Annotated in this window: 50 protein-coding genes and 1 tRNA gene (2 of these 51 only partly in view); 22 read left to right on the top strand and 29 right to left on the bottom strand. The window is 62.3% G+C overall.

Annotated elements, in window-relative coordinates; all coding sequences use genetic code 11:
- The 8 genes from EJ066_RS10070 to EJ066_RS10035 all read right to left on the bottom strand — a co-directional run.
- Positions 1 to 568 carry the 5' portion of a glycosyltransferase gene (locus EJ066_RS10070; RefSeq protein WP_126037251.1) on the bottom strand. 512 nt of this gene lie to the left of the window's left edge, so 568 of the gene's 1080 nt are visible here — the first part of the coding sequence; it begins with the start codon at positions 566 to 568; the stop codon falls past the left edge of the window.
- A gap of 80 nt (positions 569 to 648) precedes the next feature.
- Positions 649 to 1098 (bottom strand): hypothetical protein, encoded by a 450-nt coding sequence (locus EJ066_RS10065; protein WP_126037248.1) that lies wholly within the window; start codon positions 1096 to 1098, stop codon positions 649 to 651.
- Positions 1095 to 2555, bottom strand: coding sequence for a GMC family oxidoreductase (locus tag EJ066_RS10060; protein ID WP_126037246.1), 1461 nt, complete (start codon positions 2553 to 2555; stop codon positions 1095 to 1097). Before EJ066_RS10060 ends, EJ066_RS10065 begins: the two co-directional genes overlap by 4 nt.
- Positions 2556 to 2651: 96 nt before the next feature.
- Entirely contained in the window at positions 2652 to 3983 is a 1332-nt protein-coding gene (locus EJ066_RS10055; protein ID WP_126037244.1) for a UDP-glucose/GDP-mannose dehydrogenase family protein, read from the bottom strand.
- Positions 3984 to 4043: 60 nt separating this feature from the next.
- On the bottom strand, positions 4044 to 4928 hold the full coding sequence (locus tag EJ066_RS10050) for a family 16 glycosylhydrolase (RefSeq protein ID WP_126043813.1): 885 nt from the start codon (positions 4926 to 4928) through the stop codon (positions 4044 to 4046).
- Between the two features lie 145 nt (positions 4929 to 5073).
- Entirely contained in the window at positions 5074 to 5475 is a 402-nt protein-coding gene (locus EJ066_RS10045; protein WP_126037242.1) for a hypothetical protein, read from the bottom strand.
- 289 nt (positions 5476 to 5764) lie between these two features.
- Positions 5765 to 6778 (bottom strand): glycosyltransferase family 2 protein, encoded by a 1014-nt coding sequence (locus tag EJ066_RS10040; RefSeq protein ID WP_126037240.1) that lies wholly within the window; start codon positions 6776 to 6778, stop codon positions 5765 to 5767.
- Positions 6779 to 7321: 543 nt separating this feature from the next.
- Complete coding sequence (locus EJ066_RS10035) at positions 7322 to 7636, bottom strand: exopolysaccharide production repressor exox (RefSeq protein WP_245455114.1); 315 nt, start codon at positions 7634 to 7636, stop codon at positions 7322 to 7324.
- Positions 7637 to 8189: 553 nt separating this feature from the next.
- Here EJ066_RS10035 and EJ066_RS10030 point away from each other — a divergent pair.
- The 3 genes from EJ066_RS10030 (at position 8190) to EJ066_RS10020 (ending at position 11448) form a co-directional block, all read left to right on the top strand.
- Positions 8190 to 8864 (top strand): sugar transferase, encoded by a 675-nt coding sequence (locus tag EJ066_RS10030; protein WP_126037238.1) that lies wholly within the window; start codon positions 8190 to 8192, stop codon positions 8862 to 8864.
- A gap of 163 nt (positions 8865 to 9027) precedes the next feature.
- A complete protein-coding gene (locus EJ066_RS10025; protein WP_126043811.1) occupies positions 9028 to 10236 on the top strand; it encodes a polysaccharide biosynthesis/export family protein in 1209 nt (402 codons plus the stop codon).
- Between the two features lie 582 nt (positions 10237 to 10818).
- Complete coding sequence (locus tag EJ066_RS10020; RefSeq protein WP_245455113.1) at positions 10819 to 11448, top strand: class I SAM-dependent methyltransferase; 630 nt, start codon at positions 10819 to 10821, stop codon at positions 11446 to 11448.
- Positions 11449 to 12213: 765 nt separating this feature from the next.
- Here the strand turns inward: EJ066_RS10020 and EJ066_RS10010 are convergent.
- Positions 12214 to 13479 carry an O-antigen ligase gene (locus EJ066_RS10010; RefSeq protein WP_126037236.1) on the bottom strand — a complete coding sequence of 422 codons (1266 nt, stop codon included), beginning with the start codon at positions 13477 to 13479 and terminating at the stop codon, positions 12214 to 12216.
- Positions 13476 to 13943, bottom strand: a complete 468-nt coding sequence (locus EJ066_RS10005; RefSeq protein WP_189644588.1) for a hypothetical protein — start codon at positions 13941 to 13943, stop codon at positions 13476 to 13478. The genes EJ066_RS10010 and EJ066_RS10005 overlap by 4 nt, the downstream gene beginning before the upstream one ends.
- Here EJ066_RS10005 and EJ066_RS10000 point away from each other — a divergent pair.
- From EJ066_RS10000 to EJ066_RS09980, 5 genes are all read left to right on the top strand, one after another.
- Entirely contained in the window at positions 13894 to 14646 is a 753-nt protein-coding gene (locus EJ066_RS10000; protein WP_126037232.1) for an SDR family NAD(P)-dependent oxidoreductase, read from the top strand. The two genes, EJ066_RS10005 and EJ066_RS10000, sit on opposite strands and share 50 nt — an antisense overlap.
- Before the next feature lie 262 nt (positions 14647 to 14908).
- Positions 14909 to 16252, top strand: coding sequence for a glucoamylase family protein (locus tag EJ066_RS09995; protein WP_126037230.1), 1344 nt, complete (start codon positions 14909 to 14911; stop codon positions 16250 to 16252).
- A 152-nt stretch (positions 16253 to 16404) separates the two neighbouring features.
- Positions 16405 to 17055, top strand: coding sequence for a bifunctional DNA primase/polymerase (locus EJ066_RS09990; RefSeq protein ID WP_126037228.1), 651 nt, complete (start codon positions 16405 to 16407; stop codon positions 17053 to 17055).
- A 20-nt stretch (positions 17056 to 17075) separates the two neighbouring features.
- Positions 17076 to 19208 (top strand): glycosyltransferase, encoded by a 2133-nt coding sequence (locus EJ066_RS09985; RefSeq protein WP_245455112.1) that lies wholly within the window; start codon positions 17076 to 17078, stop codon positions 19206 to 19208.
- A gap of 39 nt (positions 19209 to 19247) precedes the next feature.
- Positions 19248 to 20822, top strand: coding sequence for a glycosyltransferase (locus EJ066_RS09980; protein ID WP_126037224.1), 1575 nt, complete (start codon positions 19248 to 19250; stop codon positions 20820 to 20822).
- Here the strand turns inward: EJ066_RS09980 and EJ066_RS09975 are convergent.
- The 3 genes from EJ066_RS09975 to EJ066_RS09965 form a co-directional block, all read right to left on the bottom strand.
- The gene (locus tag EJ066_RS09975; RefSeq protein ID WP_245455193.1) at positions 20773 to 21810 is read right to left on the bottom strand and encodes a hypothetical protein; all 1038 of its coding nucleotides are present in this window, start codon (positions 21808 to 21810) and stop codon (positions 20773 to 20775) included. The genes EJ066_RS09980 and EJ066_RS09975 overlap by 50 nt on opposite strands.
- Positions 21811 to 21892: 82 nt before the next feature.
- Complete coding sequence (locus tag EJ066_RS09970) at positions 21893 to 22885, bottom strand: glycosyltransferase family 10 fucosyltransferase (protein WP_126037222.1); 993 nt, start codon at positions 22883 to 22885, stop codon at positions 21893 to 21895.
- 159 nt (positions 22886 to 23044) lie between these two features.
- Positions 23045 to 24481: an aldehyde dehydrogenase family protein gene (locus EJ066_RS09965; protein WP_189644523.1), complete on the bottom strand. Its 1437-nt coding sequence runs from the start codon at positions 24479 to 24481 to the stop codon at positions 23045 to 23047.
- Between the two features lie 175 nt (positions 24482 to 24656).
- On the opposite strand from EJ066_RS09965, the gene EJ066_RS09960 reads away from it, so the two are divergent.
- Positions 24657 to 25688 carry a hydroxyacid dehydrogenase gene (locus EJ066_RS09960; RefSeq protein ID WP_126037218.1) on the top strand — a complete coding sequence of 344 codons (1032 nt, stop codon included), beginning with the start codon at positions 24657 to 24659 and terminating at the stop codon, positions 25686 to 25688.
- Positions 25689 to 25718: 30 nt separating this feature from the next.
- Here the strand turns inward: EJ066_RS09960 and EJ066_RS09955 are convergent, their stop codons facing one another.
- The 7 genes from EJ066_RS09955 to EJ066_RS09925 form a co-directional block, all read right to left on the bottom strand.
- Positions 25719 to 26204 (bottom strand): hypothetical protein, encoded by a 486-nt coding sequence (locus EJ066_RS09955; protein ID WP_126037216.1) that lies wholly within the window; start codon positions 26202 to 26204, stop codon positions 25719 to 25721.
- A gap of 169 nt (positions 26205 to 26373) precedes the next feature.
- Positions 26374 to 29205 carry a nitrate reductase gene (locus EJ066_RS09950; protein ID WP_126037214.1) on the bottom strand — a complete coding sequence of 944 codons (2832 nt, stop codon included), beginning with the start codon at positions 29203 to 29205 and terminating at the stop codon, positions 26374 to 26376.
- Positions 29206 to 29207: 2 nt separating this feature from the next.
- Positions 29208 to 29537 carry a nitrite reductase small subunit NirD gene (nirD, locus tag EJ066_RS09945; protein WP_126037212.1) on the bottom strand — a complete coding sequence of 110 codons (330 nt, stop codon included), beginning with the start codon at positions 29535 to 29537 and terminating at the stop codon, positions 29208 to 29210.
- 5 nt (positions 29538 to 29542) lie between these two features.
- The gene (gene nirB / locus EJ066_RS09940) at positions 29543 to 31993 is read right to left on the bottom strand and encodes a nitrite reductase large subunit NirB (RefSeq protein WP_126037211.1); all 2451 of its coding nucleotides are present in this window, start codon (positions 31991 to 31993) and stop codon (positions 29543 to 29545) included.
- 4 nt (positions 31994 to 31997) lie between these two features.
- The gene (locus tag EJ066_RS09935) at positions 31998 to 32795 is read right to left on the bottom strand and encodes an ABC transporter ATP-binding protein (protein WP_126037209.1); all 798 of its coding nucleotides are present in this window, start codon (positions 32793 to 32795) and stop codon (positions 31998 to 32000) included.
- Between the two features lie 10 nt (positions 32796 to 32805).
- The gene (gene ntrB, locus EJ066_RS09930; protein ID WP_126037207.1) at positions 32806 to 33702 is read right to left on the bottom strand and encodes a nitrate ABC transporter permease; all 897 of its coding nucleotides are present in this window, start codon (positions 33700 to 33702) and stop codon (positions 32806 to 32808) included.
- A gap of 65 nt (positions 33703 to 33767) precedes the next feature.
- Positions 33768 to 35084, bottom strand: a complete 1317-nt coding sequence (locus EJ066_RS09925) for a CmpA/NrtA family ABC transporter substrate-binding protein (RefSeq protein ID WP_126037206.1) — start codon at positions 35082 to 35084, stop codon at positions 33768 to 33770.
- Here EJ066_RS09925 and EJ066_RS09920 point away from each other — a divergent pair.
- Positions 35071 to 35319 (top strand): hypothetical protein, encoded by a 249-nt coding sequence (locus EJ066_RS09920; RefSeq protein WP_126037204.1) that lies wholly within the window; start codon positions 35071 to 35073, stop codon positions 35317 to 35319. The genes EJ066_RS09925 and EJ066_RS09920 overlap by 14 nt on opposite strands.
- 121 nt (positions 35320 to 35440) lie before the next feature.
- Here the strand turns inward: EJ066_RS09920 and EJ066_RS09915 are convergent, their stop codons facing one another.
- Both EJ066_RS09915 and EJ066_RS09910 read right to left on the bottom strand, forming a co-directional pair.
- Positions 35441 to 36679, bottom strand: coding sequence for a CmpA/NrtA family ABC transporter substrate-binding protein (locus tag EJ066_RS09915; RefSeq protein WP_189644467.1), 1239 nt, complete (start codon positions 36677 to 36679; stop codon positions 35441 to 35443).
- A gap of 2 nt (positions 36680 to 36681) precedes the next feature.
- Positions 36682 to 37281 carry an ANTAR domain-containing response regulator gene (locus EJ066_RS09910; RefSeq protein ID WP_126037201.1) on the bottom strand — a complete coding sequence of 200 codons (600 nt, stop codon included), beginning with the start codon at positions 37279 to 37281 and terminating at the stop codon, positions 36682 to 36684.
- Positions 37282 to 37730: 449 nt separating this feature from the next.
- Between EJ066_RS09910 and EJ066_RS31275 the strand changes: the two genes are divergently transcribed.
- A complete protein-coding gene (locus tag EJ066_RS31275; RefSeq protein ID WP_189644466.1) occupies positions 37731 to 38093 on the top strand; it encodes a hypothetical protein in 363 nt (120 codons plus the stop codon).
- A gap of 39 nt (positions 38094 to 38132) precedes the next feature.
- Here EJ066_RS31275 and EJ066_RS09900 read toward each other — a convergent pair.
- Positions 38133 to 38208, bottom strand: a tRNA-Ala gene (locus EJ066_RS09900).
- 173 nt (positions 38209 to 38381) lie between these two features.
- Positions 38382 to 38771, bottom strand: coding sequence for a TIGR02300 family protein (locus tag EJ066_RS09895; protein ID WP_126037199.1), 390 nt, complete (start codon positions 38769 to 38771; stop codon positions 38382 to 38384).
- Positions 38772 to 38965: 194 nt separating this feature from the next.
- Between EJ066_RS09895 and aroA the strand changes: the two genes are divergently transcribed.
- The 3 genes from aroA to rpsA all read left to right on the top strand — a co-directional run bounded on the left by aroA (position 38966) and on the right by rpsA (position 43143).
- Complete coding sequence (gene aroA, locus EJ066_RS09890; protein ID WP_126037197.1) at positions 38966 to 40324, top strand: 3-phosphoshikimate 1-carboxyvinyltransferase; 1359 nt, start codon at positions 38966 to 38968, stop codon at positions 40322 to 40324.
- Positions 40325 to 40591: 267 nt separating this feature from the next.
- Positions 40592 to 41242, top strand: a complete 651-nt coding sequence (cmk, locus tag EJ066_RS09885) for a (d)CMP kinase (RefSeq protein WP_126037195.1) — start codon at positions 40592 to 40594, stop codon at positions 41240 to 41242.
- A 203-nt stretch (positions 41243 to 41445) separates the two neighbouring features.
- A complete protein-coding gene (rpsA, locus tag EJ066_RS09880; RefSeq protein ID WP_126037194.1) occupies positions 41446 to 43143 on the top strand; it encodes a 30S ribosomal protein S1 in 1698 nt (565 codons plus the stop codon).
- A 144-nt stretch (positions 43144 to 43287) separates the two neighbouring features.
- Here the strand turns inward: rpsA and EJ066_RS09875 are convergent, their stop codons facing one another.
- From EJ066_RS09875 to EJ066_RS09865, 3 genes are all read right to left on the bottom strand, one after another.
- Positions 43288 to 43995: an SDR family NAD(P)-dependent oxidoreductase gene (locus EJ066_RS09875; protein ID WP_126037192.1), complete on the bottom strand. Its 708-nt coding sequence runs from the start codon at positions 43993 to 43995 to the stop codon at positions 43288 to 43290.
- Positions 43996 to 44173: 178 nt separating this feature from the next.
- Positions 44174 to 45754 carry a 5-guanidino-2-oxopentanoate decarboxylase gene (locus EJ066_RS09870; RefSeq protein ID WP_126037190.1) on the bottom strand — a complete coding sequence of 527 codons (1581 nt, stop codon included), beginning with the start codon at positions 45752 to 45754 and terminating at the stop codon, positions 44174 to 44176.
- Positions 45751 to 46599: an arginine deiminase family protein gene (locus EJ066_RS09865; RefSeq protein ID WP_126043809.1), complete on the bottom strand. Its 849-nt coding sequence runs from the start codon at positions 46597 to 46599 to the stop codon at positions 45751 to 45753. Before EJ066_RS09865 ends, EJ066_RS09870 begins: the two co-directional genes overlap by 4 nt.
- Before the next feature lie 219 nt (positions 46600 to 46818).
- On the opposite strand from EJ066_RS09865, the gene EJ066_RS09860 reads away from it, so the two are divergent.
- From EJ066_RS09860 to EJ066_RS09830, 7 genes are all read left to right on the top strand, one after another.
- Positions 46819 to 47631, top strand: coding sequence for an ABC transporter ATP-binding protein (locus EJ066_RS09860; protein ID WP_126037188.1), 813 nt, complete (start codon positions 46819 to 46821; stop codon positions 47629 to 47631).
- Between the two features lie 55 nt (positions 47632 to 47686).
- Positions 47687 to 48481 (top strand): transporter substrate-binding domain-containing protein, encoded by a 795-nt coding sequence (locus tag EJ066_RS09855; RefSeq protein ID WP_126037186.1) that lies wholly within the window; start codon positions 47687 to 47689, stop codon positions 48479 to 48481.
- Between the two features lie 190 nt (positions 48482 to 48671).
- Positions 48672 to 49337: an ABC transporter permease subunit gene (locus EJ066_RS09850; protein ID WP_210211068.1), complete on the top strand. Its 666-nt coding sequence runs from the start codon at positions 48672 to 48674 to the stop codon at positions 49335 to 49337.
- Positions 49337 to 50146: an ABC transporter permease gene (locus tag EJ066_RS09845; protein ID WP_126037182.1), complete on the top strand. Its 810-nt coding sequence runs from the start codon at positions 49337 to 49339 to the stop codon at positions 50144 to 50146. Before EJ066_RS09850 ends, EJ066_RS09845 begins: the two co-directional genes overlap by 1 nt.
- 35 nt (positions 50147 to 50181) lie before the next feature.
- Entirely contained in the window at positions 50182 to 51183 is a 1002-nt protein-coding gene (locus EJ066_RS09840) for an Ldh family oxidoreductase (RefSeq protein ID WP_126037179.1), read from the top strand.
- A 480-nt stretch (positions 51184 to 51663) separates the two neighbouring features.
- Positions 51664 to 52116, top strand: coding sequence for a DoxX family protein (locus EJ066_RS09835; RefSeq protein ID WP_126037177.1), 453 nt, complete (start codon positions 51664 to 51666; stop codon positions 52114 to 52116).
- Positions 52117 to 52235: 119 nt separating this feature from the next.
- Positions 52236 to 53210, top strand: a complete 975-nt coding sequence (locus tag EJ066_RS09830; protein WP_126037175.1) for a complex I NDUFA9 subunit family protein — start codon at positions 52236 to 52238, stop codon at positions 53208 to 53210.
- 22 nt (positions 53211 to 53232) lie between these two features.
- Here the strand turns inward: EJ066_RS09830 and EJ066_RS09825 are convergent, their stop codons facing one another.
- Positions 53233 to 54603, bottom strand: coding sequence for a cytochrome P450 (locus tag EJ066_RS09825; RefSeq protein ID WP_126037173.1), 1371 nt, complete (start codon positions 54601 to 54603; stop codon positions 53233 to 53235).
- A gap of 321 nt (positions 54604 to 54924) precedes the next feature.
- On the opposite strand from EJ066_RS09825, the gene gyrB reads away from it, so the two are divergent.
- Entirely contained in the window at positions 54925 to 57396 is a 2472-nt protein-coding gene (gene gyrB, locus EJ066_RS09820; protein ID WP_126037171.1) for a DNA topoisomerase (ATP-hydrolyzing) subunit B, read from the top strand.
- A gap of 51 nt (positions 57397 to 57447) precedes the next feature.
- Here the strand turns inward: gyrB and EJ066_RS09815 are convergent, their stop codons facing one another.
- On the bottom strand, positions 57448 to 57671 hold the end of the coding sequence (locus EJ066_RS09815) for a hypothetical protein (protein ID WP_245455111.1). The gene runs 1276 nt beyond the window's last position; 224 of the gene's 1500 nt are visible here — the last part of the coding sequence; the start codon falls outside the window, past its right edge — the gene reads right to left on this strand; the stop codon is at positions 57448 to 57450.

Genomic DNA, 57671 nt, shown 5'->3' with positions numbered 1-57671 from the left:
TTTCCTCATAAGGGTTGATCAGCGTGACAAACTCGCCTGTCGTCGGCGTGCTGTAGAGCGCGGGATTGATGGTCGGCGGTATAACCGTCGAATCGATATCGAATTTTGCCTTGTAGGTGCGCGCGGTGAACTCGGAATTGGCGATGTAGAGCGCCGAATGCAGTTCGCGCAGATCGCCGCCCAATTCGTGGAATTCGACATTCCTGAGATAGACGACCAGCGGCACGCCTTCGGCCTCCAGCGCCTTGCCGATCGGCACCGATTTGTGACACTGGACCACGGCGACGTCCGGCCTCAGCTTTTCGACGGCAAAAGCCGCCGCCTCCCAGGGGAACCAGGCCCGCACGACCGGATAGCCCGGATAGCTGTCGATGACCGCGCGCTGCCTCAGAAGCTTCATCTTGGCGCGCGCCTTGTAGCCGAAGACACCCTGGCCGAACAGGGCAGCGAGCACCGACGCCTCATGGCCCTGCTCGAGCAACTGCTCGGCAAGATGATGGGTGCTGGACTGGACACCGCCGCTAAACTGGGGCGTGTAACCATTGCCGCCTGCAAAAAGCACTTTCATGGTTTCGGCTCCTTGTCGCATTCTCACGTTTACGGGCGATGACGCATGGCTTGTTTACGGATGATGGCTTGCGGCCCGCCTCAGGCATCCTGTTGTATCTCGATATTGGCGAACGGATTGGTGCATGGCTGCCACCCGGTGAACCGGATCGGGTCGGTTGGCGAACTGCGCCGGGCGTAGTCGGTCAACATATGGAACTCGGCAATGACCCAGCGGTCGAACTGCCTCAGATCCTCTTTTTTCTGTTCGGGCAGAAACCGGCGTGCGGCGCCCAGTTTCAGCGTCTCAAGCAGGGTGACCGCATCGCTCAGCTTTTCGTTTGGAAACATCCAGGGATTCCGCTTCTGGAATTCCAGAACGAATTGCTGCAAATGCTCGATGCGCATGTTCAGCCTGCCGAAATATCTTTCGAGCGTGACGCGCACCAGGTCCTCGTCGGAAAGCGAGGAAACGGCAGCGTAGGCGATGCCGGTCGAAGCAACTCCGCCAGCCATGATGGCCAGTGCCGCGCGCCGCGAAACCTTGATCATCCGGCCATTTCCTTTCCCGCTATCCGGCTCGCCGCCCGCAAGGAAAGGGCTGCCGCGGTCAGGCTCGGGTTGGCGCATGAGCAGCTTGGATATGTGCTCGAGCCGACGACAACCAGGTTCCTGAGCTGATGGTGGATCATGTCCCGGTCGACGACCGAATCCGCAGGGCTTGAGCCCATTCTCAAAGTGCCCTGGACATGCGACTCGGTTGGCCGGATGCCGCGATCGAAAATCTCTTCGACCGGCAGCGGAGCCAGAAGCGCCGGCAATTTCTCCTTTGCCCGCGCCATGCCCTTGACGGCATAGTCGGATGCTCCCTTGAAACTGACGAAGGCGTTTTCATCCCCGTCGAGGATCACGAGATTTTCTGGATCGAGCAGATCTTCGGTGACGATGATGAGGGGAAGCGTCTGACGGACACGTCCCTTTTCGGGGCGCATCCCGTGCTGCCAGCGGTTTTCGAAATAGACCAGCGCCGCCGCATGCTCTGATCTGTGGGAGCCGTCATAAAGGCCGAAATTCAGGCCAGTGGTGATAGTGCTTCCGTCGAAATTGTCGACGCCGTCGAGATAGGCCTCGAAATTCCATCCGTAGGATTCGTGCAGGCCGCGCCCGACGAATTCGCCCGACAGGCCGGACCGCAACATGATCGCCGGGCTATGGATGGCATTGGCGCCCAGAATGAAGAGATCGCCGCCGACCGAATATTCCTTGCCGTCATGCACGAAAGTGACCGAACGGACCGATCCGCCGACATGGTCGAGCCGACGCACTTGCGCACCCAGGCAGACCGAAACGTCGGGATGCTCGAAGACGTGCATCAGGCCATTGTTGGCGGTGAACTTCGCGTCAACCGGGCATAGGCCGCATCGCAGGTTGGCGCAGCACGAGGCCCGCTGCGCGGTCGGCACGCGCGCCCTCGCAGTCGGCACCACAAAATGCTGGTCCGGCTGCGCCGCTTTCATCATCCGGTCCGGCGTCGACATGTGATGCGGTGGTTGTGGAAACGGCCTGGAACGCGGCATCATCGCCGCCATGTCGGGGTCGCCTGAAATCGACATGACCTCCTCTGCATCGCAGTAGAACGGTTCAAGCTCGTCATAGCTGATCGGCCAGTCGTTGCCGACGCCGTAGAGGCTTTTCAACCTGAAGTCGTTCGGATGAAAGCGCGGCGTCTGCGCGAACCAGCAATTCGTTCCGCCACCCAATCCGATGGTGTAGTTCCACGGCTTGTCGGAGTTGGTCCTGTAGGTCGTCTCGTCTTCGATGTCGGTGTTGGTGTTCTGCTCGAGCTGCCATTCATGCGTGTTGTGCCGGCCCCATTCCAGAACCAGAATGCGGGCCTTTCGCCGCTTGGCGAACGCATGCAGGAAGAAGGCCGAACCGAAACCGGAGCCGATGGCGACAAGATCGAAATGGTCGTTTGCGATCTGTTCCGGCCTGATGCCCAGCACCATCAGATAAGACCCTTTGTTGATACGAGCGCGTTCATCAAAGCCCTCGTGACCGTCCTTGGTGTCCGAGCCTGATTTGCCAGTCTTTCCCGCATGGTCTCACGCCGCCAACCTGCCGATGCTGTGGTACTCGATGCCGTGGCGAGCGATGACCTTCGGGTCGTAGAGGTTTCGGCCATCGAAGATGATCGGCGTGGTCAGCGCATCCTTCATCGCGTCGAAAGAAGGCGCGCGGAAGCTCTTCCACTCCGTGGCAATCAGGAGTGCGTCGGCGCCACGCAGCGCTGCCTCCTTGGTTCCGCACAAGAGCAGATCTTCGCGCTGCCCATAGATTGCCTGGCATTCCTGCATCGCCTCGGGATCGTAAGCCTGCACTTTGGCACCAGCGTTCCAAAGCGCTTCCATCAAGACACGCGCCGGCGCCTCGCGCATGTCGTCGGTGTCGGGCTTGAAGGCCAAGCCCCACAACGCAAAGGTCTTGCCCTTGAGATTGCCCTTGAATTGGCGGTTCACCTTGTCGAACAGAACCGACTTCTGCTCGTTGTTGCGCTCCTCGACCGCGCGCAGCAGCTTGGCGTCGAATTTGACCCCTTCCGCCGCCTTGATCAGGGCGCGCACATCCTTGGGGAAGCATGAGCCGCCATAGCCGAGGCCCGGATAAATGAAGTGGTAGCCGATGCGGGGATCGCTGCCGATGCCCTTGCGGACCTCCTCGATGTCGGCGCCCAGCTCCTCGGCCAGATTGGCCATTTCGTTCATGAAGCTGATCTTGGTCGCCAGCATGCAATTGGCCGCGTATTTGGTGAATTCGGCGCTGCGCACATCCATCACGATCATCTTCTCGTGGTTGCGGTTGAACGGGGCGTAGAGCTCACGCATCACCGCCTCGGTGCTCTCACTGCCGGTGCCGACGATGATGCGATCGGGCTTCATGCAGTCGGAAACCGCGGAGCCTTCCTTGAGGAATTCCGGATTGGAGGCGACATCGAAAGCCAGATCCTCGCGGCCCCGCGCCTTCAGCGTCGCGGCGATCCTGGCCTTTATCTTTTCGCAGGTGCCGACCGGCACGGTCGATTTGCCGACAACGATCTTGGGCGCGTCCATCTCCCGGCCAATGGCCTCGGCGACGGCCAGCACATATTTGAGGTCGGCCGAACCGTCCTCTCCCGGAGGCGTGCCGACAGCGATCATCTGGATCTCGCCATGCCTGACCGCGGCGGCGGCGTCGGTGGTGAACTTGATGCGGCCGGCCGCGTGGTTCTCCTTGACAAGGCTTTCGAGCCCGGGCTCGAAAATCGGGATGAGGCCCTGATTGAGCCGCTCGACCTTTTTCACGTCGACGTCGACGCACACCACCTGGTGGCCGACTTCGGCAAGCACCGCCGCCTGCACAAGACCGACATAGCCAATTCCAAAGACCGTCAAATTCATTCGGTTTCATTCCTGTTCAAGGCTTCGGACCGCTTTCGGTCCAGCCGGTTCAAATTAGCTTTACTTTATGCCGCATGCCAACGATTCCGGGAACTGGCATGGCTCGCCGAGCGCCGTGAATGCGAGGCGATCCACTTGCAGCGTGAGCTTGCGGCCCGGATCCGAAAACGGGCCGAGCCAGCCCTTCATCGTGTCGCTGCCCCAAAGGCTGAAGAATATCTTTTGCGCATGGCTGGGCAGCTTTGCCGGATCGGTGATCGTGTTCACGAGCTGACCATTGACGTACCAGCGCAGCCGATCCTTCTCCCAGACGAAGGCATAGTCGTTGAAAGCCTTGTCGGCGCCGCCCGCTACATCCACCAGTTTCTCGTTGTTGCCCTTGCCGGCAATGTAGGCGTTGACCTGCACCTTGGAGGTGTCCTTGGTCAGCACCTCGAAGTCGATTTCATCCCACGGCTGCTTGTCGGTGGGGCCGATGTAGGAGAAGAAGGAGGCGTTGATGCCGGAGCCCGCATCGGTTTTCATCCGCGCCTCATAGGTGCCGTAACCGAAGCGCTGCTTGGTCTGGATCTCGCCGCAGGCGAAGTCGCGGTCCTTCGCCTTGCGCTTTTCGAAACCGAGCGTCAGCATACCGTCGGAAAGCTTGACCTGTTTTTTGGACCAGGTGCAGTTCTGATAATTGCCGTTCGTCCAGCCGTCGGAGACGTACCAGCGCGCACGGTCGAAGCTGGTGAAATCATCGACGAACGACGGCGCAGTCGGGATATCCTGCGAACGGGAAGGGGTCGGGCCCGCGATCAGGCTGCCGAGTGCGGCCAGCAGAAACGCGCCGCCCGAACATAGCTGCCTGAGGTTCCATTGCCTGATCGAGCGCGTGAACGGCCTGCCGCCGGTTGCTGGGGCGCCGGTTGCTGGGGTGGACGTGCTTTTCGGATCCGCGTTCATACCAAACTCACCTTTGTGCTGTGCGCCCCCAACCCAAAGTCGATGTTCGAACCGTGACGAAACGACCTGATCTTGACCTTCTCCAGTCCCTCCTTGCGTTGCCTCTTGTCCTGGCGCCAAACCTCTTGCCTGTGTGGTTTTGCGCTCAATCCGTGCCGGTGCCAGCCGGCTTGGCGACATCGGCCTTGGCCGCCGTGCCGTGCGGCTCATTCTCGTCGAAGATTGCAGCCAGCGAATGACGGAGTTCCTTCATAAGCTCGTTCTGGCGCGAGAGCGCCGCGATGCGCCGCTCGTAATTCAGGATCGACTTCGTCAGTTCGCTGATCTCGGAGGATCTGCTGGAGGAGGCCGCCCCATTCTCCATCGCCTCGACCAGGAAGGCCGCGTTCGTGGCCTTTGTCCGGTAGCGATTCTCAAGTCCGTTTTTCTCCGCCTCGACCTCGGCAGCAATCTGGTCAAGCAGCTTTGCCAGGCGGTCAAGGCGCGAAATGTCGGTCTGCCTGTCGCGAGCCGGATCCCTTGATCTAAAGCCGAATATCGAGGCCATACGCTCAGAGTCCTGTAGTGGTCAGGTTCCTGTGGTGGCCGGGCCTATGGCCGGCCCCCGCACCCGTGCGGGTCAAAAAGATCTTGTCGCATCGTCCAGTTCCTCTGACAGGGAGACTATCGGGGCCAATTCTATTGGTGAACCAAAATTGCTGCACCGCAACATACATGCCATCCCCAGAGCCAGTAGGCAACCACCTAGTGTGGCGAATCGGAAATTCGCATCATTTCGAGCAGGGTAAGGACCTGTTGACGTGACGTGACCGGCATTGCGCTGGCGGCGGACAAGCTCAGGTCTCGCCGACCGGGCGGGTTGCAGCCATGAGAAAGCGCAGCGGCGGCACTGGTTGCCTCGAAGCAAAGCCGGCGCGGCGAAACAGCGCATCCAGCTTGTCGGCGGCCACGCCGCGAACGATGGGGATGAAGTTGGATTGGCTGGCCAGGGCGTAGGCCGCAGCCGATGTCAGTCCCTGCTCGTTCTTGACGTCGAGGAAGTTCCGCAGCCGATACTTGTCGCGTACATGCCGTTCGTGCCTTCTGAGCGCGGCCTTCGAGCCTTCCGGCAGACTGTCGATCGCCAGCAGCGCGAGATCCGCGTCGGCCAGACGCTTGAGATCCTGCGTCCTGTGCCGGCCGCTCAGCGAATCCGCCCGAACGATCGCGCCATAGCCACAGGACCTGATGACCTTGAACCGCGCCCCGCAGGCGACCGCGCGCGCGTAGAGTTCATAGTCTTCGCCCAGACGCAGGTTTTCGTCGTAGCGCAGCCCATGCCGGTCGAGAAAAGCGCGGCTGATCACCGGCTTGAGGAAGCCCAACTCACCTCTCTGCACACGGCGCCTCGATATGTTGCCTTCGATGAAACGCTCGAAATCGAGGAACTCCGGATCGGCCAAAAACCGCGGAGCGACGATTTTCGAGACGTCGGTCACCGCATCGTCCCTGATCAGCATGATGTTGTCGGCAGCGAAATCCCAATCGGCGCTGGCGAACAATTCACGAAATCTGCCCTCTAGAAAAAAATCGTCGGCGTCCAGAATGCTGATGAACGGCGATTTGGACCTGGCGATCGCGGCGTTGCGGGCGAAGGAAGGACCGCGATTGACGTCGTGGCGGATGACGGAAAGCCTGCCGCTGCCATCATCGGCCGCCCGAGCGACTTTCGCGGTGTCGTCGGTGGACGCGTCATCAACGACCACGACTTCCGCCGCCTCCGGCTCGCGCAATGCCGATGCGATGGCATTCGGGATTGTACGCGCCGCGTTGCGGGCAGCGATGATCACGCAGACCTGGGGTTCTGTCATCGATTCGCCTCTCGACTGCTCACGTAACTCCGAATTTCCTCGCCGCTCCCCGTTCAATGTTCGAAGCAGCTCTGTCTAGCCCATCGACTGTCCAGCTCGCCAATCGTCCGGGCGTTCGAAAAAGCGTCAGTCGGCGCTTATGCTGCAGGTGCGAAGCAAAGCATCGCCAAAATCACTCGCGCCGTCCAGTCTTTCCTTTCGGTGTCGTCATGGCGCAAATCGGCGGGCGGCGAATGCCAGCAGATAGACCCGCTACTTCGCAAGCCGTCCTGCTCATTTCTGGATGAAGCCGTCTGCGCGCTCGAACCGCTGATCGCCAAGGCGACCGACGGATTGCGGCGCGATGACGACCCTGATCATCGCGCAGTCGGCGGTGATCGCTCTCGCCGACCGGGCCGGTCACGATGAGAACGGCCGCCTCGTCAAGGTCGGCAAGTCTGGAGGCTGAACCAGAGGCTGAACGAAAATCGGAAACCGGTTGTTCAGAATGCCGTCATGGGCGAGCAGTCCGACAGGAATCCGGCCGGCTGCCCCGACGCCAGGTCAGCGAAGGCTTCTCCTGGCACTGAACTTTTCGCCATCTTCGGTCGAACTCAGCTTTCGCTCGACATCGCGAATCCTATCAGCCGATTTCGGGGCGTTTCTGACAACCATGGCAAAAACCAGCAAAAAGTAGCCCAACTGGATGACAATGGCGCAGGCTATAACACGAAAAAGCGTCGTTCCGAGCGAAGCGCCGCCCAGAAAAGACCAGGCGACCACGATCGCCAGAGCGAAAATCATGCCGACAATGAATTTTGGTAGCGACATACCTGACAGCCCGTCAACCTGCTCGGGCAAAATCGATGATTGACCCACCCCGAGCCTCCCTTCGCCATGCGAGCTTGTTGAAGCCGCCCGCTTTTTTGGCCGGTTGCTTCCGGCCTTTCCACGCTGCCCATACTCTGACAGAAACAATTTGCAACTCTATTAAAACGTGCAATAGCCGGCAAGGCCAACCACAAATAATTTTGACCGAGTTTGCGGGATCGACTCTGCCATGCTGCGACGCACACATCGGCATCACGACCAATCACCCCTATGGGCCTATTTCAGTAAGAGCGGCAATATTAATTAGTATTTTACCTTAAGGCTTCTCTATATTTTGCGAAACTAACTCACGATAATGCTCCGGACTGCCGCACAAAGAGCGATTCGCCCAAAATCAGCCTCAAAAAGGCACTAGATTTTTCAAGATTGCCCACAAACTGTCATAAACGCGCCATATAGATCAAAATTTGTGCAGGTTCGGTTTATTATTTAGTCAATTCATGACGTGATTATTTCAAGCGATCGAGAAATTGTGTGTTGCGATGCAGCATTTTTTTGATATCGTGCGGCAAACCATCCGTTCAACGTATGGAGTTTACGCATGAGGGACGTAGCCAAGCCGGCCACTGCGGATTTTTCGCAGGCCGGCATTGATTTTCCACCGATCGGCGGCCTGCTCAAACGCAGCTTCGACATCGCCGGTTCACTGATTGGCCTGGTTGCTCTCAGTCCGCTGTTTGTGATGGTCGCGCTGCTGGTCAAGTTCTCCGACGGCGGGCCGATTTTCTATGGCCACAGCCGGATCGGTCGGGGAGGACGGATTTTCCCGTGCCTCAAGTTTCGCACCATGGTTCAGGACGGCGAACGGGTGTTGGCCGCATATCTTGCCGCCAACCCGGACGCCAACGCCGAATGGATAGCGACCCGCAAGCTCAAGAACGATCCGCGCGTGACGCGCGTCGGAGCCGTGCTGAGGAAGCTTAGCCTCGATGAACTGCCGCAGATCATAAACATCCTTCAGGGTGACATGAGCCTTGTCGGCCCTCGTCCCGTTGTGCGCGACGAACTCGAGATTTACGGCAGCTCGGCCGTCTATTACCTGAAATCGCGCCCCGGCCTGACCGGGCTCTGGCAGGTCAGCGGCCGCAACGACGTTTCCTACGACAGCCGCGTCGCATTCGATCGCCACTATGTCGAGAACTGGTCGCTCTTTGAAGATATTCGTATTATCATCAAGACCGTGCCTGCCGTCTGGATGTCGCGGGGCTGCTACTGACCGGCGGGGAGCCGGTCCTCTGTCGAAGGGTGACTGTCCAAGCATTCTGCAGCAGGCTTCATCGGGTGGGTCAAGCGGATCGGAAAACGTTGAGTTGAAAACAGACATCTTCGAAATCTCCTGCGCCGGAGTTATTCGCCGTCGTATGCAGCGCATGCGGCTTATGACCACCTGCCTTGCGCTGACGTTCGCCGTTCCCCAACTCGCAGCCGCCGACGAGTACCGCCTTGGATCGCAGGACAAGCTGACCATCCGGGTGGCAGAATGGCAGACCGTTGAAGGCACGTTCCGCGACTGGACGGCCGTCAACGGAGAATACACGGTCGGCCCGGCCGGAACATTGTCCGTGCCGTTCGTCGGCGAAATGCCGGCATCCGGCAAGACCACGTCCGAGGTCGCGGCGGCGATCGGCCAGGCGCTCCAGCGCAAGCTCGCTCTGGCGGACCGGCCGGAGGCCTCCGTCGAAATGGCGCAGTACAGGCCGTTCTACATTTCCGGGGAGGTCCAGACCCCGGGCCAGTATCCTTACGTGCCTGAGCTGACCGTCCTGAGAGCGATGAGCATCGCCGGCGGTGTCCGGCGGAGCCCCGAAGGACAGCGGTACGACCGCGACATGATCAATGCCAAGGGCGATTTTGACGTTCTCCAAGACCAAAGGGTCCGACTGATCGTCAGGCGCGCGCGCATCGAAGCGGAGATAGCGGACAAGCCGGCATTCGACGTGCCGAAGGAGGTGGCCGACGATCCGAAGCTGGAGAGCATCGTTGCCGACGAGATGGCGATCCTGACAGCCGATCAACAGAAGCTCAAGCTACGCCTTCAGGCGCTCGATGATTTGAAGAAGCTGCTGCAGAGCGAGATCGATTCGCTGCAGAAGAAGATCGTCAACCAGCAGCGGCAGGTCGACCTGGCAAAGGAACAGCTCAGCGGCATCGGTTCGCTGGCGCAGAAAGGCCTTGTCGTCAACACGCGGGTTCTGAATTCGCAACAAACGATCGCCGACCTGGAAGGCCAGATTCTGGATTACGACACGGCCATCCTCACCGCCAAGCAGGCGATCAGCAAAGCCACCCAGGACGCCATCGATCTGGAGAACACCCAGAATGCGAGCCTCGCCGCCGACCGGCAACAGGTAGAATCCGATCTCAGTGCAACGATGCTCAAGATGAACATGCAAACGGGCCTGATGGCTGAAGCCGTGTCGGGGAACCCCGCGTCGCGCCGCTATCGCGACGGCGAAGAGCCAATAATGTCGTTCAGCCTGGTTCGGGTGGTCGACGGCAAGACCAGCGAAATCAGCGCCAGCGAGGATACGCCAGTGCTGCCCGGAGACGTGATCAAGGTCAAGCTGGCGCCAGTGGCCGTTCAATAGGTTTTCAACCAGCTGCGTCGACAGAGGACCGTAGCCGGCACCACTTCGCCGACGATACCAGCGATCTGTTCATCGCCGTGCCGCTCGACCAGTTCGACAGCCGGACCTGTCCATGCGTCTCCTGGTCAACTTGGTGCCTGGCACGGTGGTGCGCCAGGACGGCAAACATATAGTCAGAAAGGGCATTCCCGTCGCGCTGGCTGGAATTGCTCCGCCGTTGACAAGTCGCCCGCTTCGCCTACACTCGCGAGCTCGGGGACAACTGGGAGCATACGGGTCGCATTCGAAAAAGCGAGCCGGTGGTTAGGGGCGTATCCTACCCCGTCCGCATCACTGGAAAGCGCAACTGTCCGCTCGGAGGATTGCGGCGGCGGCGTTGCTGGCCATCCTGGCCGATCCCGACCACGCCGAACAGATCGACTGAATCGGCGAAGAGTTCGACCAGACGAGTTCGACCTTGAACTCGCCAACACTGTGCTCGCCGACCGACAAGCCAGCCTATCGCCAACTCGGGACGTGAGTAATTACAGCGCAAGCAGAAATTGTGCTTTAGTTGCAGCTAAATCCGAAGAGGACCTTGTCATGCACGGTGAAAGGGACGAAATCGTCAATCGAGAAAGAGAATTTCACAATCTCAGATTTAGTCAGGAGGAAGATCCAAGAGGAAATCTGGACAAGTGGTATCGAACAATTCGTCACGGTGCCGAACGTCAAAACGAGGAAATAAAACGCCTTTCGAAAAACGCAGACGTGCTCGAGTACGGTTGTTCCGATGGCGGGTGGTCCCTGCATTCCCTGCACCTGCCCGATCTTTGCCGATCCCTGACGGGGATCGATATTTCGGAAGTAGCAGTAAACAAGGCGAACGAGCGGGCGAGAACGCTTGGAAACATGAACGCCACATTCTTGGCGATGAATGCGGAAGCCATGTCCTTCGAGGACAACAAGTTCGATTTGGTTTATGGGCGCGGGATCATCCACCACCTGGATCTGGACCGGTGCTTTTCCGAGGTGGTCCGTGTCTTGAAGCCAAACGGCGTGGCGTCCTTCTACGAGCCGATGGGACACAATCCTCTCCTGAACGCCTTCAGAAAACGGACACCCGATATCCGTACCGCTGATGAACATCCATTGTTAGTTTCGGACTTCGCGTTGGCGCGCCGCTATTTCCGCGATGTCCAGTGGAATATTCGGCCTGTGGAAGCGCGCTGATGCGCGAAGCATCTCGGAGACCGTCTACACAGTTGGCAAAGCTGTCGATTCAGTCGTTCTGACGCTTCCCTTTGTGAAGCGGTTCGCATGGTATGCGCTCCTGACCTTAGGGCCTGATCAACAGGCAGCAGGCCCAGCTCGGGCGAGAGTGAAGGAGCAACGGCCTCTCGCCACCGCTTCAGAAGCTGCCTGCGAGACGATCGTTCGCCTTAGCGCGGGCCGGGTCGTGTCGGTCGTGGGCGTGGCAAGAATGATGTACTGATAACCATTGTTAGTTTCGGACTTCGCGTTGGCGCGCCGCTATTTCCGCGATGTCCAGGTGGAATATTTCGGCCTGTGCTCCGTAGGAAGCGCGCTGATGCCGCGAAGCATCTCGGAGACCGTCTACACAGTTGGCAAAGCTGTCGATTCAGTCGTTCTGACGCTTCCCTTTGTGAAGCGGTTCGCATGGTATGCGCTCCTGACCCTTAGGGCCTGATCAACAGGCAGCAGGCCCAGCTCGGGCGAGAGTGAAGGAGCAACGGCCTCTCGCCACCGCTTCAGAAGCTGCCTGCGAGACGATCGTTCGGCCTTAGCGCGGGCGGGCGGCGTCTTCGTGTGGCGGAGAAGATCATAGACCGCCTTGGCGTCGAAGTCGGGGATCATAGCGCAATTGGAGCCGGGTCAGTGGGCCACTCAAAGTGCCCTCACCAAGCCTGGTCGCAGGAAATCGTGCCCGAATAGTTCGTGAAATTGCCCCCAAGGTCACATTCATTTTTTGTTTGTTTAGCCCCTTGCGGTTTTCGCTTCCTCGAAATCGCTGACCGCGGTCCACCGGGGACGGGCGACAGGCACCTTCGCCAGCTTGAAGTAGCTGTAATACAGGAGGAAGGAGCCCATGATGTAGGGATTGAAGGTATCGATCTCGACGAAGGACCGGATGAACAGAAGCACCATCACGCCGGCGAGAATCACGGACTCGGCTTGCCATGTCCTGAACACCAATGCCGATATATGGCCCCACAGCGTGCGCAGGATGATCAGCGAAATCAGCGTCGCCCCGACATAACCAAGCTCGACGAGGGCTTCTATGTAGGTGTTGTGGAAGTGGAAGCCGGCTCGGGTCGTGATGTAGAATTCGTTCCAAAGCCGCTCGGCCTCGGCGAAACCCTGCACCCAATAGGCCGCGTAGCCGACGCCGAGGATCGGCGCTTGCTGCGCCGCGTTCCAGCCCTGATCCCAGAGATAGGTCCGCCCGGTGAGCGTGGAATCCTTTCCGAAGGCGCCAAGGACGAAATCCAGAAGTCCGGCAAAGGCAACCACGGTAACCACGACCAGCCCGCCTGCGCCAACAAGGAAAATCACCCGTCGATAGCGGAGCGAAAGCTTCTTGGTCATGGCAAGCAGAGCCACCAGAGCGAGAACTGCCGGTATCGAAGCCGTCGAAGTGGCGGAATGCGCAACGAACAGCATATAGGCCGACAGAACGACGACCGGCGCCGTGAGGAAAAGGCTTATCCGGCCGCGTCTGAGAAAGGCCAGGAAGACAATGCAAAAATAGATGCCGAGCGATGCGACAAAGCCGATCTGGTTTTTGGAGCTGAATGCGCCGACGAAATTGTACGTCCCGTCGAGAATATCATAGGAATAAGCCCCGACCTTGAGCGAATAGAGCAGGACGAAAAAAATCCCGACCAGTGAGCCTATTGTCAACGTCCGGACACTGACGGTGCGCGCTGCAATGTAGGCGCAGGCAATATGAGAGCAATATTGGATCGCCGTCCTCAACGTGATGCCGGGAGCATCCGACCAGAACACAGAGAGGCAGATGTAGATTGCAAACGCCAGCGGAAGCCCGACGCTGGAAACATGCCGCAACAGCCGCCGGTAGTCCACCAGGATGAGGGGGAGCCAGACCGCATAATAGGCCAGGATCAGGATTTGACCGAAAACGGAGGAGTAGGAGAACGCCCAGATGGAAATGGCAACGGCGAATGCGCCGTAGACCGTGTTCTTCTCCGGGTCGACCAACAGAGATTTCGGAATCTTCATCTCGGTAGCGGATTCCCGTCCATCCAGTTCAATGCCGATTCGCCGCCGCGCCACGTGCGGGCGCTCTCGTTGTGCAGTGCAATATAACCCATTCGCCGTAGCCTGTCACCCAAATGAGGCAAAAACACCTGTACGGACGCCGCTGCGGGAATAGGAACTCGTCCAGCTGCCGGCCACCCGACCGCGAACATCGCCGAGCGCCTGGGCATCACCGCCGAGCAGTTTTTGCAGTTTTCCAGCATCGGGCAGAGAAATCGCCGCCAGAAGGCCACGTCTTCAATCGCCTGCTCCTGGCCCACCAGAACCCGTGCGGCGACCCCAGATCTCGACTTGAACTTGTCGGCCGTTGACTTCACATTCGCCGCCGACGACGCCGCCCAGCGCCCGTCGGAATGGGCAACAAGGGAAGACCATATGCCAATGAGTTTTGCGGGACGGTTTGCCGGACGGTCGGCCGTGATCACCGGTGGCGCCTCAGGCATCGGCCTGGCCGTCGCGCAAAGGATTGTCGAAGAGGGCGGGCGCGTTTGCGTCTGGGATCGCGACTCCGCCCAGATCGAAGAGGCCAAGGCCGTCATTGCCAGCCTGCACGGCGTGACCGTCGACGTCGCTGATGCGGCAGCGGTCGAACACGCCGCCCTCAGCACGATCGAAGCGCTTGGCGTGGTCGATATCCTGGTCACCAGTGCGGCCATCACCGGACCGAACATGACGACGTGGGATTATTCGGTGGAGGATTGGCGCCGGGTCGTCGACATCAACATCAACGGCGTCTTCTATTGCAACAAGGCGCTGGTTCCGCACATGATCGAGCGCAATTACGGCAGGATCGTCAACATCGCCTCGATTGCCGGCAAGGAGGGAAATCCCAACGCGTCGGCCTACAGCACGTCCAAGGCGGCGGTGATCGGCATGACCAAGTCGCTGGGCAAGGAGCTGGCCAAGACCAAGGTGACGGTGAACTGCGTCACGCCGGCAGCCGTGCGCACCGCGATCTTCCAGCAGATGAGCCAGGAGCACATCGATTTCATGCTGTCGAAAATACCGATGGCGCGGTTTGGCGAGGTCGAGGAAGTGGCGGCACTGATCTCATGGATCGCTTCCGAGGAATGCTCCTTCACGACGGCCGCCGTTTTCGACGTTTCCGGCGGCCGGGCGACCTATTGAAGCAAGTCAGGCGCGATCTAGAGCAATTCCAGGAAAAGTGTGAAACGGTTTTCCGTCCGGAATTGCGTCAAAACAGGGGGATAGAGCGGCTCTGCGTTTCCGTGAAACGATGAACCGCTCTAGCTGTGAGTTTCCAGAAGGTTGTCCATTCGGGTCCTCCGACGAATCTGAAGTGTGGTAACTCCAGTCTCCTCGGTCGGGCCCGAATGGACAACCTTCTGGAAACTCACAGCTAGCGTCGCCGGACTGGAGTTCACTTCGTTTGCTCAGGGTCGAACCACCATTGTCCGACGAAGACCTGCTCGATCGCTTCCAGCGCGCGGCCTTCGGCTATTTCCTGGAAACCGTGAATCCCGAGAACGGACTGGTCGCCGACACGTCGCGACCAAATTGGCCGGCAAGCATCGCTGCCGTCGGCTTCGCCCTGTCCTGCTATCCGGTCGGAGTCGAGCGCGGCTGGGTGACACGAGACGCAGCCGTGAAGCTGACGCTTGCCGCACTGCGCTTCTTCTGGAACAGCCGGCAAGGCAATGGCGCCGACGCCACCGGCCACAAGGGGTTCTACTACCACTTCCTCGATATGCAGAGCGGCCGGCGCGCCTGGCGATGCGAATTGTCGATGGTCGACACGGCGCTTTTGATGGCCGGCGTGCTCGTGGCCGGCGCCTATTTCACCGGCGACAATGACGATGAACCTGAAATCCGCGACCTGGCGGAGATGCTCTACCGGCGCGTCGACTGGCGATGGGCGCAAGGCAGCAGTCAGACCTTGCGACAGGGCTGGAAGCCGAAGAGCGGCTTTCTGCGTTATGGCTGGGAAGGCTACAACGAAGCGATGCTGCTCTACGTTCTGGCAATGGCAGCCCCGGACAAGCCGGCCTCGGACGAAAGCTATGCGGGCTGGACGGCGACATATCGGTGGGAGAATATCTACGGTTACGACGTGCTCTATGGCGGCCCGCTGTTCATGCACCAGTTCTCGCATGCCTGGATCGACTTCGACGGCATCCGCGATGCGTTCATGCGGGAGAAGAACTCGGACTATTTCGAAAACAGCCGCCGCTCGACTTTCCTTCACCGGGACTATGCACGGCACAACCCGTCCGGCTACGACGGCTACAGCGAAGAACTTTGGGGTCTTTCGGCGGGTGACGGACCGGGCAATTTCCGGGCGCGGATCGAGCGGCGGCCGCGCAAATTTTCCGGCTATGCAGCGCGCGGCGCGCCGTTCGGCCCCGACGACGGAACGATAGCGCCGTGGTCATATCTCGCATCGCTGCCCTTCGCGCCGGAAATCTGCCTGCCGGCGCTGCGCCATCTCAGAGAACGCCACCCCGAGGTGATCGAAAGCTTCAGGATGCCGAGCGGCTTCAATCCGACGCTGGCGAACCGGCGAAAGTTCGGGCCGAGCGGCTGGATATCGGACGCGCACTACGGACTAGACCAGGGTATCGTCGTGCTGATGATCGAGAACCATCGCTCGCGCCTGATCTGGAACCTGATGCGGTCAAATCAGCATATCCGTCATGGCCTGCACAGGGCGGGGTTCAGCGGCGGCTGGTTGGCGCAGCCGGCGAGCCCTCGCGAGGCTGCCTGTGTCGAATGACGGGACTGTCGACCCGGAAACCACAGCGACCTGATCAAAGATCGACGCGACTTGCCACATACACGGCCGCCGCGCCGCATCCAGCGCTTGACGAAAGTGCTATTCGGCTAAAAAAGATTGACGTGAAATAGCACGGGGCGGACCATTTCTGGATGTTGCCTAAAATAAAGACCGACTATGCGGTCCGGCTGCTGGCGCGAGGTTACATATGCCTGCCGCTTCGTGCCGGCGGCAAGCATCTCGACCTCGAGGCCATGGGATATGATCCGCTGCACTTGCAAACCTGCCGCAAGGACCTGAAGGAACTCGCCTTCTGTTCCATTGCGTTCCAGCTGTCGCAAAAGCCACCGACCGGCGAAGACATCGAGCGCTGGTTTCACGACTTCGCCGGAAATGTCGGCATATTGGGAGGATTTTCCAACCTGCTGATCCTGGATTTCGACAGCGCCGCCGCATATCGGGGCTGGTTCAGCCTCCATGGTGAAATTGCAAACCGTACACCGGTGGCAAGGTCCCCGAATGGCTTCCATGTCTATCTGAGGACACGTGAACCGATGGTGTCATCCAGCCTGCATTTCGGCATGCGCCGGGTTGGCCACGTCAAGGGGCTTGGCGGTTACGTGGTGGGCAGTCCCTCGGTGCTGAAGGACGGTTCCTCCTACAGCTGGTTGGAGAACCAGTCGCCGTTCGATCTCGAACCCCAGTTGGTCGAGAACCTCGCCAATCTTTCGCTGCGCCCGGTCTCGCCGCTGAAGCATTATTACGATCGTTTGCGAAACCGAGGCTTTTTCGAGCGGCAGTGAGTAAATCAGGGGAAACGCGATTGGACGTCACGGTCGTCATCCCGGCAAGGAATGCTGCCGCGACGATCGATGCCACGCTGCGCAGCCTGATGCCCGACAGAGATCGGATCGGCGAGATCCTTCTGGTCGATGACGGTTCCGACGATCAGACCACGTCTGCCGCGATCGCAAGCGCGCAGCGGTACGGATTGCCGCTGGAGGTCGTCAGCGTCCGCCTCGGCAGCGCCGGCGCCGCGCGCAACGTCGGAATTGCGCGGGCCAGCGGCAAATCCATATTCTTCCTCGATGCGGATGACGAGTTGATAGAGGGAGGCCTGTCGCTTTTACATGATGCCCTCCTGTGCAATCCCGAGGCGGGCCTGTCGATCGGGGCCAGCATCCGTCGCACGAACGGGCGGCCGGACAAGCTCAAGACCCCGCACGGATACACCAGCGACAGAGCCCAAAACACCAGGCGATACCTTCTCAACGAACTCTGGCCGATCGCCATGGGAAGCGCGCTGGTCGCGACATCAGCCACGGCCACCATCCGCTTTCCGGAAGCGATCGGTCTCGATGAAGACACGTGCTACTGGGCGGCCCTGCTCGCGCGCTTCGAGGCGGCAATCGTCTCGGCTCCGGTGCTGCTCTATCATCACGACGAGGCACGAATGGCGCAGCGCTTCATCCTTGCGCCGCGCAGGACATTTCTTGCCATTGCGCTCGAACTGGACAGGCTGACTGACTTAGGCGTCGAGAGGGAGGCCGTTCAATGGCGAAAGTCCTGGATCGCGCAGCGGATTTCACGACAGCTCATCAAGCACAAAAGATACACCGACGCGGCAGGCATGATGCGGGCCGTTCGCGCCCATCAAGCATCGGGCCGGAGCTGGAAGGCCTTGCAGTACAGCGCCCGGATCCACGTCGGAGCAATGACTGAAAAGCACAGGCCGGATGCAAGGGCTACCACCCCCAACCACGGCAAGGAGCGGCGCACGCTGGTGCTGTCCTACGATCCGGCCTTCCCTCCTGCCTCGGGCGCCGATCTCAGGAACCATCGCAACGCCATGGTCGCGGCGGAATTCGGGCCGGTCTGCCTTGTCTCGATCCGGCCGCAGGCCGATCCATCGAAACCGGCCGATCCCCGCATTCAAACGGCTTCTTTGACGATCGAGGGGGAAGCCCGTACGGCCTCGATCGGCTGGTGGAGGATACGTGCCGAGAAACGAATTCCACGCACCGCGCTGACGCGTCTCGCGGCGATTGTCCGCGAATTTGCCCCGGACAGCATCGTGGTCGAGGGCATTGCGCTGTTCAAACTGCTGCGGCCCTTGCGGTCCTTGGCCGGACAGCTCATCCTCGATATGCACAATGTCGAGTCCGACCTGGCGGGACAGTTGCATCGCGCCGACGACACAAGATCGACGCCGGCCATCGCCGCCGCCCTTGGCGTCAGGCGCCTCGAAAGAAAGGCGCTCGCCATCGTCGACAGGGCCTGGGTCTGCTCAAGGCAGGATTACGAAAGGCTGGCCGCACTTTGCCCGCACAAGGCGCCGATCGATATCGTGCCGAACGGCATCCCCCGTTTCGAAGACATTCCCGTCGACCTGCCGGCGGAGGCTGGGACGTCCGACGGCTTTCCGGCTATCCTGTTTGTCGGCCATCTCGGATACGAGCCAAACATCGACGCCGCCGAACGACTGGCCGGCACCATCCTGCCCCGCATCCGGCAACGATTGCCGACCGCGAGACTGGTTCTTGCCGGCCGATATCCAAAGCCGGCCGTGAAAGCGCTAACCGGACTGCAAGGCGTGGACCTCGTAGGAAATCCGGACGATATGCGGCCGCTGCTGTCGCGCGCGCATCTCAGCATCATCCCGCTTTCGGCGGGCGGCGGCACGCGCATCAAGGTTCTGGAAGCGATGGCCTGGGGCATTCCGGTGGTTGCGACGCCGCTGGCGGTCGAGGGCCTGGACCTGGTCGAAAATGAAGAGGTGCTTCTATCGGATTCGGATGAGCGGCTTGCCGACATGGCCATCGAGCTTTGTCTGTACCGCACGCGCATGGCGAGCCAGCGTGTCCGGGCGCATGCGGCCGTATGGTCCAGGTTCGGTCCTGAAGCCATCCGCAATGCTGTCCGCAGCGGCTTTGGGCTGGACGATGCCGGCGCATGATATCCACGCTTTTTCCAAACACCGGTCGATGAGCTGCCGATGATCCCCACCATCCTGCACCAGACGTGGAAGACCGACAGCGTCCCTGCCCGCTTTCAGGGCTATGTCGAGAGCTGGAAACGGCACCATCCCGGCTGGACGACGATGTTCTGGAGCGACCGGATGCTGCTCGAGTTCGTCGCCGAGCATTATCCGGATTTCCTGTCGATCTTTTGCAGCTATTCGAACGGTGTGATGCGCGCCGATGCGGCACGCTACCTGCTGCTCTATCATTTTGGCGGGGTCTACGCCGACATCGACTGCGAATGCGTCGCCCCTTTCGATGCGATCATGAGCGAGGACCGGGTCGTGCTCTGCAAGGAGCCGGATACGCACGCGCTCGTCCAGGCAAAGTTTCGCGGACTGCCCTATTTGCTGTTCAACGGCACGATGGCGAGCCCGCCCCGGCATCCCTTCTGGCTGGAGGTCCTGTCCCTGTTGCCGGGGCTGGTCCATGCCAAGGAAGCGCTCGACGCGACCGGCCCCTGTGTGCTGACCTCGGCGCAGCTCGGCTATGGCGACCAGGCGGCTTTCGCCATACACGCTTCGACCTTATTTGCGCCTATGGACTCGGCCGGGCGCACGGACATGCCAGTTGGCAACGGAGCGCAGACGCTGTCGATCCATCATTGGGCCGGCACATGGTGGACGCCGCGACCTGCAGCGCGGTGGCGGGACACGATCCGCAGTCACGCCTACCGGTTCTGGCACCATCTGACACGCGGCGCTCATCTCGACGAGACTGCGGCGAAAGCGAGCGTCAGCCAGGCGGCGCTTTCGGCAGCGCCGCCGTCGGGCTCGAATGTCGCCATTCTGGTGCCGCTGCGCGATGCGGCCGACCATATCCAGCCGTTCCTCGATGCGTTGCAGGTGCTCGACTACCCCAAGGAAAGGATCAAGCTGGTCTTCTGCGAGGGCGACAGTTCGGACGGGAGCTGGGAACGACTGCAGGCGGCAGCGGCGCCGCTTGCCGGCGTCTATCGTGGGGTCGTCATGCTGCAAAAGCATCTGGGCACGCGCCTCGACCGGGCGAAGCGAACGAAACCGAGACGGCAGCGCGAGAGACGGGGCGCCATTGCCAAGGTGCGCAACCACCTGATCGATTATGGGTTGGATGCCGACGATGCCTGGGCGCTGTGGATCGACATCGATGTGTGGCGATTTCCAAGCGATGTCTTGAACCGGCTGATTGGAAGCGGGCATCGCATCGCGGTTCCCAACTGCGTGAAGATCGCCGGCGGCGACAGCTTCGACCTCAACAGCTTCGTCACCACTCAGCCCGAAAGGAATTATCGCTACTATCGTGAAATGCGTGGCGGCCTTTACCAGCCGCCTGCCTATTTCATAGGCCGCCTTCACCTCAGCGACGTTCGCCATCTCGAAAGCATTGGTCTCGATGGGGTCGGTGGAACCATGCTTCTTGTCGACGCCGCATTGCATCGCGGCGGTCTTCGGTTCCCGGAAATTCCCTACCGCGATCTGATCGAAACCGAAGGCTTTGGCGCCCTCGCCAACGATCTGGGCATCAGACCCGTCGGTCTTCCCAAGCTCGAGATACTCCATGTTCCGTGGTGATCGGAACTGACCGGCGCTGCTCGAGCTCTTGCCGGATGGGTTCCAGATAGGCTTGCGGCCGCAACCGTTGCCAGAGGTAATCGCGGTCTGTCAGATGCGCGACCTGGCCGACCCATCGCTCCATCATTTCGGGATCCCGGACCTGTTGCCAATCATCGACTATGATGACGGGGAACCCTTCATAGAGAGGATCGAGCGGCGACGTCTTTGTCACGACGATGCAGCCCAGATACAGCAGTTCCCACGTCCTGTGGCAGTCGAGGCCGCTTCCAGCCGTCGAAAGGACCAGCGGGTACTGTGCATAGCGCTCCCAGATCGAGCGTTGCGATAGCCGCTTGTCAAGAAAATCGACATGCGGGCATCCCTTCAGGGCATCGACCAGGTCCCGTCGCCCCGTGGGTCCCCTGCTCAAGTTGAGATCACAGAATATTCTGAGCGGGCGGCGCTCCGGCGCGTCCTGCCGACGGCGAATGGTTTCGAGGAGCCTCGCAAGCTGTCCGGGCGTGCTGAAGCTGCGCATCGTGTGAAGATCGAGCCCGATCGGGAAAGGTTTGAGCTTGGGGTGATCGCCGTCGCAGTTCTGGGTGTACCAGGACACCAGGAAAGGGTTGGCGAGAAGCCGCTCGGCGGTATCCTTCGCGAGATTTGACGGCACCGACGCATCGCCATCCGTCGTCACCAGCGCGAACGGCGCCTTGATGGTCGGCAGGGCCACTTCGACGAAAGTGTCGAGATCGCAGACACGCGATTCCCTGGCCCGAGTGCTCAGACGCAGCCAGACCAGGCCATGCGCGCCGCTATAGTGCTTGCGGAAGAATGCCTCCGTCTGTGCCGATTCGGTCGGTGCGTATCGATACCAGCGTGGACCGGCGAAATCGCAGAAGGACCCGATTCCCTTGGACCATAAAAGCGGAGGAACACGGAGAAAGGGCAAGGCGGCGGAATGAGCCGCCTTTTGCAAGAGCTTTCGCCGACGAAACTTGCCCATCTGCAAGGATTAGCCCAGGCTCCGGCGCCGTTGCAATATCGGGCACGAAGATGTTCGCCCTGCCGCCGCATTCCCGAAATTGTTACCTCGGGTCACGATTTTTCCGCCAGCGATGCAGCCAAGTCCGCAGTAGGGAAACGCGGCCAAACGGAAGCGAGGGACGCTCCGATGGTGGACAGTGGCGTTCCTGCATGCGTTGATGCACGAGCGTCACCAAGCGACACTTTCGGGACGTCTCGAGTTCTTGCAGTCGCTTGGCGAGAGGCTCGGGCAGCGGCTTTGAGCGCCAGGCAAAATAGGCTTCATAGGCTTGCGGCGTTTCGACCAGATGACGCAGGTAGGATGCGAGGCCGGCAGGACTGCCGAAGGCCGTCGCATCGATATAGGAATTGGCTGGAACGAATTCGTCGATGTTCGGCGCGCCAAGGTAGATCGGCACAGTGCCGGCAAACAGCGGATCGAAGACCTTCTCGGTCACATAGTCCGGCGAGATCGAATTCTCCAAAGCAAGGCAGAATCGATATCGCGCAATGGTTTCGATCTTCGTTTGCCGGCCAAGATCAGCCCCCTGGATCGGCCGATTGGGACGATGCCGGCCATAGGAATCAATCTCGATATGGCAAGCAAGCTCTGCCGTGAATGCAGCTCGGCCGCTGCGGTCGATCGTCGAGGATTGAAAATGCACAACCGGAGCACGTTCCGTTTTCGATGGAATCGAGCTCGCTTGCACGGCTTTCCACCAACCCGCCTTTGGAAGATAGGGCGTCCAGACATCGGCCGCGGCTTCATAGGTCATGGTGATGTCAAAGTGCTTCATGAACCGAGGGTTGGTCATGCAAGGGCAGTTCTGCCTGCTCTCCATCGACCAAGCGACCCAGTGCTGACCTGGATATTTGCGGGCGTCGCCAATCTCGCGAAAATCCGGAATGTGGAAGACGACCGCCGTCGCCTCGGCGATGCGTCTGCGATCGAGCGTCCACCGCACCGGCAGCGCACAACGCGGTACGGCCGCGATGTCGACGGGCCTGCCGAAGAAGGATGTGTAGAAAAGGATGAGCGGAGCGTTCGACGGCATAAAACGCAGGTACCTTGCTGACGCGTCGTTTCTGTACTCTCCTCTCAAGGATTGCGAAAGGACGGCCAGCACCGCGGCGGGCTGAACCAGGTCAGGTTCGCATTCCGAAGTATCATCGGTTGCTCGCCCGCCCCGGTTCGTCTGCGCTATGGACCCTGATTAGCCGGCGAACGTGTAGGCTGTCTTCACCGTAGTGTAGAACTCCGCCGCATAGCGACCCTGCTCGCGCGGGCCGTAGCTCGATCCCTTGCGTCCGCCGAAAGGCACATGGAAGTCGACGCCCGCCGTCGGCAGATTGACCATCACCATACCGGCTTCCGAATTGCGCTTGAAGTGCGTGGCGTGCTTGAGGCTCGACGTGCAGATGCCCGACGTCAGGCCGAAAGGCGTGTCGTTGGCCACCGCAAGCGCCTCGTCATAGTCCTTGACGCGGATCACGCTGGCGACGGGCCCGAAAATCTCCTCGCGTGAAATGCGCATGGCGTTAGTGGCTTCGACGAACAGCGCGGGTTGCAGGTAGAAGCCGGACGTTTCGCGATCGAGCCGTTCACCGCCGAAGGCCAGATCGGCGCCTTCCTTGCGGCCGATGGCGATATAGTCCTCGTCCTGCTTCAGCTGGCTCTGGTCGACGACGGGTCCGATCTGGGTTTTCGCATCGAGGGCGTCGCCGACAACCAGCTTGCCCAGGCGGTCTTTCATTGCGTCGACGAAGCGGTCATGGATGCCGTCCGTCACGACCAGTCGGGACGACGCCGTGCAGCGCTGGCCGGTCGAGAAGTATGCGCCGTTGATCGCGCAATCGACGGCTGTGCCGAGGTCGGCATCGTCGAGCACGACAAGCGGGTTCTTGCCGCCCATTTCGAGCTGGAATTTGCGCATGTGCTCGACGCTCGCCGCAGCCACGCGCTTGCCGGTGCCGACCGAGCCGGTGAACGTGATGGCGTCGAGGTCAGGGCTATCGAGCATTGCCTGGCCGACCACCGAACCCTTGCCCATCACGAGATTGAGCACGCCCTTCGGCAGGCCGGCGCGGTGCAGGATGTCGACAATCGTCCAGGCGCTCTCCGGAACCAGGTCGGCCGGCTTGAAGACAATGGTGTTGCCGTAGGCCAGGGCCGGGGCGATCTTCCAGGCCGGGATGGCGATCGGGAAGTTCCACGGCGTGATGATGCCGACGACGCCGACCGCCTCCCGCGTGATCTCGACACCGACGCCGGGCCGCACGCTCGGAACCAGCTCGCCCGACAGGCGCAGCGTCTCGCCGGCAAAGAAGTCGAAAATCTGGGCGGCCCGCACGGTCTCGCCAATGCCCTCGACCAGCGTCTTGCCTTCCTCGCGTGCCAATGACCGGCCGATTTCCTCTTTCCGCGCGATGATTTCGTCCGATGCCTTCTTCAGCACCGCATGGCGCGCCAGCGGGCCCGACCGGGACCACGCCGGAAACGCTGCTTTCGCCGCCGCGATGGCCTGCCGGGCCTGCTCGGCGCCCCCCGACGCATATTCGCCGACCACGTCATCGAGGTTGGACGGGTTTATGTTGCGGGAGCCGGCATCGCCCACCCACTCGCCATCGATGAGGTTCTTTCGAAACGGGATCATGTCGCTGTCTTCCTTGTCGTCCTTCGATTGCCGTCTATCTGGACCACCGGCCGCCTCACCGCAAGGCCGCCGGCGGCAAAGTTCTCCTCCTCGACGGGTATGTGCTAGGTGTCGAGGTGGCAAAACATGATTCTTGAAAGGTGCGACGCGGATCGCGCCGGGAGGAATAGTCATGTCCAACAGCGCCTTGCCGCTGGTGATCAGCGCGCCCGAACCGCGCACGCTCGACCTGATTTTCACGCCCGAGGCACTGGCGAGATTCCGCGCCAGATACCGCATCGTCGAAACGACGCCCGAAGACGTCGCGACCCTCCCAGCCGACATGCTCGCCGAGGTGCGCTACATCGTCGGTCAGCCGCCCATCGCGCCGGAGACGCTGGAAAGGATGACGGCGCTGCGCTGCATCTTCAATGTCGAGAGCAATCTCATCAACAATATGCCGTATGAGACGCTGTTTTCGCGCGGCATCCATGTCGTCACCACGGGTCTGGTTTTTGCCGAGCCGGTGGCAGAGCTCGGCCTTGCCATGGCGCTCAACCTCGCCCGCGACATCGTCGACGCCGATCTCGCCTTCCGGCAGGGCAAGGAGCTGTGGGGCGGCGACGGTAACCGGACAGCGCGGCTTCTCTCCGGCGCGGATGTCGGCATCATCGGCTTCGGCGATCTCGGCCGCGCGCTCAACCGGCTGCTGTCTGGCTTTCGCACGCGGACCAAGGTCTTCGATCCATGGCTGCCGCCGTCGATCCTTATCGAGAACGGCGTCGAGCCGGCCTCGCTCGATGCGGTTCTGTCGAACAGCGACTTCATCTTCGTCGTCGCTTCGGTGACCAGCGAAAACCAGGGTTTTCTCGGCGCTGAGGCCTTTGCCAGAATGCGCAAGGGAGCCGCCTTCATCCTGCTCAGCCGTGCCGGCGTGGTCGATTTTCCGGCATTGATGGGCGCCGTTCGCAGCGGCCACATCGTCGCCGCCAGCGACGTGTTTCCGGAAGAACCGCTGGCGCAGGACCATCCCGTGCGCTCGCTGCCCGGCTTCCTGCGCTCCGCCCATCGGGCCGGCGCGCTCGACGTCGCCTTCAAGCGCATGGGCGACATGGTGCTGGAAGACATGGACCTGATCGACCGCGGCCTGCCGCCGAAGCGTTCGAAGCGGGCCGAACGCGAGACTGTTTCGCGCATGCGTTCGAAGCCGGTCGACAAGAACTGAGCCGCCAGACCCAGCGCCTGTGCGAACTTCTTAGATGGTGAACGACCAGAATAGGCAGGCCAGCGTCGCTGCGGCGAAGACGACGAAGAACAGGCTTCTCAGCAGGATGTTGCGGCGCAGCTCGTTCATGAAGAGATGGCATCCGACGACGGCTGCGACAAACAGGAAGCGCCAGTTCAGCAGTGCTGGCAAAATGCCGCCCTGACCGGAAGCCCATCTGGCGGCGAGGCAGCCAATGATAGTCGCGAACAATACGATCATCGCCCAAAAGATGGCATCGGCGGCATGTGTCAGGACGATGCCGGCAGCTCTGATCGGCAAGACCATCATCAGCAGCGCGCTGAAGAAATAGACTGACGCAAGCGGGATGAACGTCCCGGCATCGGCAATGCCGTCCAGGCGCTTGGCGCCGATCGCGCCATAGGGATAGCCATGCCTGGCCACCGCCAGGCTAAGCGCCATCAGCAAACCCGTCAGCACGGCGACCAGTGCGAATGAAGTGAGAGTCTTGCTCATGCTGTTCCCTGTCCCACCGTTCCCTGTCCTTGGCGAATCGAACAGGGACCTTGGTAGCTCACGGTTGTAAATTGCTGGTAAGCGTCAAAGCAGCGCGGTGACAGCTTGGTGGGACGGCCTTTGCGGCAGAACCGTTCCGGCCACGTGAAATTCAACAGCGACCGCGCATTCACTCCGCCGCTTGAAGATTTCGTCCATCGATAATCGTCCTGATCTCGGCGCGGCAGGAGCCGCAATTGGTGCCGGCATGCAGGGTAGCGCCGATCGCTTCGACGCTTACGCAACCGCCACGCACCGCTTCCGCGATCTGATTGGCGCCGACCCCGAAACAGGAGCAGACGATGGCGCCACGGTCGACGCGATTGCCACCCGGCCGCCCGGCCACGAGCCGCCCGCGCCGATCAGCATGGTCCGCACTCAACTGCTCCACCGCCCAACTGCGCGACACGGCGACCGGCTTTGGCGCCAGATAGAGCGCGCCAGCCAGCCTGCTGCCGGCGAAGCGGGCGAAGCGATAGTGCCCGCCGGCAACGTCATGATAGGCGAGCGTCTCGCCTATCGCGTCCGCCCCGAGAAGCGAAGCCGCAAGAACCGGCCAGTCCCGGCCAGCCTTCAACGCAAGCTCGAGGCGCCAGCCGGCGGCGCAGCGGGCGAGGCTCCAATAGTCGGCATCGACCGACGCGGGCCGTTCGGCAAGCACCGCGAAGCCGAAAGCGACGGCAGCGAAGCGTTCCACGCGGGCCGCAACGTTCTTAGAGGCCGGCTGGCCCGAAATCGTATCGGTGACGGGCGCCACCAGCGCATCGACGCGAGCGCGCGCTGAGAACTGGTCGGTCCAGTGCATCGGCACGAAGATTGAGCCCGACCGCTGCCGTGCCGTCAGCAACGCGCGGACCAGCACCTCCCCATGCGCGGTCGAGACACGCACGATGTCGGCGTCGCCGATGCCGAAATGCTGCGCATCCGCCGGGTGGATTTCGACGAAGGGCTCCGCCATGTGCTGGGACAGCCGCGGGCTCTTGCCGGTCCGCGTCATGGTGTGCCAGTGGTCGCGAACCCGCCCGGTGTTGAGGAGCAGCGGGAAGTCGGGGCTGATGCGGTTTTGCGCCGTTGGGCGGACGGCGATGAAGCGCGCCTTGCGGTCGGGCGTGTAGAAGCCGCCGTTGGCGAAGAAGCGGGTGCTGGCTGAGCTATGTCCAGCTTGAGCACCCCCCTCTGGCCTGCCGGCTATCTCCCCCGCAAGGGGGGAGATTGGCAGCGTCGAGCTCGCCGCCCATTCTGCAACGTTGGCGATTTGCGAAGGCCGCAATGAAGGGTGATCTCCCCCCTTGCGGGGGAGATGGCCGGCAGGCCAGAGGGGGGTGCCTGGGCTCGGCGCTGGCCACTGGAACGGGTCTAGCGCTGCATAAGTCGCAGCATCTATCCCGGCATAGGCGCCGATGTCGAAATCCCGCGCACTATCATTCTCGAATGCCGACAGCGCGGCGTGCTCGGCGAACATCTCCGCTGGCGACGCATGCGAAAACGCCTCGCCAAAACCCATTCGCCTGGCCACTTCCGCGATCATCCACCAGTCGGCCCTTGCCTCGCCGGGCGCTGGCAAGAAAGCGCGCTGGCGCGAGATACGACGCTCCGAATTGGTGACGGTGCCATCCTTTTCGCCCCATGCGGTGGCAGGCAGCCGGACATGGGCGTGGCGGACTGTGTCGGTCCTGGCCATTACGTCCGACACCACGACAAACGGGCAGGCCTTGATGGCCGCTTCGACGGCATTGGCATCCGGCATCGAATCGACCGGGTTTGTCGCCATGATCCACAGCGCCTTGATGCGTCCGTCGGCCACCGCCTGAAACATCTCGACCGCCTTCAAGCCGGGTTTCTGGGCAACGGTCGGCGCGTTCCAGAAGCGTTGCACGCGCTCGCGATGTCCGGGGTTTTCGATCTCCATATGGGCAGCCAGCATGTTGGCCATGCCGCCGACCTCGCGGCCGCCCATGGCGTTGGGCTGGCCGGTCACCGAGAACGGACCGGCGCCGGGCTTGCCGACACGGCCGGTGGCGAGGTGGCAGTTGATGATGGCATTGACCTTGTCGGTGCCCGAGGACGACTGGTTCACGCCCTGGCTGTAAACGGTCACCGTCTTCGCCGTCGCGGCAAACAGGCTGTAGAAACGGCCAAGCTCGTCCTCGCCGAGGCCCGTGGCGGCGGCGATGCCGGCAAGGTCGAGCATCGAAGCAACGGCAATCGCGTCGTCAAAGCCCCTCGTGTGCGCTGCGATATAGGCGCTGTCCAGTACGCCGTGTTCGCCAAGATGGGCGAGCAGGCCCGTGAACAGCGCGACGTCGCCGTCGGGCGCGATCGCCAGATGCATGTCGGCGATATCTGATGTCATGGTGCGGCGCGGGTCGATCAGCACCACCTTCATGTCGGGCCGTTTTTCCCGGGCAGCGGCGATGCGCTGGTAAAGCACCGGGTGGCACCAGGCGAGATTGGAGCCGACCAGCACGATCAAGTCGGCAAGTTCCAGATCCTCATAGCTGCCCGGTACCGTGTCGGAGCCGAAGGCGCGGCGGTGGCCGGCGACCGACGAGGCCATGCACAGGCGTGAATTGGTGTCGATATTGGCCGAGCCGATGAAGCCTTTCATCAGCTTGTTGGCGACGTAATAGTCCTCGGTGAGCAACTGTCCCGAGACGTAGAAGGCGACCGCGTCGGGTCCGTGCTCGGCGATGGTCCGCGAGAAGGTCGAGGCGACGAGGTCGAGCGCTTCGTCCCAGCCGGTGCGGCGACCGTGGATCTCCGGAGTGAGCAGCCTGCCGTCGAGGCCGATCGTCTCGGCCAGTGCCGAGCCCTTGGAACAGAGCCGGCCGAAATTCGCCGGATGGTCAGGGTCGCCGCGGACGGTTACCTCACCGTCCGCGGCGACCTTCGCCAGCACGCCGCAGCCCACCCCGCAATAGGGGCAGGTGGTCCTCACCTCGCGCGCCTCGCCGATCTCCATGCTCAGGCCGCGCGGCTGGCCAGCGCTTCCAGCGCGATGAACAGACGATCGCCCTCGATCCGCACCGGAATGGTGCGCACCGCGCCTTCGTCGGCGCCAAGCGCCTTGCCGGTTTCCAGCGAAATCACCCAATTGTGCAGGGGACAGGTCACCGCCGCGCCATGCACGATACCCTGGCTGAGTGGCCCGCCCTTGTGCGGGCAATGGTCATCAATGGCGAAGACTTGGTCGTCCGCCGTGCGGAAGACCGCGATTTTCCCCTCGGGGGTGGCGACGCAGCGCGCGCCACGGCGAGGGATGTTGGAGAGGGTGCCGATGGCGATCCAGTTCATCTTGATCACTCCGCCGCCTCTGCGAACCCAACCGAAGCCATCGGCCTAAACTCGTGCTTGTCCTTGCCGGAGACGCGTTCCGACCATGGATCGACCTGGGCGAATTTCTGGCTGAAGATGAAGCGGTCGTAATAGGCCTTGCGCTTCTCGCCATCATCCATGATCTGGCGCTTGATCTCTTCCTTGCCGATGCGCTTGGCCCATTTGTAGATGCGCTCGAGATAGCGGCCCTGCTCGCGGTACATCTGCGTCAGCGCCACGATATGCTCCAGCGCCTCGTCCTCGGTCTTGACCAGGCCGAGCACCTCGGTGCCCTTGATGTCGAGGCCGGCGGCACCGGCGAAATGGATTTCGTAGCCGGAATCGACGCAGATCACGCCGACATCCTTGCAGGTCGCCTCGGCGCAGTTGCGGGGACAGCCCGATACCGCCATCTTGACCTTGGCCGGGGTCCACGATCCCCACATGAACTTCTCGATGCGGATGCCGAGGCCCGTCGAATCCTGCGTGCCGAAGCGGCACCAGTCCGAACCGACGCAGGTCTTTACCGTGCGCAGCCCCTTGGCATAGGCTTGGCCGGAGACGAAGCCGGCCTGGCCAAGATCGGCCCACACCGCCGGCAGATCCTCCTTGCGAATGCCGAGCATGTCGATGCGCTGGCCGCCGGTGACCTTGACCATCGGGATCTCGAACTTATCGACCACGTCGGCAATGGCCCGCAGTTCGGCGGCATTAGTGACGCCGCCCCACATGCGCGGCACCACCGAATAGGTGCCGTCCTTCTGGATGTTGGCGTGGACGCGCTCGTTGATGAAGCGCGACTGGTAGTCGTCGGCATACTCGTCCGGCCAGTCGCAGACGAGATAGTAGTTGAGCGCCGGCCGGCATTTGGCGCAACCGCAGGAGGTTGTCCATTCCAGCTCCTGCATAACGGCGGGAATGGTCTTCAGCCCTTTGGCCTTGATTAGCCGGCGCACCTCGTCATGGCCGAGCGTGGTGCAGCCGCACATCGGCTGGACGGCGGCTGGATTGTATTTGTCGCCGATGGTCAGCACCATCAGCTTCTCGACCAACCCGGTGCAGGAGCCGCAGGAAGCGGACGCCTTGGTGTGGGCGCGCACGTCGTCCAGCGAGCTCAGGCCCTTGGCCGTGATCGCGCCGGTGATTTTTCCCTTGCAAACGCCGTTGCAGCCGCAGATTTCCGCATCATCCGGCAAGGCTGCAACGGCCGCCATAGGGTCCAGGGAGGCGCCTCCCTGGTAGGACTGGCCGAAGATAAGCGTGTCGCGCATTTGCGATATGTCGGTCTGCTTCTTCTTGAGGTCGTTGAACCAGGCGCCGTCCGCCGTCTCGCCGTAGAGCACGGTGCCGATGATGCGGTCATCCCTGAGCACCAACCGCTTGTAGACGCCGGCGGCGGCATCGCGCAGCACGATCTCCTGGCGGTCCTCGCCCTCGGCGAAGTCGCCGAGCGAAAACAGCTCGATACCGGTGACCTTGAGCTTGGTCGGCGTGTCCATATGGACGAAGGCTGCCGCCTTGTTGCCGGCAAGCTGGCTGGCGGCGACGCGCGCCATCTCGTAGAGCGGTGCGACCAGCCCGTAGACCTGGCCGTTGACCTCGGCGCACTCGCCGAGGGCGTAGATATCGGGATCGTTGCTGCGCATGCCGGCGTCGACGACGATGCCGCGATTGACGGCAATGCCCGCTTCTTTCGCCAGGGCCGCATTCGGCCTGATGCCCACCGCCATGACAACGAGCGTCGCCGGAACGATGGTGCCGTCGGCGAGCTCCACCTGCTCGACCTTGCCCTTGCCCGCGATCGCCTGGGTGTTGGCCTTCGTGAGGACCTTGATGCCGCGTTCTTCCACCGCGCGCTGCAGCAGGTAGCCGGCGGCCGGATCGAGCTGGCGCTCCATCAGCGTCGGCATGACATGCAGCACGGTGACGTCCATGCCTTGCGCGTTCAAGCCCGCTGCCGCCTCCAGCCCGAGCAGGCCGCCGCCGATGACCACGGCCTTGGCCCGCGACTGGGCAGCAAGCAGCATGGCCTGGACGTCGTCGAGATCGCGATAGGTCAGCACTCCGGGCAGATCGTGGCCTGGCACTGGAATGATGAACGGCACCGAGCCGGTGGCGATGACGAGCTTGTCATAAGGCTCGGTGACGCCGTGGTCGGAGGTGACAGTCTTTGCCGTCCGGTCGATGGCGACGATCTTGTGGCCCTTGTAGAGGGTGATGCCATTGGCGATGTACCAGCCGTCGCCGTGGATGATGATTTCCTCGAAGGCCTTCTCGCCGGACAGCACCGGCGACAGCATGATGCGGTCGTAATTGACCCGCGGCTCGGCGTTGAAGATGGTGACGACGTAGCGGCCCGGCGCCTGCTCCAAGAGGTGCTCCAGCATCCGCCCAGGCGCCATGCCGTTGCCGATGATGACGAGTTTTTCGGTCATTAAGCTACTCCGCGGCTTCGACGAAGCGATGGCGTTCGTAGAGGAATTTCAGCACTGCCTCGCGACAGCGCAGGTAGGTCCGGTCGGAGGAAAGCTCTATGCGCCGGCGCGGCCGGGCCAGCGGCACGGGAAGCACCTCGCCGATGGTCGCCGCCGGGCCGTTGGTCATCATGACAATGCGGTCGGACAACAGCACCGCCTCGTCGACATCGTGGGTGATCATGATCGTCGTCGAGCCAAGCCTCGAATGGATATCCATCACCGCATCCTGCAGATGGGCGCGCGTCAGCGCGTCGAGCGCGCCGAAGGGCTCGTCGAGCAGCAAGATTTTCGGCTCCATGGCCAGCGCGCGGGCGATGCCGACGCGCTGCTTCATGCCGCCCGATATTTCGGCCGGGCGCTTGTCCTTGGCGTGCGCCATCTGCACGAGATCGAGATTGCGCATGATCCAGTCGTGCCGCTCGGCCCGGCTCCTGGTGCGGCCGAAGACCTTCGACACCGCCAGATTGATGTTTTCGTAGACCGTCAGCCACGGCAGCAGGCTGTGGTTCTGGAATACCACGGCGCGTTCGGGACCGGGGCTATCGACCTCCTTGTCTTCGAGCAGGAGGGCGCCGGCGGACACTTTCGTCAGCCCGGCGATCAGGTTGAGCAAGGTCGACTTGCCGCAACCGGAATGGCCGATGATCGAGACGAATTCGCCCTTGTCGATGGTCAGCCGGATGTCCTTCAGTACCTCGCTGACATGGCCGCCGCGAGTGAAGGATTTGTCGATATGGTCGAGTTTCAGATAGGCCGTCATTGCCTTCTCCTCACTTTGCCGTTGCGCCGCGGGTGACGAAGGCGCCGACCGCCGCAACCAGACGGTCGAGGCAGAAGCCGGTGACGCCGATATAGGCGAGCGCGACGATGATGTCGGGCAGTCGCGACGAGTTCCAGGCATCCCAGATGAAGAAGCCGATGCCGACGCCGCCTGTCAGCATTTCGGCGGCGACGATGGCAAGCCAGGACAGGCCGATGCCGATGCGCAGGCCGGTGAAGATGTAAGGTGCTGCGGCCGGCACCATGATCTTTACGAAGAACTCGAGTTGGTTGAGCCTGAGGATGCGGGAGACGTTGCGATAGTCCTCTGGAATGTTGCGGACACCGACGGCGGTGTTGATGATCACCGGCCAGATCGAGGTGATGAAGATGACGAAGATCGCTGATGGGCTGGAATCGCGGAAAGCGGCCAGTGACAGCGGCAGCCAGGCGAGCGGCGGCACGGTGCGCAATATCTGGAACACCGGGTCGAGGCCGCGCATCGCCCAGATCGACTGGCCGACCAGGGCGCCGAGCGCGACGCCGACGATTGCAGCCAGGCCGAAGCCGATAGCAACGCGCTGCAGCGAGATCAGCACCCGCCAGGCCAGTCCGATATCCTGCGGACCATAGTCGAAGAACGGATGGGCGATCAGATCGTAGGCCTCGTTCCATACCTGGCTAGGTGGCGGTAAGCTGGCATTGGGCGACGAGCAGGCGATCTGCCAGACAACGAGCATGACGATGATGACGACGGCCGGCGGCACCAGGGTGCTCGCCAGCTTGCCGGCGATCGCGGCGGGATCGAAGCGGCGCCTCACCTTGGCGGTGAAAGCTATGACCTCTGCGGGCTTGGCCGGGGCGGGGAACGCCTTCACCTTGCTGTCCTCGATGGCTTGGATAGACATTTTCGCAAAACTCCTTGAGCACTTGGAGTGACAAGCGGCGCCAGCAGCGCCGCTTGCCGTCGACGTCAGGCCGATGCCTTGATCTTGAGGCTGTCGAGATAGGCGGACGGGTTGGCCGGATCGAATATCTTGCCGTCGAAGAAGGTCTCGACGCCACGCGATGAAGACGCCGGGATATCGGCCGCAGCGACGCCAAGATCCTTCGCCGCCTCGCGCCACAGATCCTCGCGGTTGACCTGGTCGACCAGCGCCTTGATGTCGGTGGTCGCCGCGAATTTGCCCCAGCGGATGTTCTCGGCGAGGAACCAGCTGTCGTGGCTCTTGAACGGATAGGACACGCCGCCCTTCCAGAACTTCATGTAGAGGTCGGTGCCGTTCGCTACGCGGTCATTGCCGTAATTGATGTCGCCCTTGAGGCGGCCGATGATGTCGGCAGTCGGTACGTTCATCCACTGCCGCTTGCCGATGATGGCGGCCATCTCGTCCTTGTTTTCCATGGCCTCGCACCATTGCTGGGCTTCCATGACGGCCATCAGGATCGCCTTGGTGGCGATCGGGTACTTGTCGATGAAGGCCGCGCGCAGGCCGAGCGCTTTTTCCGGATGACCCTTCCACAATTCGCCTGTCGTGGCGGCGGTGAAGCCGACGCCCTGATGGACGAGCTGCTCGTTCCACGGCTCGCCGACGCAGAACACGTCCATGTTGCCGACCTTCATGTTGGCGACCATCTGCGGCGGCGGCACAACGATGGTTGAGACATCCTTGTCGGGATCGATGCCGCCGGCGGCCAACCAGTAGCGCAACCAGAGATCATGGGTGCCGCCCGGGAAGGTCATGGCGGCCTTCACCTCCTTGCCTTCGGCCTTCTTGGCCGCGAAGGCGTCCTTCAGCTTGGAGGCATCGAGGCCGACGCCGGTGCCGGCATATTCCTGCGCGACGGAAATCGCCTGGCAGTCGTAGTTGAGCCGCGCCACGATCGCCATCGGCATCGGCTGATTGTTCTGCGTCACCTTGCCGGTGTGCATCAGGTACGGCATCGGCGTCAGGATATGGGCGCCGTCGATGCCGTTGGCTTCGCCGCCGAGCATCAGATTGTCGCGTGTCGCGCCCCAGGAGGCCTGCTTGAGCACCTCGACATCGGGCATGCCGAATTTTTCGAACAGGCCCTTCTCCTTGGCGATCATCAGTGGTGCTGCGTCGGTCAGTGCGATAAAGCCGAGCTTGGCACCTGTCACTTCCGGCGTGGCGGTCGCGGCATAGGCGCCGGACGGTAGCAGCGCGCGCGCCGCCGCCAGCGTTGCCGCGGTGGCCGCGCTCATCATCAGGAAATCGCGGCGCGTTACGCCCTTGAGGGTCGGCTGGGTTTTGATGCGTTTCGTCATCGTTATCTCCGGTTGGGCGCGGCTTGGGATCTGCGCCGTCGATTGCGTGTTCGATCAAAACAAAAAAGCCGCCGGCCAGGTCGCCGCGTCCGTGCAAACGGGATCGCGTATTGAACCTGAGCGGCAGCTTTGCCTGTGGCGCCCGCCATTGGACGCCGTATTCGGTGGCCCGAAGGCCTGTGGGTTACCAAGCAGGAACCGTGCCAGCTTGAAGAAACGGCAGATTCTGCAATGAAACCAACCTAGAGTGCGGGCGTGAAGGTTGAGGCGTCGGATTGTCGATGCTCACGCGGCAGTCACGTTCGTTGTGCAAACGCACAAAAATTGTGCAGTGCACGATAGTGCGCAAGGAATGCTCAGCCTGTCGGCATGGCCCAGTCGCTGATGGCCAGATAGTCGTCGATCCTGTCCGGATCGAAGATGCGGCCGTCGAAAAAACCATCCGGACCAAGGACGAGGCTGGCGCCGGCCGAGCCCACCGGGGTGGCAGCGGTGAGCGCCCCCTCGACCTTGGCATTGGCGCCCGGCAGGGCGACGCCGAGCGGCTTCAGCGCTGCGCGATAGAGGTCGGGCCGGTAGGTGTCGCGCGCGAGCGCCATATGGGCAGCGCTGTGCTTGACCTGCCCCCACCGCACCATCTGCGTGTAAAACCACAGCGCATGGCTTTTCCAGGGAAAATTCGCCGCCTTGTCGAAGGAAAGGAAGAAGTCCTCGACGGCCAGTTCTGCGCCGCCGCCCAGTGGAAGGTGTCCGGTCAGGAGCGGCATCTGCAGCGCCGGCGAAAGGTCGAGGAAGGAAGGCTGCGCCATCAGCGCGGCCAGTTCGCCGCGGTTTGCCGGATCCTGGCACCAGCGCGCGGCATGATGAAGCGCACGCAGCAGGGCCGAAAGGGCGCCCGGGTGTTTCTCGGCCCAGGCCTTGCGCACGCCGACGACTTTCTCGGGGCTGGTCTTCCAGATGGTGGCCTTGACTGTCGCGATATGGCCGGTGCCGGCGACGACCGAGACGCTGTTCCAGGGTTCGCCGACGCAGTAGCCGTCGATCCTGCCGGCGGCGAGTGCGTCGGCCATGAAGGGCGGCGGCACGATGACGATTTCTATTTCGCGCGACGGATCGATGCCGCAGGCCGCGAGCCAGTAACGCAGTTCGTAATTGTGTCCCGAGTGCGGATGCACGACCGCAAAGCGCAGCGGATCACGACCGGCATGCGCGCGTTCACGGATCAGCGCGCCCAAGGCCCTGCCCGTTCGCGCCGGATCGAGGTCCGGCAAGGCACCGTGCGCGGCCATACCCGCCCAGAGCGCGTTCGAAACCGTTACGCAGTTGCCGCCCAGTCCAAGCGAGAACGGCACGATCGTGTCGGAGGCGAGCGGGGTGAGCCCCAGATTGCAGGCGATCGGCATCGGCCCCAGCATATGCGCCAGGTCGAAATGCCCGATCGCGATACGGTCGCGGATGTTGGCCCAGGATGTTTCGCGGCTGAGCGTCAGGTCGATGCCTTCGCGCGCGGCAAAGCCGATCTCGCTTGCCGCGACAAGAACGGCGCTGTCGAAGAGCGGTATGAAACCGGCATTGATCTGGTGTTCGGCCGCCATGCTCAACTCTCCCCGGGATCCAGAAGGCCTGCCGCCGTCACCAGGCTCTGCGCGATTTCGCGGATCTTGCGGTTCTGGCTCATGGCGGTCTTGCGCAGAAGCGCATAGGCCGCGTCCTCCGACAGGCTGCGCGACCTCATCAAGATGCCCTTGGCGCGGTCGATGACCTTGCGGTTCTCCAATTCACTGCGGGCTTCTTCCAGTTCGCGCGCCATGCGCGAGAACGCGTTGAAACGGCTGATCGCCATGTCGAGGATCGGCTTGACGCGCTCCTGGCGCAGCCCGTCGACGACATAGGCGGAGACCCCCGCTTCGACCGCAGCTTCGATCGAAGCCTGATCCGACCGGTCCACGAACATGGCGATCGGCCGCTTCACCACGCGCGAAAGCTGGAACATGTTTTCAAGCATGTCGCGGTTGGGGTTTTCGAGATCGATGACGATCACGTCCGGTTCGATCTCGGCGATGCGCCGTGCAATTCCGGCAACGTCGTGAACGACCGTGACCTGCTCATGCCCGGCCTCCCGCAACCCCGCCTCGATGATGGAAGCGCGGATGTGGTTTTCATCGATCACCAGGACGGCGAGGGATTTCCGGGTCATGCCGCATTTTGCGCACGCCGCGCGATTGTGCAATGCGGCATGGTGACAATTAATGCAGTCATCTCTTCGAATTCAGAAGCGCCGCCATATGTTCGCGGAGCCGACCCGTTAAGGTTCTTTAAAGACCATTACTAGGGACTGACTTTGCTTTTGTATCCGCTGCGCTATCTTCCAGTTGCGAACCTTGTGTCGCTGGCTAGAAGATTGGAGGTTTCCATGGATCGGCGATCATTTTTGACAGGAATGTTTGGCATTGCTGGGGCCGCAGCCCTTGCAAGCGCAGTTCGGCCTATCAACGCAGTGGCTGGTGTCCCAGGCGTCAGAGGCGGCATTCTCGATGAACTGGACGCGCTGGATACGGAAGCCTTCGAGGATGAGGATACTCAAGCAGAACTGCAACCGGTCCGCCATCGGCATTGGCACCGCAGGCGGCGGCGGAGGCGGCGCGTTTGGAGAAGGGTCTGTCGTCGTTACTGGCGAAATGGCTATCTGCGCACCCGGTGCCGTCGCCGGCGTGTCTGGGTCTGGTATTGGCATTATTAGCAGTTAGCGTGCTGAAAACCCCGGCGGTTGCCGGGGTTTTCGCTTCGATGACTGTTAGGAATCCGCAACATCGATCTGCGGCGGCGTACCGCGAGGTGCTGACTGGAGCGGGATGCGTTCAAATTGAACCGGGTATCCCGCTCTATCTATTTGTTTCAGCCGCATTTCCGCGACGCCAAGTGATTCCACTTTGGCTGCAAAATGCTCCAGCAGAAATGGCGAAATTCATTTTCAGGAGGACCGACCGGTTTGTAGGGGCCCGCCAGTGATAGGCAGGCCTACAAGCGACTGATTTCCTAGGAGAAAACTGGTGGAGCCAATCGGAATCGAACCGACGACCTCTTGAATGCCATTCAAGCGCTCTCCCAACTGAGCTATGGCCCCACTTCCGGCAGTCGACCGGCGCCGTTTCCGGCGAAGAGATCCGGCGCGGGTTCTAGGCCGTGCCGTTAGTGCAGGCGGCTTCTAACCCCGCCTTCAGTCAATATCAAGCCTTCAACAACCGCTTTTTCTCAAGACGCCGCGAAATCCGGCAAGCGCTTGCGGCAGAGGCCAGATCAGACTTCGTCGTCGTCGTCGCCAACGCCGATCATGTCGGCGACATCATCGTCTTCTTCCTCTTCGTCGGCGAGGAAAGTATCGTCGTCGTCGTCGCCGAGGTCCACATCGTCATCGTCGTCGCCGAGATCGGGAAGATCGTCGGACTTGCTGTCATCGTCCGCCTCCTCGAGCGAGACGACCTCAACACCCTCTTCATCATCGGCGTCGACTTCCTTCTCGGCAACTTCCTCTTCCTCCTCGAGGGGGGCGGTCTTGCCTTCCTCGAAATAAGAGCGGGGATAGGTCTTGCCGGTATAGGGCGAGATGATCGGGTCCTTGTTCAGGTCGTAGAATTTCTGGCCCGTTTCCGGGTCGATGCGTTTGGTGCCAAGTTCGGGTTTTGCCACGGCAAGCCTCGTCGATAAAAGTTTGGTCCCCATAACCACAGTTTACGGCGCTGTCAAAGCCTAAAGCCAACGTCATAAATCCCTGCGTTGAGGGCCTCTTGCAAGGGGATGACCATTTCGGTGCGCCGTGATACGAGACCGCCCAAACCAAAAGAAAAAGGCCGGCCATCGGCGTTTTCATCCAGGGAAAAACCATGTCGCACACTGCCGCCCCGAAACCGGCCACCGCACGCAAATCGCCAGCGCTTTCAGGCGCGGCGCGGGTCCCCGGTGACAAGTCGATCTCGCATCGCTCGTTCATGTTCGGCGGCCTCGCCTCGGGCGAAACCCGCATCACCGGGCTGCTGGAAGGCGAGGATGTGATGCGTACGGGCGCCGCCATGAAGGCAATGGGTGCGCATATCGAGAAGCACGGCACTGAGTGGGTGATCCGCGGCACCGGCAATGGCGCGCTGCTGCAGCCGGAAGGTCCGCTCGATTTCGGCAATGCCGGCACCGGCGCGCGCCTCACCATGGGCCTGGTCGGCACCTACGACATGGAGACCACCTTTATCGGCGACGCCTCGCTGTCCGGCCGGCCGATGGGCCGCGTGCTCGAGCCGCTGCGCCAGATGGGCGTGCAGGTGCTGAAGGCGACGCCCAGCGACCGCATGCCGATCACGCTGCGCGGCCCCAAACACGCCGCGCCCATCACTTACCGCGTGCCGATGGCATCGGCACAGGTGAAATCGGCGGTGCTGATCGCCGGGCTGAACACGCCGGGCATCACCACCGTCATCGAGCCGGTGATGACGCGCGACCACACTGAAAAGATGCTTAAGGGATTTGGCGCCAATTTGTCGGTCGAGACCGACGAGCGCGGCGTGCGCCATATCTTCATCGAGGGCCGGGGCAAGCTCACCGGCCAGACGATCGCGGTGCCAGGCGATCCCTCCTCGGCCGGCTTCCCGCTGGTGGCGGCGCTAATCGTGCCGGGCTCGGACGTTACAATCGAAAACGTGCTGATGAATCCGACCCGCACCGGGCTTCTTTTGACGCTGCAGGAAATGGGCGCCCGGATCGACATCGTCAACCCGCGCAAGGAAGGCGGCGAGGATGTCGCCGATCTGCGCGTGCGTCATTCGGAACTGAAAGGCGTGACCGTGCCGCCTGAGCGGGCGCCGACGATGATCGACGAATATCCGGTGCTGGCTGTCGCGGCCAGCTTCGCCGAAGGCGAGACGCTGATGCAGGGGCTGGAGGAGTTGCGTGTGAAGGAATCCGACCGACTGTCGGCGGTCGCCGAAGGGCTTAAGCTCAACGGCGTCGACTGCACCGAAGGCGAAGCAACACTGGCCGTGCGCGGCAGGCCGGGCGGCAAGGGACTTGGCGGCCACCGCGATGGACAGAGCACGGTCGTCCAGACCCGTCTCGACCATCGCATCGCCATGAGCTTCCTGGTGATGGGGCTGGCGACGGAAAAGCCTGTGACCATCGACGACCAGGCGATGATCGCGACGAGCTTTCCGGAGTTCATGGGCCTGATGAAGGGGCTGGGCGCGGAGATCGAGTGAGCTGATGGCAATCACAAATCTTGGAGATTGGACGCCAACATCCCTCCCTTCGTCATCCTGGGGCGTAGCAAGGAGCGAAGCGACGCGGCGCAGACCCCAGGATCCATGCCGTGACATCAAAGCGTCGCGACGTTGCCGGATTCTGGTTCGCAGCATTCTTCGGCGACTTTCACGGCATGGATCCCAGGGTCTTCGCTCCGCTTCGCGTTCGCTGCGCCCTGGGATGACGACGGCGCGAAGGCTTGTTGCCAAAGCGTTGACCCGCAAATGACATCCACCTTCACCATTGCCATCGACGGCCCCGCGGGCGCGGGCAAAGGCACGCTGGCACGCCGGCTCGCCGACCATTACAGGCTGAACCTGCTCGACACGGGCCTCACCTATCGCGCGGTGGCGCATGCGCTGCTTCAACTCGGCCTTCCGCTCGACAATGTCTCGGCTGCCGAAACCGCAGCCCGGCAGGTCGACCTGGCCAAGCTCGACCGGTCGGTGCTGTCGGCGCATGCGGTCGGCGAGGCGGCCTCGAAAGTCGCGGTGTTCCCGTCGGTGCGGCGCATATTGGTCGAAAAGCAACGCGATTTCGCCAAGGCGCCGCCGGGTGCCGTGCTCGACGGCCGCGACATCGGCACCGTCGTCTGCCCGGACGCCGACATAAAGCTCTATGTGACAGCCAGCGCCGAAGTGCGGGCAAAGCGGCGGCTCGATGAGATCGAGAGCATCGGCGGCAGCGCCAATTTCAACGAAATCCTCGCCGATATCGTGCGTCGCGACGAGCGCGACATGGGCCGCGCCGACTCGCCGCTGAAGCCGGCCGCCGACGCGCACTTGCTCGACACGACGGAAATGGCTATAGAAGCCGCGTTTCTGGCGGCCGAGGCGATCATCGACGACGTCTTGGCCAAGAGAAACAAAGCCTGAGCCGGGTTTTCCTCCCGTTGCCGATTGCCGGCCGCGATAAAGATACCCATATCGGGCACGAACCAGCCTGCCAGCATTCTTCATGCGCCGGAATTGCCGCTCAGGCGGCCAAGGGCTTTTGAGCCCGGAACGCCGGCAGGCCAACGCAACGCGAACCCACGGCGCCCGCCCCACGACAGATGTGGGGCATTCCAGGAGAAACTATGTCAGCTGCAAATCCCACTCGCGATGATTTCGCGAGCCTGCTCGAAGAATCATTTTCCGCCGGCCATTCCGGCGAAGGCCAGGTCGTCAAGGGCATCATCACCGCCATTGAAAAGGACATGGCAATCATCGATGTCGGCCTCAAGGTCGAAGGCCGCGTGCCGCTGAAGGAATTCGGCGTCAAGGGCAAGGACTCGACACTCAAGGTCGGCGACACGGTCGAGGTCTATGTCGAGCGCATCGAGAACGCGCTCGGCGAAGCGATGCTGTCGCGCGAAAAGGCCCGCCGCGAAGAGAGCTGGGTCCGTCTCGAAGAGAAGTTCACCAAGGGCGAACGCGTCGAAGGCGTCATCTTCAACCAGGTCAAGGGCGGCTTCACCGTCGACCTCGACGGCGCCGTGGCCTTCCTGCCGCGCAGCCAGGTCGACATCCGCCCGATCCGCGACGTCTCCCCGCTGATGCACAATCCGCAGCCCTTCGAGATCCTCAAGATGGATCGCCGCCGCGGCAACATCGTGGTGTCGCGCCGCACCGTGCTCGAGGAAAGCCGCGCCGAACAGCGTTCGGAAATCGTGCAGAACCTCGAAGAAGGCCAGGTGGTCGAAGGCGTCGTCAAGAACATCACCGATTATGGTGCGTTCGTCGACCTCGGCGGCATCGACGGCTTGCTGCATGTCACCGACATGGCATGGCGCCGCGTCAACCATCCGACCGAAATCCTCAACATCGGCCAGACGGTCAAGGTGCAGATCATCCGCATCAACCAGGAAACCCACCGCATCTCGCTCGGCATGAAGCAGCTCGAGAGTGACCCGTGGTCCGAGATCGGAACGAAATTCCCGATCGGCAAGAAGATCAAGGGCACCGTCACCAACATCACCGACTACGGCGCGTTTGTCGAGCTGGAGCCGGGCATCGAGGGCCTCATCCACGTTTCGGAAATGTCGTGGACGAAGAAGAACGTGCATCCCGGCAAGATCCTGTCGACGACGCAGGAAGTCGACGTGGTGGTGCTCGAGGTCGACCCGACCAAGCGCCGCATTTCGCTCGGCCTCAAGCAGACACTCGAGAATCCGTGGCAGGCTTTCGCCAGCGACCATCCGGTCGGCAGCCAGGTCGAGGGCGAGGTCAAGAACAAGACCGAGTTCGGCCTGTTCATCGGCCTCGAAGGCGATGTCGACGGCATGGTCCATCTTTCCGACCTCGACTGGAACCGTCCGGGCGAGCAAGTGATCGAGGAGTACAATCGCGGCGACATGGTCAAGGCGCAGGTGCTCGACGTCGACATCGACAAGGAGCGCATCTCGCTCGGCATCAAGCAGCTGGCCAAGGACACGGCTGGCGAGGCGGCGACTTCAGGCGAACTGCGCAAGAACGCGGTCGTCACCTGCGAGGTTACCGGCGTCAAGGATGGCGGTCTGGAAGTGCGGCTGGTCGACAGCGGCATCGAGACCTTCATCAAGCGCTCCGATCTCAGCCGCGACCGCGACGAGCAGCGCCCCGAGCGCTTCACGGTCGGCCAGAAGGTCGACGCCCGCGTCATCGCCTTCGATAAGAAGACCCGCAAGCTGCAGGTTTCGATCAAGGCGCTGGAAATCGCCGAGGAGAAGGAAGCGGTCGCCCAGTACGGCTCGACCGACTCCGGCGCTTCGCTGGGCGACATCCTGGGGGCTGCGCTGAAGAAGCAGGGCAGCTAAATCTGCAAACGCCGCGCCTTCGCGCGGCCTAGAAACAAAACCCCGTCGGAGCGATCCGGCGGGGTTTTTGTTTGACCATATCAGAGCATCGGACCCAAGAGTTTGGAACGGATTTCGGGAATCCGCGCTCAATGAAGAGATAGATCAGGCCCTGCCGTAGAGCGGCACCAGCGTGCCGCTCATCGCCAGATTGGCCGGCGAAGCGAGATAGGCAATGGCCTCCGCAGCCGCTTCGAGGCTGACCCATTTGCCGAAATCGGCGGCCGGCATCCCAGCCCGGTTGGCCGGCGTGTCGAGGGTCGAGGGTGCGACTGCATTGACCAGAATGCCCTTGCCCTTGAGCTCCTCCGCCATTGCCACCGTCATTGCCGCGACCGCTGCTTTGCTGGCGGCATAGGCGACCATGCCGGAGCCGCGCCGCAGGTCGAGCCCGGCGCGCGCCGTGACATTGACGATGCGACCAGCCGTGCCCGATGCCAGCATCGAGCGTATCGCCGCACGGCAGCACAGGAAGGTGGTACGGGCATTGGTGTCCATCATTTCGGCAAAAGACGCGGACTCGATCTTCTCCACCGGCGCGGCGGTGAAGCCGCCGGCCAGCTGGATGGACGCCCACAAATCCGGAACGCTGGCGTAGAACGCCTCGACCTTGGCGGAGTCGGCGAGGTCGACATTGTGCGCCAGCCTGACACGCTCATCCGCCGGGAAGGGAAAATGCACAGGCGCGGCGGCATGGGCATTGGGCACATGGCAGATCGCGCCCTCACCCAGCAGTTTGCCGACGACCGCGGCGCCGAGCGCACCCGTGCCGCCGGTCACCACAATATGCCTTCCGTCCAGTGTATCCGTCATCTTCGACCGCTCCAGTGTTCTTATGCTTATGCCGCGCCGGTGGCGAGGGTCGCGCCTTTCGCCCGATCACTCAACTGAAATCTCGACATGGCAGGGTCGTGTCTTTGCATCGCTCCAGGCCGCCGACCAGCCGGGATCCTTGCCAACCTGAGGCCGGAAGCACGGTGCGCCGCCAAACTCAGTCGACGGTAATTTCGATTACAAATGGCAGTCCAGTCGCCCGCGCGCGCCTGAGTGCATCCGCCAGATGACCGATATCGGCGAGCCGCTCGGCGGCAATGCCATAGGCCTCGGCCAGCTTGCAAAAATCCGGCGGGGCGGGAGAGACGCCGACCGGCTCGACGCCGACATTGAGCATCGAGGTCTCGATTTCGCGATAGCCGCGATTGTTCCAGACGACGAAGATCACCGGCGCCGCCGCATCGAGGGCTGCGCCCAACTCCGGCAGCGTGAATTGGAAACCACCGTCGCCGGTGAGGCAAACGACCGGCGCATCAGGCACTGCAAGGGCCGCGCCGATCGCCGCCGGCGGACCAAAACCCAGCGCGCCGAAGCCGGTGGCGGCGTTGAACCAGCCGCCCGGACGGTCGTGATCGTAGCAGAGGTTGGCGGCGTAGACCGGCTGCGTCGAATCGCCGACGATGATCGAGCCCGGCAATGCATCGCGGATCGCCTCGACGGCGCGCGTCTGCGCCTGGAGGGCCGGGCCGATCTCGGTAAGGGCCGCCTGCCTTGTCGCAGCGGCGCGAGCCGGGCCGTCGCCCGATGGCGCCTGGCCGGTACCGATCTCTGAAAGCAGCGCCTCGAGTGCTACGGAGCAATCGGCCTGGATCGAAGTCACGGCCGGCCGGCGGGCAAGCTGGTCGGCGCCGATGTCGATGCGGATGAGATTGGTCGGCAAGACAAAGCCATCGTCGCCATATCCGTCATAGTCGGTTGGGCCGAACTCGGTGCCGGCGGCGATGACCAGGTCGGCGTCGGTTATCAGCGCGCGCACCGCCTTCAGACTTGGACTCGCCGGCACGCCAAGCGGATGGCGATGCAGCAGGCCGCGGGCATTGGTCGTCTGGACAACCGGCGCTCCCAGCCTTTCGGCCAGGCATTGCAACGGCGCTTCGGCTCTCTTGGCGCCGCCGCCGGCAAGGATAAGCGGTCGGCGGGCAGCCGCGCAAAGTCTTGCCGCCTCTGCTATCGCCGCAGCATCCGGCTCGGGCGGCGCGATATTCGTCAGCAACGCCCTGATGCCGCCCGCCGGCTTGACCATGATGTCGGTCGGGATCTCGATATGGACCGGGCCGGGACGCGTGGATGAAAACAGGGAGAAGGCGCGGGCGAGCACTTCGGGCAGTTCGTCGGCGTCGGTGACACGGTGGGAGAACAGCGCGACCTTCTCCATCATGCCGCGCTGGTCGGGCAGTTCGTGCAGATGGCCGAGGCCCTTGCCCAGTGTCGGCGTGGCGTTGACGCCTGAGATCACCAGCATCGGCACCGAATCGGCACGGGCCTGGCCCATGGCGGTGATGGTGTTGGTCAGTCCCGGTCCGGTGATGACGAAAGCGACGCCCGGCCTGCCGCTGGCGCGCGCATAACCGTCGGCCATGAAGCCGGCGCCCTGCTCATGGCGCGGCGTGACGTGGCGGATCTTCGAACGCGCCAGCCCACGATAGAGTTCGACCGTATGCACACCCGGAATGCCGAAGACCGTGTCGACATCATGGGCTTCGAGCAAAGTGATGAGCGCTTCGCCGACTGTCGTCATTGTCTGAGCACCGGACGTGTGAGGCAGGTCGGGCCGCCCTCGCAGGCGATGCACAGCGCGTCCGCCTCGAAGGTGGAAACCTTGCAGCCGGCAGCCGCCATGGCCGCAGCCGTCTTCGGGAAGCCGGCGACGGCGATCACGTCGCGCGGCGCGGTCGGCAGCACGTTGAGGCTGAGGCCGTTTGAGGCAAAGAACTCCTCGGCATCGCCCTCGACGAGGCGAATGCCTCGCGCCCGCAGCATCTGGTAGAATGGAGCCGGCAAAAGCGGTGCATAGACCAGCGCCAGATCGTCGGCGAGCGGACTGATCACCGACATCAGATGCAGGCAGGCCTCCTCGCCATGCCAGAGCGGCAGGTCGTAACCATAGACCTGGACGCCCTTGGGCGTGAGCAGGTTGGCGAGCTGCTGGATGCCGTCCTGGTTGGTGCGCACGCCGCGACCGACGGCCAGCGTCCTTGCATCCACCCAGACACAGTCGCCGCCTTCGACCTGGCCGGGATGCTCGATGCTACCGAGGATGGGCACGCCCATGCGCCTATAGGCTGCCTCGTGCAGGCCGGGCTCGGCCCGGCGCAGCGCCTTGCCCATGGCAAGGATGATGGCGCCGTGGTCGGTCATCAGCGAAGGATCGTGGGTGAAGACGGAGTCGGCAAGCCCGTCATCGGCGTCGGTCAGCCATTCGATCTCGGCGCCGGATGCCGAAACCAGCGTCGTCAGTGCCTCATGCTGGGCAGCGGCCTTTTGCGCATCGAAGCCCGGACCATAGTGCCATTGCGACGCTTCGGCGCGGCGCATGGCGCTCGCGGCGGACCGCATCAGCACGCGTTGCAACGGCCCGGCCATGGACTGCGACCCGTATGCTTTGCCCACTAAACTCTCCTGAAACATCCCCTTATGCCAATAACCACTCGGCAAGCCGCGATCAATGGTCCAAAAACCATGGTTGACGGAGGCAAGCGGAACGGTCCATCTTGAGAATGGAAACGCTGTCCAGTGATGGGTAATGGGTAAAAAATTCCAGCAACGACGGGCTCGGCCGCTCCGTGGAGCGTCGAGAAGGTGATGACGCAGGGCGCCGCATCCGCACTGAAGCACACGGTTCAGGACAGCGCCGCCGAAGCCATCCATGTCGAGAAGCTGCACAAGAAATTCGGCGAACTGCATGTGCTGAAGGGCGTTTCGCTGTCGGCGCGCGACGGCGAGGTCATCGCCATCATCGGCGGCAGCGGCTCGGGCAAGTCGACGCTGCTTCGCTGTATCAACTGCCTGGAGAACCCGACCAGCGGCATCATCCGCGTCAACGGCGAGGAGATCCGGATGAAGGCCGACACCCACGGCCACACCGTTCCCGCCGACCGCAAGCAGATCGAGCGCATTCGCTCCAAGCTCGGCATGGTCTTCCAGAACTTCAATTTGTGGAGCCACATGACGCTGATCGAGAACGTCATCGAGGTTCCGATGCATGTGCTTGGCGTCAAGCGCGAGACGGCTATCGCTACGGCCGAAAAGCTGCTCGCGCGCGTCGGCCTGGCCGAAAAGCGCGACGTCTATCCGGCCTATCTGTCGGGCGGCCAGCAGCAACGCGCCGCGATTGCAAGGGCGCTGGCCATCAACCCGCGCGTCATGCTGTTCGACGAACCGACCTCGGCGCTCGACCCGGAGCTGGTCGGCGAGGTACTGAAGGTGATCGGCGATCTGGCGCGCGAAGGCCGCACCATGGTGCTGGTCACCCACGAGATGAAATTCGCCCGCGAGGTCGCGACGCATGTCGTCTACCTCTACAACGGGCTGGTCGAGGAAGAAGGGCCGCCGGAGCAGATCTTCGGCGCACCCAAATCCGAAAGGCTGAAGCAGTTTCTGCGCAATGTAGGATGACTTGCGAGAAAAGCAGACGGGAACGTCAAAACCAAAAAACTGGGAGAACTGAAAAATGAAACCTTTTCTCAAAACGGCCTTCGCGGCCACGCTGATCGCGCTGTCGGGCGCATTTTCGGCAAGCGCCGAGCAGATCAAGGTCGGTTTTTCGCCTGAAGCCTATCCGCCGTTTTACTCGCAGGATTCGTCCGGCAACTGGGGCGGCTGGGAAGTCGACATCGCCAATGCCATCTGCGGCGAAGCCAAGCTGGATTGCGTATTGACGCCGATCCCGTGGGACGGCCTCATCCCCGCGCTCAAGACCAAGAAGATCGACGCGATCATGAATTCGATGTCCATTACCGATGAACGCAAGAAGGAAATCGACTTTTCCGATAAATACTACAACACGCCGACTGCGGTGATCGGGGCCAAGGATCAGAAATTCGATGCGACGCCAGAGGGGCTGAAAGACAAGACAATGGGCGTTCAGGCCTCAACGGTGCACGCTGCCTACGCCAAGAAGCACTTCACCGATGCTGCCGAGATCAAGGAATACCAGACGCAGGACGAGGCAAATCAGGATCTCGCCGCCGGCCGGATCGATGCCACGCAGGCCGATTCGATCGCGCTCGATGCATTTTTGAAGTCGGATCAAGGCAAGGCGTGCTGCGACCTCAAAGGTTATGTGGCGCCGGACCTTGAAGTACTGGGGCCTGGCGTCGGCGCCGGCGTACGCCAAGGCGACACCGAGATCAAGAACAAGATCAACGCCGCCATCAAGGCCATCAGGGCCAATGGCAAGTATGCCGAAATCACCAAGAAGTATTTCGACTTCGACATCTTCGGCGACGAGTCGCAGTCCAACTGACGGCAGCGGCATCGAGCCGGGCATGCCTTACGGCCATCGCCACGTGGCATGTCCGGCTTGATGCACCATCGGCGCCTCAACCCGGAAGTCGAGGGGATATAAGCTGAGCGACATTCTCGTCACGGTCTTCGGAGCCAGTTCGTTGGAATTGCTGTCCTTCGAACCGCCGAACGGCAGAGGCCTCGGCCTTCTGCATGGGCTGGCAAACTCCGTCGGAATTGCTTTCGGTTCCTTTGGAGTCGGTCTTGTGATCGGCGTCGGCGGCGCTTACGGCAAGCTCTATGGCGGGCCAGTGGTCCGTGACCTGCTGGAAGTCTATACCACCGCGGTCCGCGCCGTGCCCGAACTGGTGCTGATCCTGCTGCTTTATTTCGCTGGTACCGACCTCATCAACCAGGTGCTCACCGCGCTCGGCCATGCCGCAATCGATATCAACGGGGTTGTCGCCGGCATAGGCGTACTCGGGGTGGTGCAGGGCGCCTACTCTACCGAAGTCTTGCGCGGCGCGATTCTCGGCATTCCGCAGGGCCAGATCGAAGCCGCGCGGGCTTATGGAATGCCCCCCGGCCTGCTTCTCAGGCGTATCACACTACCGGCGATGCTGCCCTTCGCCATCCCGGGACTGGCGAACCTGTGGCTGATCGCCACCAAGGACACCGCACTTCTCGCAATCGTCGGCGTCAATGAACTGACACAGACCACACGGACGGCGGCCGGCGCCACGAAGGCGTATTTCACCTTCTTCATGGCGGCGGGCGCGCTCTATCTTGTCCTGACCCTCGTCTCCAACGTTGTCATCGGGCGCATTGAGCGCTGGGCGCGGCGCGGCATGCCTTCGATCGCGGGGGCGCACTGATGGCGGCCGAAACCCCGGTCATTCACGCCGCCGCCCGGGCTTCGCTCTGGATGCAGCCACATCGGATAGCGCTGATCCTGATCGCACTGGCTATCGTCGTGGCGTCGATTTTCCTGATGCGCTGGGATTGGCTGCCCACCTATCTGCCGCTGGCTTTGCAAGGCATATGGCGGACCATATGGCTGCTGGTGGTAACGTCGGCTCTGGGCATCGCGCTCGCTATCCCCCTCGGCCTCGCGCAGGTGATCGGCCCGCCGATCTTGGGCATTCCGGCCAAGGCGTTCTGCACGGTTATTCGCGGCACGCCGCTGCTGCTCCAGCTCTGGCTGCTCTACTTCGGACTCGGTTCGCTGTTTCCGCAATTTCCGTGGATCCGCGAGTCGTTCCTCTGGCCCATTCTCAGGCAAGCATGGCCCTACGCCGTTCTTTCGCTGACGATTTCCTATGCCGGCTACGAAGGCGAAGTGATGCGTGGCGCCTTCGCCGGCGTACCGCGCGGTCAACTCGAGGCGGCCCGCGCTTTCGGCATGAGCCGTTGGAAAATGTTCAGGCGAATATGGCTGCCGCAGGCGATCCACCGGGCGCTGCCGACGCTGGCGGGCGAAACCGTCCTTCAGCTGAAGGCAACACCGCTGGTGGCGACCATAACCATGGTCGACATCTATGCCGTAGCCTCGCGGGTGCGCCAGGATCTCTTCGTCACCTACGAACCCTTGCTGCTTCTGGCGTTGGTCTATATGGCCATCACCGGTATCCTGGTCTTCGGCTTCCGCCGGCTCGAGGCGCGGATTCCGAACCGGCTCGGCTGATATCGGGACAGTTTCACGAAGTCAGGACTTACGAAATGCAACTCAGTCTCGACCAGGCGACAGGACTGTGCCGGATGGCGGCACTCGGCGCAGGCGCCAATGAAGAAGCGGCGCAGTCGCTCGCAGCCTCCATCGTCGCTGCCGAGGCGGAAGGACTGTCCACGGTCGGGCTGTCGCATTTTATCGACTATCTCGAAGCGCTGGAGGCCGGCCGCATCGACGGCAAGGCCGAGCCGGTCATCACCAGGCCAGCGTTGGCGGTCTATCTCTCCGACGCGCGCGGCGGCCTGGCGCATACCGGCTTCGACCGCACGATCGACGATCTTGCCAAGGCGGCACGCCTGTTCGGCGTCGCCATCTTCTCGCAGAAGAACGCCTATACATGCGGGGCGCTCGGCTATTTTACCGGGCGGCTGGCAGCACTTGGGCTGGTGTCCTTCGCCGCGACCAACGGGCCAGCCGTGCTTGCCGGCTCGGGCTCGGTCAAGCCGGTCTACTGCACCAACCCGATGTCCTTTGCCGCGCCCGCCGCCGACGGAGCGCCGCTGGTGATCGACCAGTCGTCGAGCGCCACTGCTTTCGTCAACATCCGCAAGGCGGCCGACGACGGCAGGCAAATTCCGGAAGGCTGGGCGCTGGACGCAAGCGGCAACCCGACCACCGATCCAGCGGCCGCCATGAAGGGCGCGATGCTTGCCTTCGGCGGCCAGCGCGGCGCCAATATCGCGCTGATGGTCGAAGTGCTGGCGGCGGGCCTGTCGGGCGCCAACTGGTCGCTCGATGCACCATGGTTCACCGACGGGCCGGACAGTCCGGGAACCGGCCTCTTCGTGCTGGCCATCGAGCCCAAGCTGCTTGATCCGGATTTCGAGAAACGCATGAAGGACCAGCTCGACCGCTTGCGGCGGCGCTACGGCGTGCATGTGCCCGGCCGCGCCCGAGCTGAAGCGGCGGAGAAGGCGGCGGCGCGCGGCATTACAGCGCCCAAGGCCGTGGTGCAGCGTATTTCCGAATTCGCCGAACGCTATTCTTCGTGACCCTACCCTTAAAGCGCGTCGCGTTTGGATTCATGCGACGCGCTTTAAGTTTCTGTTTTTATGCATGTCGTTGTCGCAAAACCGCTGCGCACTTTTGCGCGGCATACGTTAGCTCTCAGCCTCCAGATTTCGACCCGCCCACGAGTGGCCGGCGCGATTATCTCGCTCGCCTGTTGAACCTTTTTGCGCGTTGCGGCGACCAATGCCTGCCGGGGTGGGGTTTGCCCGGCCGGTGACATCCGGTCGAATGTGTCCAGGGCTGGGGCGGGCGTTTGACGCCGTGCTGATACCGTCTCAGGTCAGGCCGCCTCGTCGGACCCTGATTTCGACCAGGGCGTCGCCCGGAAAACCCCGCTTCGGCGGGGTTTTCTGCGTCTCGCCTACAGCGAACAGAATATGCCTTTTCCAGTCAACTTTTGTTCATTTGACTTTGATCGACTTGGTCAGGCGTTTGCGCGGAGCAGCAAAAGGGGAGCCACCATGTCCGCAAGCACCGACAATTCCAGTAGAAGCCTTTTCGTCCCAGCCCTTGGCGGCCTCTATTCGGTGCTGAACACTACAGCGGAAACCGTCCTGCGCGCCGTGGCCGGCATCTTCCTCGCCATCCACGGCTCGGGTAAGATCACCGATCCTTTCGGCGCCGCCGAGATGGTCGAGGGCCTCGGCTTCTATCCCGGCGCCTTTTGGTCGCTGCTGCTAGCCTGCACCGAATTCTTCGGCGGCATTTTCATCGCCATCGGCCTGCTGACCCGCCCAGCCGCCTTCGCCGGGATGTTCGTGCTTCTGGTCACGGTCTGGTTCCACTGGATCACCATGGGCCAGGGCTTTTCGGGCGCCGAAAAATCGCTGCTGTGGGCGGCGATCCTGTTCTTCTTCGTCATCCGCGGCGGCAACCGCCATTCGGTCGACGCGCGCATCGGCAGAGCGTTCTAACGCGGTCGCAATAAGGCAGTCGGCGACTTATCGTCACCCTTTGCCTTTGACGCGAAACGGATTAAAGAAACGGCTTCAGCCAAGCCCCAGTAAATCTGGAAACTGCGCCGGAGCAAGCCATGACCGAAATCCTGCAGACCCCAAAGCTAGTCGTCGTGTTCGGCGGCTCCGGCTTTGTCGGCCGTCACGTCGTGCGGGCGTTGGCTAGGCGCGGCTACCGCATCAGGGTCGCCTGCCGCCGGCCCGACCTCGCCGGCCATCTGCAGCCGCTCGGCAATGTCGGCCAGATCCAGCCGGTGCAGGCCAACGTTCGGGTGCGCTGGTCGGTCGACCGCGCCGTGCAGGGCGCCGACCATGTCGTCAATCTGGTGGCCATCCTGCATGAGGGCGGCCGCCAGAAATTCACGTCCGTTCATGAGTTCGGTGCGCGCGCCATCGCCGAAGCCGCACGTGCCGTTCATGCCGGCTTCACCCATATCTCGGCACTGGGCGCCGATCTGAACGCGCAATCGGACTACGCGCGCACCAAGGCGCTCGGTGAAAAGGCGGTTTTCGAGACGATCGAGGATGCCGTCATTTTCCGGCCATCGATCATTTTCGGACCGGAGGACAGTTTCTTCAACCGCTTCGCCGGCATGGCGCGCCTTTCGCCGGTGCTGCCGCTGATCGGCGGCGGGCAAACCAAATTCCAGCCGGTCTATGTCGGCGATGTCGCCGAAGCGGTGGCGCGCTCGGTCGAGGGCAAGGTCGAGGGTGGCCAGATCTACGAGCTCGGCGGACCGAAGGTGTTCACTTTCAAGGAATGCATGGAAGAAATGCTTGCCGTCATCAACCGCAAGCGGCTTCTGGTGCCGGTTCCGTGGTGGCTGGCCAACGTGCAGGCATCGATCCTCGGCCTTTTGCCCAATCCGTTGCTGACCAAGGATCAGGTCCTGCAGTTGCGCGCGCACAACATCGTGTCGGACGCGGCCACCAGGGACAACAGGACACTCGCCGGCCTCGGCATCCAGCCGCGGTCGATCGGCAGCATCCTGCCGAGCTATCTCTGGAGCTACCGCCCCGCGGGCCAGTTCCAGCGCAAGACGGCGGCCTGATACTTGCCAAATCAGGCGCTTGCTAAAGGCGCCGCGTGACCTGCATCGGCAGGCCGCCCTGCGGCTGCGTCGTCAGTTTCTGCACCGGCCACGGCCTGGTCTCGGCGGTGGTATCGAAGCGGAAGCGCGACAGCATGATGGCCAGAGCAATGATCGCCTCCTGCATGGCAAAGCTGGCGCCGATGCAGACGCGAGGACCGGCGCCGAACGGCAAATACTGGAAGCGGTCGATCTTTTCGCGATTCCCCGGATGGAAGCGTTCCGGCATGAAGGCGTCCGGCCTGTCCCACAGCTTGCGGTGACGGTGGACGACCCAGGGCATGACCAGCACCGCGGCGCGCCTCGGTATATAGAGGCCGTTCCAGGTTTCGGGCTCGATCGGCTCGCGGTTGATCGACGGCGCCGGCGGGTAGAGCCTGAGTGCTTCGTCGAAGGCGGCGCGGGTGAACGGCATGGCGTCGGGCCATTTTGTCGGATCGGGTTCTCGCGCCAGCACGCCGTCAATCTCGCGCTCCACCTTTTCGCGCTCCCAAGGCGCTTCGGCCAGGCAATAGAGCGTCCAGCCGAGCGCACGCGCCGTGGTTTCATGGCCGGCGCCGATGAAGGTGATGATGTTGTCCTCGACCTCGGCTCGCGTCAGCCCGTCCGGTCCCTCCGCCTTGAGCAAAAGCGTGAGAAAATCCTGTGGCACCTTGTCGGGATCGCGTTTGAGCCGCTCTTCGCGCATCTTGACGGTGTCGGTGACGATCTTGCGGAAATAGGCCATGGTCTTGCGGCCGCGGATGCGGGTCAGGCGCGGCAGCCAGTCGGGCGCCCGCAACAGGTCGAGCGGATCGACCCGGCCCATGGTCTCGAACAGCCGGTCGATCTCCTTGGCGAAGCTGCCCGGTTCGCCTGATATTTCGCCGGAAAACAGCGTCTCGGCCAGGATGTCAAAGGTAAGCAGCGTCATGTCATGGGCGATGTCGGACGTGCCGCTGCCCTCGTAGCGCGTGACGAACTCCCGCGTGCGCCTCAGCATCGGCTCGGCGAAGCCGAAGATGTGGCGTGGCGTGAACACCGGCGCCATCGCCTTGCGTGAACGCCTCCATACCTCACCCTCGGCGGTCAGCAGGCCGTCGCGCAGGATCGGCCGCAGGATCATCTGGCGCACCGTCGCCATCTTGTAGTTTTTGGCGTTGTCGACCAGCACGTGGCGTATGAGGCCGGGGTCGTTGGCGATGACCAGCGGGCCGCCGATGCCGGTCACCGATATCCAGGGTTGGTTGTAGGTCGGCTCGCCCCACAGTTCGAGCGGGTTGCGATAGACGATGCGGATCATCTCCAGCGTCGAAGGCGGCGACGTGCGCGGCTTCGGCGCCGGCGGGACGAAGGGGGCGGGCTGACTGTCCATGGCGTGCTCCGCTGGCGACCTCAATGTAGTGACTGGCAAGGCGGGCGTCCATGTGGGAACCGAACGGCGAAGGTGAAGCACCCTCCCGGCCTGCCCTTGTTGCCGCCGCTTCGGCTTTCGTTTGAGCATCGGATGTTCCCAAAACCGGTTCCACTTTTTGAGCCCGATGGCCTAGCTGGCCAGCCGTGTTCCTCTTCCATGCGGAAATGCCTGCAAACCTTGGAAAAACCGCCTTTTGCGCCTATATCTAGGACATCAAGGACGCGCGATTCGGAGCCGACTTTTCGCGCTGAACGTGCGGCATCAATCAGACAGGTTTTCATGAGCGATCAGATCGACAACGCCAACGGCGCTGAGGCCGAGTACGGCGCCGATTCAATCAAGGTTTTGAAGGGGTTGGACGCCGTCCGCAAGCGGCCGGGCATGTATATCGGCGATACCGACGACGGTTCGGGCCTGCATCACATGGTCTACGAGGTGGTTGACAACGCCATCGACGAGGCACTGGCCGGCCATGCCGACCTCGTCACGGTGACGCTCAACCCCGACGGTTCGGTGACGGTCATCGACAATGGCCGCGGCATTCCGACCGATATCCACACCGGCGAAGGCATTTCAGCGGCCGAAGTGATCATGACGCAGCTGCATGCCGGCGGCAAGTTCGACCAGAACTCCTACAAGGTGTCCGGCGGCCTGCACGGCGTCGGCGTTTCGGTGGTCAACGCGCTGTCGGCCTGGCTGAAGCTGAAAATCCGCCGCAACGGCCAGATCTTCGAGATGAGCTTCACGCATGGCAACGCCGACGCGCCGTTGAAAGTCACCGGCAGTTATGAACAGCACAAGGTTGCCGGCACCTATGAGGGGCGCAGCGGCAGCGAGATCACCTTTTTCCCGTCGACCGAGACGTTCACCATGGTCGAGTTCGACTTCGGCACGCTGGAGCACCGGCTGCGCGAACTTGCTTTCCTGAATTCCGGCGTGCGCATTCTTTTGACCGATGCCCGCCATGCCGACGTCGTGCGCCATGAGTTGCACTATGATGGCGGGCTCGAGGAATTCGTCAAATATCTCGACCGCGTCAAGAAACCGCTGATCGAAAAGCCGATCGCCATCAAGGCCGAGCGCGACGGCATCACCGTCGAAGTCGCCATGTGGTGGAACGACAGCTACCACGAGAACGTGCTGGCCTTCACCAACAACATTCCGCAGCGTGACGGCGGCACGCATCTTGCCGGTTTCCGCGGCGCGCTGACGCGCCAGATAACCGGCTATGGCGACTCCTCGGGCCTCACCAAGAAGGAGAAGGTGGCACTGATCGGCGACGATTGCCGCGAGGGGCTGACGGCGGTGCTGTCGGTCAAGGTTCCCGACCCGAAATTCTCCTCGCAGACCAAGGACAAGCTGGTCTCGTCCGAAGTTCGTCCGGTGGTGGAAGGGCTCGTCAACGAGGCGCTCGGCACCTGGCTCGAAGAGCATCCGGCCGAGGGCAAGGTGGTCATCGACAAGGTCATCCAGGCGGCAGCGGCGCGCGAGGCCGCGCGCAAGGCGCGCGACATCACACGCAAGAGCTCGCTCGGCGTCACCTCGCTGCCCGGCAAGCTGGCCGACTGCCAGGAACGCGACCCGGCAAAGTCCGAGATCTTCATCGTCGAGGGCGACAGCGCCGGCGGCTCGGCCAAGGGCGGCCGTTCACGTCAGAACCAGGCCATCCTTCCCCTGCGCGGCAAGATCCTCAATGTCGAGAGGGCGCGTTTCGACCGCATGCTCGGCTCCGACATGATCGGCACGTTGATCACCGCGCTCGGAACGTCGATCGGCAAGGACGAGTTCAATGCCGACAAGCTGCGCTACCACAAGATCATCCTGATGACTGACGCTGACGTCGACGGCGCCCATATCCGCACCTTGCTGCTCACCTTCTTCTTCCGGCAGATGCCGGAACTGATCGAGCGCGGCCATCTCTACATCGCCCAGCCGCCGCTCTACAAAGTGACGCGCGGCAAGAGCTCGCAATACCTCAAGGACGAAACCGCCTTCGAGGAATTCCTGATCGGCTCCGGGCTGGAGGAGGCGTCGCTTACGCTCAGCACCGGCGAAGTGCGGGCCGGACAGGACCTGCGCAGCGCCATCGACGATGCACTGGCGGTTCGCCAGCTCATCAACGGGCTGCATACGCGCTATAACCGCGGCGTGGTCGAGCAGGCGGCGATCGCCGGCGCCCTCAACCCGGAGGTCTTCGCCGATCTCGGCCGGGCCAACGCCATGGCCGAGCGTGTCGCCTGGCGCCTTGACATCATCGCCGAGGACACCGAACGCGGCTGGACGGGCCGCATGTCGACCTCGAACGAAGGCATAGGCGGCTATGTGTTCGAGCGCACGGTGCGCAGCGTCAAGGAATTCGCTCATCTCGATCTCGCGCTGATCAATTCGGCCGACGCCCGCCAGCTCGACCGCTACGCGCCGCGCCTCGCGGAAGTCTATGGCGAGCCGCCGGTGCTGCGCCGCAAGGATGTGTCCGAAACGATCTCGGGACCGCTGGCGCTGCTCAACGCCGTGTTTGCCACCGGCCGCAAGGGCCTGACCATGCAGCGCTACAAGGGCCTTGGCGAGATGAACGCCGAGCAGCTCTGGGAGACCACGCTCGACCCGAATGTGCGCTCGCTGCTGCAGGTCAAGGTCACCGATGCCACCGATGCGGACAGCCTGTTCTCGCGGCTGATGGGCGACGAGGTCGAGCCCAGGCGCGAATTCATCCAGGACAACGCGCTGTCGGTGGCCAATCTGGATATCTGAGGTGTTGGTGTGCTCCGGCGCGCCAATTCGTTTCTACGCTTTGGGTCGTTTCTATGCTTGGGGGCCTGTCGTCGGCGCCGCCTGGCTTGGCTCCAGCTTGCGGCCGAGGTCGACGGCGTCGCGAAGCACGCCGATATGCGAGCGCGGCGGCGTGCCGGCGGCTGCGGTGACTTCGACACCAGTCGCCGTCAGCGACCAGTAGAGCGTGTGCGTGAAGATGCGGCCAAGCGAACCGCGCAGCTCGACCTGGATGTTCTCTACGCCAGGGCCGAAAT

Source organism: Mesorhizobium sp. M9A.F.Ca.ET.002.03.1.2, assembly GCF_003952365.1.
In the GTDB taxonomy this organism is placed as follows: domain Bacteria; phylum Pseudomonadota; class Alphaproteobacteria; order Rhizobiales; family Rhizobiaceae; genus Mesorhizobium.
This window is presented reverse-complemented; position numbering and strand designations above follow the sequence as displayed.

What these genes read in the sequence shown, in the direction of transcription:
- nirB (WP_126037211.1), bottom strand. Translation starts at nt 31,993, where the DNA reads ATGACCGAAAAACTCGTCATCATCGGCAACGGCATGGCGCCTGGGCGG.
- EJ066_RS09990 (WP_126037228.1), top strand. Translation starts at nt 16,405, where the DNA reads ATGTTGCCTAAAATAAAGACCGACTATGCGGTCCGGCTGCTGGCGCGA.
- EJ066_RS09950 (WP_126037214.1), bottom strand. Translation starts at nt 29,205, where the DNA reads ATGGAGATCGGCGAGGCGCGCGAGGTGAGGACCACCTGCCCCTATTGC.
- gyrB (WP_126037171.1), top strand. Translation starts at nt 54,925, where the DNA reads ATGAGCGATCAGATCGACAACGCCAACGGCGCTGAGGCCGAGTACGGC.
- EJ066_RS09855 (WP_126037186.1), top strand. Translation starts at nt 47,687, where the DNA reads ATGAAACCTTTTCTCAAAACGGCCTTCGCGGCCACGCTGATCGCGCTG.
- EJ066_RS09830 (WP_126037175.1), top strand. Translation starts at nt 52,236, where the DNA reads ATGACCGAAATCCTGCAGACCCCAAAGCTAGTCGTCGTGTTCGGCGGC.
- EJ066_RS09920 (WP_126037204.1), top strand. Translation starts at nt 35,071, where the DNA reads ATGCGTTTCGTCATCGTTATCTCCGGTTGGGCGCGGCTTGGGATCTGC.
- EJ066_RS10020 (WP_245455113.1), top strand. Translation starts at nt 10,819, where the DNA reads ATGCACGGTGAAAGGGACGAAATCGTCAATCGAGAAAGAGAATTTCAC.
- EJ066_RS09825 (WP_126037173.1), bottom strand. Translation starts at nt 54,603, where the DNA reads ATGGACAGTCAGCCCGCCCCCTTCGTCCCGCCGGCGCCGAAGCCGCGC.
- EJ066_RS09870 (WP_126037190.1), bottom strand. Translation starts at nt 45,754, where the DNA reads ATGACGACAGTCGGCGAAGCGCTCATCACTTTGCTCGAAGCCCATGAT.
- rpsA (WP_126037194.1), top strand. Translation starts at nt 41,446, where the DNA reads ATGTCAGCTGCAAATCCCACTCGCGATGATTTCGCGAGCCTGCTCGAA.
- ntrB (WP_126037207.1), bottom strand. Translation starts at nt 33,702, where the DNA reads ATGTCTATCCAAGCCATCGAGGACAGCAAGGTGAAGGCGTTCCCCGCC.
- EJ066_RS10055 (WP_126037244.1), bottom strand. Translation starts at nt 3,983, where the DNA reads ATGAATTTGACGGTCTTTGGAATTGGCTATGTCGGTCTTGTGCAGGCG.
- EJ066_RS10030 (WP_126037238.1), top strand. Translation starts at nt 8,190, where the DNA reads ATGAGGGACGTAGCCAAGCCGGCCACTGCGGATTTTTCGCAGGCCGGC.
- EJ066_RS09910 (WP_126037201.1), bottom strand. Translation starts at nt 37,281, where the DNA reads ATGACCCGGAAATCCCTCGCCGTCCTGGTGATCGATGAAAACCACATC.
- EJ066_RS09970 (WP_126037222.1), bottom strand. Translation starts at nt 22,885, where the DNA reads ATGCCGTCGAACGCTCCGCTCATCCTTTTCTACACATCCTTCTTCGGC.
- EJ066_RS09840 (WP_126037179.1), top strand. Translation starts at nt 50,182, where the DNA reads ATGCAACTCAGTCTCGACCAGGCGACAGGACTGTGCCGGATGGCGGCA.
- EJ066_RS10010 (WP_126037236.1), bottom strand. Translation starts at nt 13,479, where the DNA reads ATGAAGATTCCGAAATCTCTGTTGGTCGACCCGGAGAAGAACACGGTC.
- EJ066_RS09960 (WP_126037218.1), top strand. Translation starts at nt 24,657, where the DNA reads ATGTCCAACAGCGCCTTGCCGCTGGTGATCAGCGCGCCCGAACCGCGC.
- EJ066_RS10065 (WP_126037248.1), bottom strand. Translation starts at nt 1,098, where the DNA reads ATGATCAAGGTTTCGCGGCGCGCGGCACTGGCCATCATGGCTGGCGGA.
- EJ066_RS09980 (WP_126037224.1), top strand. Translation starts at nt 19,248, where the DNA reads ATGATCCCCACCATCCTGCACCAGACGTGGAAGACCGACAGCGTCCCT.
- nirD (WP_126037212.1), bottom strand. Translation starts at nt 29,537, where the DNA reads ATGAACTGGATCGCCATCGGCACCCTCTCCAACATCCCTCGCCGTGGC.
- EJ066_RS10040 (WP_126037240.1), bottom strand. Translation starts at nt 6,778, where the DNA reads ATGACAGAACCCCAGGTCTGCGTGATCATCGCTGCCCGCAACGCGGCG.
- EJ066_RS09865 (WP_126043809.1), bottom strand. Translation starts at nt 46,599, where the DNA reads ATGGCCGGGCCGTTGCAACGCGTGCTGATGCGGTCCGCCGCGAGCGCC.
- EJ066_RS09860 (WP_126037188.1), top strand. Translation starts at nt 46,819, where the DNA reads ATGACGCAGGGCGCCGCATCCGCACTGAAGCACACGGTTCAGGACAGC.
- EJ066_RS09835 (WP_126037177.1), top strand. Translation starts at nt 51,664, where the DNA reads ATGTCCGCAAGCACCGACAATTCCAGTAGAAGCCTTTTCGTCCCAGCC.
- EJ066_RS09875 (WP_126037192.1), bottom strand. Translation starts at nt 43,995, where the DNA reads ATGACGGATACACTGGACGGAAGGCATATTGTGGTGACCGGCGGCACG.
- EJ066_RS09975 (WP_245455193.1), bottom strand. Translation starts at nt 21,810, where the DNA reads ATGGGCAAGTTTCGTCGGCGAAAGCTCTTGCAAAAGGCGGCTCATTCC.
- EJ066_RS09925 (WP_126037206.1), bottom strand. Translation starts at nt 35,084, where the DNA reads ATGACGAAACGCATCAAAACCCAGCCGACCCTCAAGGGCGTAACGCGC.
- EJ066_RS10000 (WP_126037232.1), top strand. Translation starts at nt 13,894, where the DNA reads ATGCCAATGAGTTTTGCGGGACGGTTTGCCGGACGGTCGGCCGTGATC.
- EJ066_RS10025 (WP_126043811.1), top strand. Translation starts at nt 9,028, where the DNA reads ATGACCACCTGCCTTGCGCTGACGTTCGCCGTTCCCCAACTCGCAGCC.
- aroA (WP_126037197.1), top strand. Translation starts at nt 38,966, where the DNA reads ATGTCGCACACTGCCGCCCCGAAACCGGCCACCGCACGCAAATCGCCA.
- EJ066_RS09915 (WP_189644467.1), bottom strand. Translation starts at nt 36,679, where the DNA reads ATGGCGGCCGAACACCAGATCAATGCCGGTTTCATACCGCTCTTCGAC.
- EJ066_RS09935 (WP_126037209.1), bottom strand. Translation starts at nt 32,795, where the DNA reads ATGACGGCCTATCTGAAACTCGACCATATCGACAAATCCTTCACTCGC.
- EJ066_RS10060 (WP_126037246.1), bottom strand. Translation starts at nt 2,555, where the DNA reads ATGGTGCTGGGCATCAGGCCGGAACAGATCGCAAACGACCATTTCGAT.
- EJ066_RS09845 (WP_126037182.1), top strand. Translation starts at nt 49,337, where the DNA reads ATGGCGGCCGAAACCCCGGTCATTCACGCCGCCGCCCGGGCTTCGCTC.
- EJ066_RS10045 (WP_126037242.1), bottom strand. Translation starts at nt 5,475, where the DNA reads ATGGCCTCGATATTCGGCTTTAGATCAAGGGATCCGGCTCGCGACAGG.
- cmk (WP_126037195.1), top strand. Translation starts at nt 40,592, where the DNA reads ATGACATCCACCTTCACCATTGCCATCGACGGCCCCGCGGGCGCGGGC.
- EJ066_RS10050 (WP_126043813.1), bottom strand. Translation starts at nt 4,928, where the DNA reads ATGAACGCGGATCCGAAAAGCACGTCCACCCCAGCAACCGGCGCCCCA.
- EJ066_RS09955 (WP_126037216.1), bottom strand. Translation starts at nt 26,204, where the DNA reads ATGAGCAAGACTCTCACTTCATTCGCACTGGTCGCCGTGCTGACGGGT.